Source organism: Sphingomonas arabinosi, assembly GCF_036663715.1.
In the GTDB taxonomy this organism is placed as follows: Bacteria; Pseudomonadota; Alphaproteobacteria; order Sphingomonadales; family Sphingomonadaceae; genus Sphingomonas.
The window spans coordinates 279828-326286 of sequence record NZ_JAXOJN010000004.1; the positions used below are offsets into that span (position 1 = coordinate 279828).

49 protein-coding genes (1 of these 49 running past the window's edge) are annotated in these 46459 nt (G+C 66.3%); 20 read left to right on the forward strand and 29 right to left on the reverse strand.

Features of this window, described 5'->3' with window-relative positions:
* Positions 1–389, reverse strand: the start of a protein-coding gene (locus U1708_RS09655; RefSeq protein WP_332745061.1) for a DUF3426 domain-containing protein. 403 nt of this gene lie to the left of the window's left edge; only the first 389 of its 792 coding nucleotides appear in the window; it begins with the start codon at positions 387–389; its stop codon lies off the left edge, out of view.
* Between the two features lie 165 nt (positions 390–554).
* Between U1708_RS09655 and ftsE the strand changes: the two genes are divergently transcribed.
* From ftsE to U1708_RS09675, 4 genes are read left to right on the forward strand one after another with little or no spacing between them, the layout of a single operon-like run.
* Positions 555–1283: a cell division ATP-binding protein FtsE gene (gene ftsE, locus U1708_RS09660; RefSeq protein ID WP_332745173.1), complete on the forward strand. Its 729-nt coding sequence runs from the start codon at positions 555–557 to the stop codon at positions 1281–1283.
* Positions 1280–2179, forward strand: a complete 900-nt coding sequence (locus U1708_RS09665; protein ID WP_332745063.1) for a cell division protein FtsX — start codon at positions 1280–1282, stop codon at positions 2177–2179. The genes ftsE and U1708_RS09665 overlap by 4 nt, the downstream gene beginning before the upstream one ends.
* Positions 2176–2712: a YdcF family protein gene (locus U1708_RS09670; protein WP_332745065.1), complete on the forward strand. Its 537-nt coding sequence runs from the start codon at positions 2176–2178 to the stop codon at positions 2710–2712. The genes U1708_RS09665 and U1708_RS09670 overlap by 4 nt, the downstream gene beginning before the upstream one ends.
* The gene (locus U1708_RS09675; RefSeq protein WP_332745067.1) at positions 2709–3389 is read left to right on the forward strand and encodes a lysophospholipid acyltransferase family protein; all 681 of its coding nucleotides are present in this window, start codon (positions 2709–2711) and stop codon (positions 3387–3389) included. Before U1708_RS09670 ends, U1708_RS09675 begins: the two co-directional genes overlap by 4 nt.
* A 144-nt stretch (positions 3390–3533) precedes the next feature.
* Here the strand turns inward: U1708_RS09675 and U1708_RS09680 are convergent, their stop codons facing one another.
* Together U1708_RS09680 and hisC are read right to left on the reverse strand one after the other, a co-directional pair.
* Positions 3534–4442, reverse strand: coding sequence for a prephenate/arogenate dehydrogenase family protein (locus tag U1708_RS09680; protein WP_332745069.1), 909 nt, complete (start codon positions 4440–4442; stop codon positions 3534–3536).
* Complete coding sequence (hisC, locus tag U1708_RS09685; protein WP_443030031.1) at positions 4442–5539, reverse strand: histidinol-phosphate transaminase; 1098 nt, start codon at positions 5537–5539, stop codon at positions 4442–4444. Before hisC ends, U1708_RS09680 begins: the two co-directional genes overlap by 1 nt.
* Positions 5540–5797: 258 nt before the next feature.
* Between hisC and metX the strand changes: the two genes are divergently transcribed.
* From metX to U1708_RS09705, 4 genes are all read left to right on the forward strand, one after another.
* Entirely contained in the window at positions 5798–6952 is a 1155-nt protein-coding gene (gene metX, locus U1708_RS09690; RefSeq protein ID WP_332745072.1) for a homoserine O-acetyltransferase MetX, read from the forward strand.
* Positions 6949–7383 (forward strand): GNAT family N-acetyltransferase, encoded by a 435-nt coding sequence (locus U1708_RS09695; RefSeq protein ID WP_332745074.1) that lies wholly within the window; start codon positions 6949–6951, stop codon positions 7381–7383. The genes metX and U1708_RS09695 overlap by 4 nt, the downstream gene beginning before the upstream one ends.
* Positions 7380–7967 carry a methionine biosynthesis protein MetW gene (metW, locus tag U1708_RS09700; RefSeq protein WP_307088065.1) on the forward strand — a complete coding sequence of 196 codons (588 nt, stop codon included), beginning with the start codon at positions 7380–7382 and terminating at the stop codon, positions 7965–7967. Before U1708_RS09695 ends, metW begins: the two co-directional genes overlap by 4 nt.
* Positions 7968–8061: 94 nt before the next feature.
* On the forward strand, positions 8062–8445 hold the full coding sequence (locus U1708_RS09705; protein ID WP_307088067.1) for a response regulator: 384 nt from the start codon (positions 8062–8064) through the stop codon (positions 8443–8445).
* On the opposite strand, the gene U1708_RS09710 is transcribed toward U1708_RS09705, so the two are convergent.
* The 6 genes from U1708_RS09710 to U1708_RS09735 form a co-directional block, all read right to left on the reverse strand.
* Entirely contained in the window at positions 8435–9967 is a 1533-nt protein-coding gene (locus U1708_RS09710) for a sensor histidine kinase (RefSeq protein WP_332745075.1), read from the reverse strand. The genes U1708_RS09705 and U1708_RS09710 overlap by 11 nt on opposite strands.
* A 5-nt stretch (positions 9968–9972) precedes the next feature.
* Positions 9973–10575 carry a single-stranded DNA-binding protein gene (gene ssb, locus U1708_RS09715; RefSeq protein ID WP_332745076.1) on the reverse strand — a complete coding sequence of 201 codons (603 nt, stop codon included), beginning with the start codon at positions 10573–10575 and terminating at the stop codon, positions 9973–9975.
* Positions 10576–10745: 170 nt separating this feature from the next.
* Positions 10746–12608, reverse strand: coding sequence for a ferrous iron transporter B (gene feoB, locus U1708_RS09720; RefSeq protein WP_332745077.1), 1863 nt, complete (start codon positions 12606–12608; stop codon positions 10746–10748).
* 9 nt (positions 12609–12617) lie between these two features.
* Complete coding sequence (locus U1708_RS09725; RefSeq protein ID WP_060526089.1) at positions 12618–12893, reverse strand: FeoA family protein; 276 nt, start codon at positions 12891–12893, stop codon at positions 12618–12620.
* Positions 12894–13064: 171 nt separating this feature from the next.
* Complete coding sequence (locus U1708_RS09730; protein WP_332745078.1) at positions 13065–13718, reverse strand: COQ9 family protein; 654 nt, start codon at positions 13716–13718, stop codon at positions 13065–13067.
* Entirely contained in the window at positions 13715–14617 is a 903-nt protein-coding gene (locus tag U1708_RS09735) for a DMT family transporter (RefSeq protein WP_332745079.1), read from the reverse strand. The genes U1708_RS09730 and U1708_RS09735 overlap by 4 nt, the downstream gene beginning before the upstream one ends.
* Before the next feature lie 141 nt (positions 14618–14758).
* Between U1708_RS09735 and U1708_RS09740 the strand changes: the two genes are divergently transcribed.
* Positions 14759–15847: an alkene reductase gene (locus tag U1708_RS09740; protein WP_332745081.1), complete on the forward strand. Its 1089-nt coding sequence runs from the start codon at positions 14759–14761 to the stop codon at positions 15845–15847.
* Positions 15848–15977: 130 nt separating this feature from the next.
* Complete coding sequence (locus U1708_RS09745; protein ID WP_332745083.1) at positions 15978–16472, forward strand: hypothetical protein; 495 nt, start codon at positions 15978–15980, stop codon at positions 16470–16472.
* A gap of 96 nt (positions 16473–16568) precedes the next feature.
* Here U1708_RS09745 and U1708_RS09750 read toward each other — a convergent pair whose 3' ends face one another.
* The 9 genes from U1708_RS09750 to gltX form a co-directional block, all read right to left on the reverse strand.
* A complete protein-coding gene (locus U1708_RS09750) occupies positions 16569–17384 on the reverse strand; it encodes a DUF1206 domain-containing protein (RefSeq protein ID WP_332745085.1) in 816 nt (271 codons plus the stop codon).
* A 175-nt stretch (positions 17385–17559) separates the two neighbouring features.
* Positions 17560–17760: a DUF4169 family protein gene (locus U1708_RS09755; RefSeq protein WP_332745086.1), complete on the reverse strand. Its 201-nt coding sequence runs from the start codon at positions 17758–17760 to the stop codon at positions 17560–17562.
* Positions 17761–17769: 9 nt separating this feature from the next.
* A complete protein-coding gene (ribH, locus tag U1708_RS09760) occupies positions 17770–18192 on the reverse strand; it encodes a 6,7-dimethyl-8-ribityllumazine synthase (protein WP_056419110.1) in 423 nt (140 codons plus the stop codon).
* The gene (gene ribB / locus U1708_RS09765; protein ID WP_332745175.1) at positions 18192–19352 is read right to left on the reverse strand and encodes a 3,4-dihydroxy-2-butanone-4-phosphate synthase; all 1161 of its coding nucleotides are present in this window, start codon (positions 19350–19352) and stop codon (positions 18192–18194) included. The genes ribH and ribB overlap by 1 nt, the downstream gene beginning before the upstream one ends.
* Positions 19342–19968: a riboflavin synthase gene (locus U1708_RS09770; protein ID WP_332745089.1), complete on the reverse strand. Its 627-nt coding sequence runs from the start codon at positions 19966–19968 to the stop codon at positions 19342–19344. Before U1708_RS09770 ends, ribB begins: the two co-directional genes overlap by 11 nt.
* A complete protein-coding gene (ribD, locus tag U1708_RS09775; protein ID WP_332745091.1) occupies positions 19968–20927 on the reverse strand; it encodes a bifunctional diaminohydroxyphosphoribosylaminopyrimidine deaminase/5-amino-6-(5-phosphoribosylamino)uracil reductase RibD in 960 nt (319 codons plus the stop codon). Before ribD ends, U1708_RS09770 begins: the two co-directional genes overlap by 1 nt.
* A gap of 20 nt (positions 20928–20947) precedes the next feature.
* Positions 20948–21295, reverse strand: coding sequence for a hypothetical protein (locus U1708_RS09780; protein ID WP_307088093.1), 348 nt, complete (start codon positions 21293–21295; stop codon positions 20948–20950).
* 55 nt (positions 21296–21350) lie between these two features.
* Positions 21351–22016, reverse strand: a complete 666-nt coding sequence (locus U1708_RS09785; protein WP_332745094.1) for an energy transducer TonB — start codon at positions 22014–22016, stop codon at positions 21351–21353.
* 509 nt (positions 22017–22525) lie between these two features.
* Positions 22526–23851 (reverse strand): glutamate--tRNA ligase, encoded by a 1326-nt coding sequence (gene gltX / locus U1708_RS09790; RefSeq protein ID WP_332745096.1) that lies wholly within the window; start codon positions 23849–23851, stop codon positions 22526–22528.
* 97 nt (positions 23852–23948) lie between these two features.
* On the opposite strand from gltX, the gene U1708_RS09795 reads away from it, so the two are divergent.
* On the forward strand, positions 23949–24887 hold the full coding sequence (locus U1708_RS09795) for a ribose-phosphate pyrophosphokinase (protein WP_093398251.1): 939 nt from the start codon (positions 23949–23951) through the stop codon (positions 24885–24887).
* Between the two features lie 183 nt (positions 24888–25070).
* Here U1708_RS09795 and U1708_RS09800 read toward each other — a convergent pair whose 3' ends face one another.
* A complete protein-coding gene (locus tag U1708_RS09800) occupies positions 25071–25400 on the reverse strand; it encodes a pilus assembly protein PilZ (protein ID WP_332745100.1) in 330 nt (109 codons plus the stop codon).
* 263 nt (positions 25401–25663) lie between these two features.
* On the opposite strand from U1708_RS09800, the gene sucC reads away from it, so the two are divergent.
* The 4 genes from sucC to U1708_RS09820 all read left to right on the forward strand — a co-directional run bounded on the left by sucC (position 25664) and on the right by U1708_RS09820 (position 29997).
* Positions 25664–26866: an ADP-forming succinate--CoA ligase subunit beta gene (sucC, locus tag U1708_RS09805; RefSeq protein WP_056053980.1), complete on the forward strand. Its 1203-nt coding sequence runs from the start codon at positions 25664–25666 to the stop codon at positions 26864–26866.
* 245 nt (positions 26867–27111) lie between these two features.
* Entirely contained in the window at positions 27112–27858 is a 747-nt protein-coding gene (locus U1708_RS09810) for an electron transfer flavoprotein subunit beta/FixA family protein (RefSeq protein WP_332745104.1), read from the forward strand.
* Positions 27855–28784, forward strand: a complete 930-nt coding sequence (locus U1708_RS09815) for an electron transfer flavoprotein subunit alpha/FixB family protein (protein ID WP_332745106.1) — start codon at positions 27855–27857, stop codon at positions 28782–28784. Before U1708_RS09810 ends, U1708_RS09815 begins: the two co-directional genes overlap by 4 nt.
* Positions 28785–29238: 454 nt before the next feature.
* Positions 29239–29997, forward strand: a complete 759-nt coding sequence (locus tag U1708_RS09820) for an energy transducer TonB (RefSeq protein WP_332745108.1) — start codon at positions 29239–29241, stop codon at positions 29995–29997.
* A gap of 3 nt (positions 29998–30000) precedes the next feature.
* On the opposite strand, the gene U1708_RS09825 is transcribed toward U1708_RS09820, so the two are convergent.
* Positions 30001–31086, reverse strand: a complete 1086-nt coding sequence (locus tag U1708_RS09825; RefSeq protein ID WP_332745110.1) for an acyltransferase family protein — start codon at positions 31084–31086, stop codon at positions 30001–30003.
* 96 nt (positions 31087–31182) lie between these two features.
* On the opposite strand from U1708_RS09825, the gene U1708_RS09830 reads away from it, so the two are divergent.
* On the forward strand, positions 31183–32424 hold the full coding sequence (locus U1708_RS09830) for a dipeptidase (protein WP_332745112.1): 1242 nt from the start codon (positions 31183–31185) through the stop codon (positions 32422–32424).
* Between the two features lie 145 nt (positions 32425–32569).
* Here the strand turns inward: U1708_RS09830 and U1708_RS09835 are convergent, their stop codons facing one another.
* The 5 genes from U1708_RS09835 to U1708_RS09855 all read right to left on the reverse strand — a co-directional run bounded on the left by U1708_RS09835 (position 32570) and on the right by U1708_RS09855 (position 37588).
* Positions 32570–33802, reverse strand: a complete 1233-nt coding sequence (locus tag U1708_RS09835; protein ID WP_332745114.1) for an MFS transporter — start codon at positions 33800–33802, stop codon at positions 32570–32572.
* Complete coding sequence (locus tag U1708_RS09840; protein WP_332745116.1) at positions 33792–34796, reverse strand: histone deacetylase family protein; 1005 nt, start codon at positions 34794–34796, stop codon at positions 33792–33794. The genes U1708_RS09835 and U1708_RS09840 overlap by 11 nt, the downstream gene beginning before the upstream one ends.
* Positions 34797–34887: 91 nt before the next feature.
* Positions 34888–35445, reverse strand: a complete 558-nt coding sequence (locus U1708_RS09845) for a 2'-5' RNA ligase family protein (RefSeq protein ID WP_332745118.1) — start codon at positions 35443–35445, stop codon at positions 34888–34890.
* Positions 35446–35660: 215 nt separating this feature from the next.
* On the reverse strand, positions 35661–37226 hold the full coding sequence (locus U1708_RS09850) for a lysine--tRNA ligase (RefSeq protein ID WP_332745119.1): 1566 nt from the start codon (positions 37224–37226) through the stop codon (positions 35661–35663).
* A gap of 56 nt (positions 37227–37282) precedes the next feature.
* Positions 37283–37588, reverse strand: a complete 306-nt coding sequence (locus tag U1708_RS09855; RefSeq protein WP_332745121.1) for a hypothetical protein — start codon at positions 37586–37588, stop codon at positions 37283–37285.
* Positions 37589–37849: 261 nt separating this feature from the next.
* Here U1708_RS09855 and U1708_RS09860 point away from each other — a divergent pair, with 261 nt between their 5' ends.
* Positions 37850–40549 (forward strand): ATP-dependent DNA helicase, encoded by a 2700-nt coding sequence (locus U1708_RS09860; protein WP_332745123.1) that lies wholly within the window; start codon positions 37850–37852, stop codon positions 40547–40549.
* 8 nt (positions 40550–40557) lie between these two features.
* Positions 40558–41097, forward strand: coding sequence for a SixA phosphatase family protein (locus U1708_RS09865; RefSeq protein WP_332745125.1), 540 nt, complete (start codon positions 40558–40560; stop codon positions 41095–41097).
* A 257-nt stretch (positions 41098–41354) separates the two neighbouring features.
* Here the strand turns inward: U1708_RS09865 and U1708_RS09870 are convergent, their stop codons facing one another.
* The gene (locus U1708_RS09870; RefSeq protein WP_332745126.1) at positions 41355–41879 is read right to left on the reverse strand and encodes a YceD family protein; all 525 of its coding nucleotides are present in this window, start codon (positions 41877–41879) and stop codon (positions 41355–41357) included.
* On the reverse strand, positions 41876–42382 hold the full coding sequence (locus U1708_RS09875; protein ID WP_332745127.1) for a ubiquinol-cytochrome C chaperone family protein: 507 nt from the start codon (positions 42380–42382) through the stop codon (positions 41876–41878). Before U1708_RS09875 ends, U1708_RS09870 begins: the two co-directional genes overlap by 4 nt.
* A gap of 134 nt (positions 42383–42516) precedes the next feature.
* Between U1708_RS09875 and U1708_RS09880 the strand changes: the two genes are divergently transcribed.
* The gene (locus tag U1708_RS09880; RefSeq protein WP_307088129.1) at positions 42517–43020 is read left to right on the forward strand and encodes an outer membrane protein assembly factor BamE; all 504 of its coding nucleotides are present in this window, start codon (positions 42517–42519) and stop codon (positions 43018–43020) included.
* A 262-nt stretch (positions 43021–43282) separates the two neighbouring features.
* The gene (locus U1708_RS09885) at positions 43283–44215 is read left to right on the forward strand and encodes a glycosyltransferase (protein ID WP_332745131.1); all 933 of its coding nucleotides are present in this window, start codon (positions 43283–43285) and stop codon (positions 44213–44215) included.
* Positions 44216–44721: 506 nt separating this feature from the next.
* Here U1708_RS09885 and U1708_RS09890 read toward each other — a convergent pair.
* On the reverse strand, positions 44722–45444 hold the full coding sequence (locus U1708_RS09890; protein WP_332745133.1) for a hypothetical protein: 723 nt from the start codon (positions 45442–45444) through the stop codon (positions 44722–44724).
* 79 nt (positions 45445–45523) lie between these two features.
* A protein-coding gene (locus U1708_RS09895; RefSeq protein WP_332745135.1) for an IS5 family transposase occupies positions 45524–46281 on the reverse strand; the annotation gives its coding sequence in 2 pieces (ribosomal slippage) (positions 45524–45957 and positions 45957–46281; 759 coding nt in all).
* Positions 46282–46459: the final 178 nt, after the last annotated feature.

The window sequence follows — 46459 nt, forward strand, 5'->3', positions numbered from 1 at the left end:
ATCGTCCAGCGGCGGCTCGTATTACGACGCAGGCGAGCCGGCAAATTCTGGGTCGGTGGCGGTGCCGGCGGGACGAACGTGGGTGCAACGACCGCAGGCTCGGGCGTGGTCGGCGCGGCAGGGGCGAACGGCGCGAACCGTTCGACCGGCTCCGTGACCGGCGCTCGCGCTGGTGGGGCAATCGGGGGGCTCGCCAGCGGGGCTAGCGGTGGTGGCGCAGGTGCGAGCGGGGTCGAGTCAGGCGTCTCCAGCGCGTCCTCGACTTCGGGTGCGGCGGCCTGGAACCAGCTATGCTTGCAGTTGGCGCAACGCACGGTGCGGCCGTCGGTCCCGATCGCGCTGTCGGGGACCAGATAGCGCGTGCTGCACTCGGGACATTGGAGGATCATGGATACGCTTCACCAGCGGTCACCGGAGCGCGACCGTTCTTGGCCGCGAATAAGCACGCGGCCCGCATATGTGGCAAGCTTGAAGCGGCCCGCGCTTTCATGCGAAAGCGCCGATACGGGCATTGGCACGGGCATCAAGCGGGCGAGAGCGGGCGCAACCACGTCATGGCGAATATCGTCCAATTCGAAAATGTCGGGCTTCGCTACGGCACCGAGTCAGACTCCGGGCCCGGCGCCGGACCGGAGACGCTGTCGGACGTCAGCTTCACCCTGCGCAGCGGTGCGTTCTATTTCCTGACCGGCGCAAGCGGTGCGGGGAAGACCTCGCTGCTCAGGCTTCTCTATCTCGCGCAACGGCCGACGCGCGGCGTGATCCGGCTGTTCGGCGAGGATACGGTGGTCCTCTCGCGCGACCGGTTGCCCGGCTTTCGTCGACGGATCGGCGTGGTGTTCCAGGATTTCCGGCTCGTGCCGCATCTGTCGACCTGGGACAATATCGCGCTGCCGTTGCGGGTTGCCGGCATGCCCGAGGCGGACATCGAGCAGCCGGTGCGCGAGATGCTTGCCTGGGTCGGATTGACCGAGCGTGCCGATGCGCGGCCGGCGACTCTGTCAGGTGGCGAGCAACAGCGCGTCGCGATCGCCCGCGCCGTCATCGGCCGCCCCGAAATCCTGGTCGCGGACGAGCCGACCGGCAACGTCGATCCCGACATGGCCGAGCGGTTGCTGCATCTGTTCGAATCGCTCAACAAGTTGGGAACGACAGTCGTGGTCGCGACGCACGACCTTCACCTGCTCGGGCGGATACCCAGTGCGCAGATGATGCGGCTCGATCGCGGACGATTGCTCGATCCGACCGGCTCGCTCCGCTATCCACCGACGCGGCCCGAATGATAGGTCGCGCCTCCAAAGCGCGGTCTTCGGCCGAACGGCGCGTGCTCGACGAAGCGGGTGGATTGCGCGCGATGACGTGGGTGATGGCGATCATGCTGTTCCTGACGATGCTCGCCGCCGCCTTGGGACTGGCGACGGCGGGCGCGGCGCGATTGCTCGATCGGCAATTGGTGGGGCGGTTGACGGTGCAGATCGTCGATGGCGATCCGGTGCGCCGCGATGCGGTTGCAGCGCGCGTGCTTGCTGCATTGCGGACGATGCCTGCGGTGGCGACGGCGACGCCGGTCGATCGCGCCGAACTCACGCGACTGCTGCAGCCCTGGCTGGGGTCCGACGGCGCCGACCCGCAACTGCCTGTGCCGGCGATGATTGATGTCGACCTTGCCGACCACGATGAGGCGGCGGCGGCGCGTGTCGCGACCAGTGTCCGCCGTGTGAGCCCGATCGTCCGCGTCGATCGCCACGAAAGCTGGATGTCGCCGGTCAACGACGTGATGCGCTCGCTGACGTTCCTCGCGCTGGCGCTGGTCCTGCTGATGGCGAGCGCGACCGCCGCGGTCGTCGTGCTCGCCGCGCGCGCGGGGCTTGAGACGCACCGCGAGACGATCGCGGTGATGCACATGCTCGGCTCGACCGACCTCCAGATCTCGCGGCTGTTCCAGCGGCGGATCGCGCTCGATGCGACGGTCGGCGGCGTCGGCGGCGGCATCGCGGCGTTGCTGGTGATCGCGTTCATCGGTAACAGGTTGCACGGATTGGGTTCGGAACTGCTTGGCGGCGTTACGCTCGGTGGGATCGATTGGGTGATGCTCGCGCTGCTGCCGATCGCCTTCGTCGTGCTCGCGACGCTCGCCGCTCGCATGACGATCGTCCGCGCGCTGAGGCATATCCTGTGATCGTGCGGTTCCTCGGCATCCTGGGTCTCGCCTGGGCATTCGGGTTCGCGGTTTTCATGCTGCTGCTGCCCAAGCCGCTCGACGGCTTCACTTCGGATGCGATCGTCGTGCCCACCGGTGGGGCAGGGCGGATCGACCGGGGCATCGCGCTGCTCCGCGACCATCAGGCGAAGCGGATGCTCGTGACGGGCGTCGCGCCGGGGGTGCGGCCGATCGATCTTGCGCTGGAGTATCGCACGTCGCCGGCGTTGTTCGCGTGCTGCATCGATCTGGGTGCGGACGCGGTCGATACGCGGTCCAATGCGGAGGAAACCGCGCAGTGGGTGCGCGTGCACAAATATCGATCGGTGCGGCTGGTGACGTCGGACTGGCACGTGGCGCGTGCCCGGATGGAGCTGTCGGCGGCGCTCGACAAGAATGTCGTGATCCTCGGCGACGGGGTGCCGGGTACGCCGCGGCTCGGAACCTTGGTCAACGAATACAACAAGTTGATCCTTCGCCGGATCGCATTGTGGATTGGATTTGGCGGATGATTTGGTTGCGCAACTGGGCGTTCATGCTCGTTTTCTACACGATCTCGGTGCCGATCGTGGTGACGGTGCCGATCTCGGCACTGTTCGGATCGCGCGCGGTAATCGTGCATTCGACGATCTGGACTCGCTTCCACCGCTGGTGCGCGCGGTGGATCCTAGGCGTGCATATCCGGATCGAAGGGACGCGGCCGACCGAGCCGGCCTTCTACGCCTGCAAGCATCAGGCTATGTTCGAGACGCTCGAATTGCAGGGGTTGCTCGACGGCCCGGCGATCGTGTTGAAGCGTGAGCTGGCGGATATCCCGGCCTGGGGTTGGGCGGCGCGGCGCTACGGTGCGATCGTGGTCGACCGAGAGGCGTCGGCGACCGCGATGCGCAACATGATGCGCGAAGCGAGCGCAGCCAAGGCGACGGGCCGCTCGATCCTGATCTTTCCCGAGGGGACGCGCGTTTTGCCCGGGGAACATCCGCGATTGAAGCCGGGGTTTGCCGGGCTCTATCGAGCGCTGAAGATGCCGACGGTGCCGATCGCCTGCGACAGTGGGCTGGTGTGGCCAAAGAAAGGTCCGAAGCTGCCGGGGGTGATTACGTTCCGGTTCGGCGAGGTGGTGCCGCCGGGCTTGCCGCGTGAAGAGGCGGAGCAGCGTGTCCATGCGGCGATGAACGCGCTGGATTAGGTCAAGCAGTCCTCCACCCCGGCGGAGGCCGGGGCCCAATTGGGGGACGTCAATGATGTGCGTTGCGAACCGTTACTCCAGCCTACCCAATTGGGCCCCGGCCTCCGCCGGGGTGGTAGCGTTTGGGTGAACGCAAGGACCCCCTCAGCCGTGCGTCCGCCCGAAATCCTGCACGTCGTCGTCCTGCCCCTGCTCGACGATACTCCGCCGGATCGCTCGCGTCCGCGTAAACAGGTCGAACAGCGCGTCGCCGTCACCCCAGCGGATCGCGCGCTGGAGATGGCTCAGATCCTCCGAGAAGCGTTGCAACATCTCCAGCACCGCCTCGCGGTTGTTGAGGAAGATGTCGCGCCACATGGTCGGGTCCGATGCCGCGATCCGGGTGAAGTCGCGGAAGCCGCCGGCGGAATATTTGATGACCTCGGACTGGGTCACCTCCTCGAGATCGCCCGCGGTGCCAACGATCGTATAGGCGATCAGATGCGGTAGATGGCTGGTGACGGCTAGCACGCGGTCGTGGTGCTCGGGCGCCATCGTCTCGACCTGCGCGCCGAGCCGCCGCCAGAATTCGGAGACGCGCTCGACCGCGACCGGGTCGGCACCGTCGGGGGGCGTGACGATGCACCAGCGGTGGCGGAACAGCGTCGCGAAGCCGGCCTCGGGCCCGCTGCGCTCGGTGCCCGCCACCGGGTGCGCGGGGATGACGATCGCGTTCGGCAGCGCCTCGGTCAGCGCACGGACGATCTCGGCCTTGCAGCTGCCGACGTCGCTGACGATCGCATCGGCGGGGAGTTCGGCCGCGAACTCGCGCGCGACATCGCCCATGATCCCTACGGGGACGCACAGGATCACGAGGTCCGCATCGATCACCGCTGCGCCGGCCGAGTCCGCGACGTCGTCGCAGAACTGCAGCCGGTCTGCCGTCTCGCGCACGCTGGCGTCGGCGTCGTAGCCGGTGACGCGGACCGTCGGCATCGTTTCCCGTACCGCGCGCGCCACCGACGAGCCGATCAGTCCCAGCCCGATGATCGTGACGCGCGCGAACGGCAGCATCAGGCGGATTCGACCAGGTTGCGCAGCGCCGCGGTGACGCCGCGCGTTTCCTCCTCGGTGCCGATCGTGATGCGCAGCGCGTTGGGCAGGCCCTGGCCGGGCAGCCAGCGGACGATGTACCCCGCCTCCATCAGCCCGTGATACGCGGCGTCGGCGGTCAGCTTGCCCTCGAACAGCACGAGCACGAAGTTCGCCTTGGAGGGTACGCAACGAAGCCCGGCATTGCCCATCTGCCCGATCTGCTCGACGAACCAGCCGCGCCACTGGTCGTTATGCGCGCGCGTAGCCTCGACGAAGCCGGTGTCGGCGATCGCGGCGACCGCGGCGGCCTGGCCCGCGGTGGTCACATTGAACGGTGCGCGGATGCGGTGCATCGCGTCGATGATCGGCGCGCAGGCATAGCCCCAGCCGATCCGCTCGGCAGCGAGACCGTGAATCTTCGAGAAGGTCCGCGTGACGAGCACGTTCGCCTCGGTCATCGCCAGCGCGAGGCCGGCATCGTCCTCCTCGGGCGACAGATATTCGGCATAGGCCTGGTCGAGCACGAGCAGTACCGACTTCGGCAGCCCCGCATGCAGCCGAGCGATTTCAGCGCGGGGCGTGAAGGTGCCAGTCGGGTTGTTCGGGTTGGCGACGAACACCACGCGAGTGCGCTCGGTCACCGCTGCGAGGATCGCGTCGACGTCGGTGGCGTAGTCGCGGTCGTCGACGATGACGGGTTCGGCACCGACGCGCCGCGTCGCGATCTCGTAGACCGCGAAGCCGTAGCGGACGTGGATGATCTCGTCGCCGGGGCCCGCATAGGCGCCCGCGACCAGATGCAGGATCTCGTCCGAGCCGGTGCCGTAGATCACGCGTGCCGGATCGAGGTCGTAATGCGCCGCGAGCGCCTCGCGCAGCGCGGTCGCGCCGGCGTCGGGGTAACGTTCCAGCGTCCGATCGGCGGCATCGAACGCGGCCTTCGCGGCGGGGCTGGTGCCGAGCGGGTTTTCGTTCGACGACAGCTTGATCACCGTGCGGCCATCGTCGGTCGTCGAGCGACCGGGCGTGTACGGCGCGATCCCCAGAATCCAGGGCTTCGGCGCGGGTGCGGGCATGATGTTTGTCATGGCCGCGGGACATAGCGGGCGCGGTGGCGCGGTGGCAAATATTTGTGCGTGGGGATGGCTAAAGGTCGGCATCGAGCGCCCTCTTTCCCCCCGTCATCCTGACGAAGGTCAGGACCCAGAGCCACGGAGGCTAGCGCGCGTTGCCCTGGGTCCTGACTTTCGTCAGGATGACGGTGTGGTTCGGATGATCCTCCTCTAGCAGGGGGGAGGATAGAGGATGCGGCGCTGGCATGACGGCGGGCGCTTATGGTAGCGCGCAGCATGCTCGACACGCCTGCCATCGACCCCAGCACCGACCAGCGCTTTGGCCTCGCGCGGCGCGTCACGTTGGCGGGGCCGCTCAGGCTCGATGGCGGCGTGCTGCTGTCGCCGGTCGACATCGCGTATGAGACCTATGGTACGCTCAACGCCGACGCCTCCAACGCGATCCTGATCTGCCACGCGCTGACCGGTGATCAGCATGTCGCGTCGAACCACCCTCGCACCGGCAAGCCCGGCTGGTGGACGCGCATGGTCGGCGAGGGCAAGCCGATCGACCCGGCGCGGCACTTCGTCGTCTGCGCGAACGTGCTCGGCAGTTGCATGGGCTCGTCGGGACCCGCGACAATCAACCCGGCGACCGGGCGGCCGTGGGCGATGGGATTCCCGGTCATCACGATCCGCGACATGGTGCGTGCGCAGGCGATGCTGCTCGATCATCTCGGCGTCGAGGTGCTCCACGCGGTGGTCGGCGGATCCATGGGGGGCATGCAGGCGCTCAGCTGGCCCGCGACCTTCCCCGACCGCGTGAAGGCGTGTGTCGTCATCGCCTCGACCGCGCGTCATACCGCGCAGAACATCGCCTTCCACGAGGTCGGACGGCAGGCGGTGATGGCCGATCCGAACTGGCGAGGTGGCGAGTATCATGACGACGCAGCCCCGACCGCCGGCCTCGCGGTCGCGCGGATGGCGGCGCATATCACGTATCTGTCCGAAGCCGGGCTGACCGAGAAGTTCGGTCGTCGCCTCCAGGCGCGCGACGCGAAGTCGTTCGGGTTCGACGCCGATTTCCAGGTCGAGAGCTATCTGCGCCACCAGGGGCTAGCCTTCACCGACCGGTTCGATGCGAACTCATACCTCTACATCACCCGGGCGATGGATTATTTCGATCTTGCCGAGGAGCATGGCGGGCTGCTCGCCAACGCGTTTCGCGCGACCAAATCGCGGTTCTGCCTCGTCAGCTTCGACACCGACTGGCTGTACCCGACCGCCGAATCCCGCGCGATCGTCCAGGCCTTGAACGCAGCCGGCGCACCGGTCAGCTTCGTCGAGCTGTCGAGCCCGTATGGCCACGATGCGTTCCTGCTCGAGGCGCCCGATCTCAACCGGGTCGTCGACGGCTTCCTGAGGGCAGGACGATGACGATCATCCTCTCGGACGACGCGAGCCGGTTGCAGGTCGACCGCATCCATGGCTGGCTCGCGAGCAGCTACTGGTCGCCGGGGATCGCGCGCACGCTGGTCGAACGCGCGATCGCAGGCTCGCACTGCCTCGGTGCGTATCGGGACGACGCGCAGGTCGGGTTCGCGCGGATGATCACCGATCACGCGACCTTCGCGTGGCTTGCCGACGTCTGGGTCGAGGAGTCCGCGCGCGGGCAGGGGCTCGGGCGCCGAATGGTAAGCTGGTTCCTCGAACATCCGTCGTTTGCCGGGTTGCGCAGGTTCGGCCTCGTCACCGCGGACGCGCACGGCGTCTATGCGGACCTCGGCTTCCATCCGCTGGTCCGCGCCGACCGCTATATGGAACGCCTCGCGCCGGGCTTGGCCGAGCAACTGCGGACTGCGCCATGACCTTACGGACCGACCTCGCCGTCATCGCCGAGAACGTCGCGCAGGGCAGCCGAGTGCTCGACATCGGCTGCGGCGACGGAGCGCTGATGGCCGCACTGCGCGACACCCGCAACGTGGACGCACGCGGGCTGGAGATCGACGCGCATAACGTGGCATCGGCGGTCGCGCGCGGCCTGTCGGTGATCCAGGGTGACGCGGACGTGGATCTCGCCGGCTATCCTGACGGCAGCTTCGACTACGCCATCCTCAGCCAGACCCTGCAGACCGCACGCGCACCCGACCTCGTGCTTGATCATCTGCTACGGATCGGCCGACGCGCCTTCGTCAGCTTCCCCAATTTCGCGCATTGGCGCGTGCGGCTGTCGCTCCTCTGGGGTGGTCGCATGCCGGTGACGCGGCAATTGCCCGAGAGCTGGTACGACACGCCCAACATCCACCACGTCACGATCGACGATTTCCGGGCTTTCGTAAAAACGCGAGGGATCACGGTCGAGGGCGCCTGGTTCCTGTCAGGGGACAAGCAGACGGGCAAAGGCGCCGCCAACCTGTTGGCCGAACACGCGGTATTTCTACTTCGGCCATGACCGCGCAGCGACAAATGTAACACTATGTCGCGCTATACTGATTGAGATCAGTAATAAAACGGAACCGATAGGCCGGCGGCTGGTTACTTCGCCGATGACCAAGACCGCCCTCATTGTCGAAGACGAAATCTTCGTCGCGCTCGATCTCGAGCGGATCCTGATGGATGCCGGCTACGGCGTTGCAGCGATCGCGGCGGATCGCGACAGCGCGATCGCGGCGGCACCGGGTTGCAACTTCGCGTTCGTCGACATTAATCTGCGCGACGGACCTACAGGACCGGAGATCGCCAGGCGGATGGCGAAGGATTACGGCGTCAAGGTCGTGTTCGTGACCGCAAATCCCGCGCAGATTGGCGATGCGGAGTGCCTCGGCTATATACGCAAGCCGTTCAGCGATGCGGCGATCCTCGCAGCCGCGGCTCTGGCGTGCAACGACGAGCAAACCGCGCACGACGACGTCATCCGCATCAGCGGCTGAACGCAGCCCTCGGAATGGTCAGGTCGACGATCAGGCCATCGTCGTTCCAGGTCCGGTTCACGCTACCACCCAACTGACGCACCGCGCTCATCTCGATCAGTTGCGTGCCGAAGCCGGCAGGTGTCGTCGGCTTGGTGACGGATGGGCCTCCCACTTCGCGCCAGTTCAATGTCACCGTATCGGTATTTGCCGAGACGGTGATCCTGACGGTGCCGAGTTCGGTCGCTAGCGCACCATATTTGGTCGCGTTGGTCGCGAGTTCGTGAAACATCAGCGCGAGCGGCGTCGCCGAGCGATCATCGATCGTCACATCGTCGCCCTCGACGCTGACGCGCGCGCCGTCGATCCGCTGATAGGGCTCGAACAATTCGTGCAGCAAGCCGCGCAGACTGTTCTGCGCCATCGACGGTCGCGAGTTCGCGCTGTGCGGGCGGACGAAATCATGCGCCCGGCCCAGTGCGTTGATACGGTGGCGTAGGTCGGTCGCGATCCCGGCGAACTCAGGCTTGCCCCGCGCGGAGAACGCGATGAGCCCGGCAATCACCGAGAAGATGTTCTTGATGCGGTGGCTCAGCTCCTGGCTGATCACCTCGCGCTCTTCGTATGCGAGCTTCTGTTCGTGGATGTCGGTGCACGTCCCGAACCAGCGCTGGATCGCACCGCTTTCGTCGCGCACCGGCAGCGCGCGGCCCAGTACCCAGCGGTACGTGCCGTCGAAATGCCGCAGCCGGTATTCGATATTGTACGGCTCGCCCGTGTCGAGCGAGTGACGCCACAGCGCCCAGGCACGATCCTGATCCTCGGGGTGGAACATGTCGTTCCAGCCCTCGCCGTCGGTCGTCCCCACGGGCGTGCCGGTAAATTCATACCAGCGGGCGTTGAAATAATCGTGGAAGCCGTCGGGCAGCGTCGACCACACCATCTGCGGCATGGTGTCCGCAAGCGTACGGAACCGCAGGTCGCTCGCCTCCAGCGTCCGCCGTGCCTCGGCCTCGGCCATCGCCTGCTCGCGTGCGGCGCGGCGATCGTCGAGCCGGCCCATGGCGGCCTTCGCGAGCAACGTCATGCCGTCACGCTGGAACCGGGTAAGCCCCTCGCGAGGATCGGGTGCCAGAACGCAAAGCGCGCCCAGCGGCACGCCTTCGCTGGAGACCAGCGGCGCGCCCGCGTAGAACCGCACATAGGGCGGGCCGGTTACCAGCGCATTATCGACGAAGCGCGGGTCCTCCAGCGCGTCGGGCACTTCCATCACCTCGTGATGGTGCATCGCGTGCGCGCAGAACGACATGCTGCGCGGCGTCTGCTCCAGATCGGTGCCGGTGCGCGACAGGAAACGCTGATACTCTTCCTCGACCAGGCTCAGCAACGCGACCGGCGCGCCGCAAAGCTCCGCCGCGAACGAAACGATGTCGTCCAACTGACCTTTCGCACGCGCGCCGGCGACGTCGTAGGACGCGATGACGCGGGAGCGCTCGGCCTCGTCGAACACACCGGTCTTTGGAACGGAATACAGCGTCGTCATGGAGATCAGAACGGCACGTCGTCGTCGAGATCGTCCGAGAAGCCGCCAGTCTGGCCGAAGCTGCCACCGCGTGCACCGCCGCCACTACCGCCACCCGAGGGTGCGCTGCCGCCGCGACCGCCGCCGCCGCCGTAACCGCCGCCGCCACCCGACGAACCACCGCCGAAGTCGTTGCCGCCGCCACCGCCGGCCCAGTCGTCGCCACCGCCGCGGCTACCACCGCCGCCACCTGCACCACCGCCTGCGCCGCCACCGTTTGGACCATCGAGCATCGTCAGCACGCTGTTGAAGCCCTGCAGCACGATCTCGGTCGAGTACTTGTCCTGGCCCTGCGCGTCCTGCCACTTCCGGGTCTGGAGCGCGCCCTCGATATAGACCTTCGAACCCTTGCGGAGATACTTCTCGGCGACGTTCGCCAGACCTTCGTTGAAGATCGCGACCGAATGCCATTCGGTCTTTTCCTTGCGCTCGCCCGAGTTCTTGTCCTTCCAGGACTCGGATGTCGCGATGCGCAGATTGACGACCTTGCCGCCGTTCTGGAACGCCTTGCTCTCCGGGTCGCGACCCAGATTGCCGACGATGATGACCTTGTTGACGCTGCCTGCCACGAACCCAGGACTCCACTAGTAAGGTTTGATTGCTCAGACGAGCATGAACGAATATACGGTAGCGGCGTAGGACCTGGGTGCGGATTACCCGGTGGAAGGGATGATCGCTTCTGGGGAGAAGGACCAGGACCTACGCCTTGAACGGATTTGGAGTCCGCTCAGTGCATCACCTACAAACCAGCGGCGACCGCCAGCCAGTATGTAATGCCAGCCATGATGTACGCGGCAGCGAACAAATAGCCAACCATGAACGCCGGCCATTTCCAGCCATTCGTCTCGCGACGGGTGACGGCGATGGTCGAAATGCACTGCGGCGCGAACACGAACCACATCAGGAAGGCGAGCGCGGTCGGCAGGCTCCAGCGGCCGCGCAGGTTCTCGACCATCGCCTTGCCGCCCTGGTTGCTGTCGGGATCGTCGATCGCATAGACCGTACCGATCGCCGCCACCGCGACTTCGCGTGCGGCCATCGCCGGGATCAGCGCGAGGACGATATCGCGGTTGAAGCCGATCGGTGCGAACACCGGCGCGATGCCGTTGGCGATCCGGCCTGCGACCGAATAATCGACCGGCGAGACCTTACTGCCCTCGGGCGGCTTGGGGAAGCTCAGCATCACCCACAGGATCACGGTCGAGATCAGGATGATGCCGCCGGCGCGCTTCAGGAAGATCTGCGCGCGGCTCCACAGGCCGATGCCGACGTCGCGCCACTGCGGCCACTGATATTTCGGCATCTCCATCATGAAGCCCGACGATACGCCCTTGGTCACCGTCCGGCGCAGCACCAGCGCGGCTACGAACGCGCCGACGATGCCCATCACGTACAGGCCGAGCATCACCAGCCCCTGCAACCCGACGAACGGCAGCACCTGCGTGTTTGGAATGAACGCGCCGATGATCAGCGTGTAGACCGGCAGGCGCGCGGAACACGTCATCAGCGGCGCGATCAGGATCGTCGTCAGCCGGTCCTTCTCGTCGTCGATCGTCCGCGTCGCCATGATGCCCGGAATCGCGCACGCGAAGCTCGACAGCAGCGGGATGAACGCGCGGCCCGACAGCCCGACGCTCGCCATCACCCGGTCCATCAGGAATGCCGCGCGCACCATGTAGCCGCTCGCCTCGAGGACGAGGATGAAGAGGAACAGGATCAGGATCTGCGGCAGGAAGACGATCACCGCGCCGACGCCCGCGATCACGCCGTCGACCAGCAGCGAGCGGAGCAGCGACTGGGGCAGCTCGGATGTCAGGAACGCCTGCAACGCGGTGAAGCCACCGTCGATCGCGTCCATGAACGGCTGAGCCCAGCTGAACACAGCCTGGAACATCAGGAACATGATCGCCAGCAGCAGGATCGGCCCTGCGACAGGGTGCAGCGCGACCGCGTCAAGCATGTGCGTCCAGCGGCGGACGGTCGTCTCGGACACAGTCGCGGCGGTAGCGATCGTGCGCGCGCGACGCTGGAGCGTGACGATGTCGTCCTGCACGCTGCCGTCCGATTTGCGCAGTCGCATGGGTCCATTGATGACGATGCCGGACAGCGCGGCCTTGAGTTCGTCGAGACCGCGTTTGCGTACCGCAACGGTCGGAATCACCGGCACGCCGAGTTCGCGCTCGAGCACTTTCGGATCGAGCTTCAGTCCGTCGCGCTCGGCGAGATCGACCATATTGAGCGCGACCACTACGGGCAGGCCGAGCGCGATCAGCTGGAGCGTAAAGCGCAGGTGGTTGTCGAGATTGGCGGCGTCGACGACGACGACCAGCGCATCCGGAAGGCGCTCGCCATCCTGCGTACCGGTGACGACATCGCGGGTGACGCGCTCGTCGGGGGAAGATGGCTCCAGGCTGTACGCGCCGGGCAAGTCGACCAGCTCAACCGGCCGCCCGTCGTCGAGCATCAGCCGCCCGACTTTCCGCTCGACCGTGACGCCGGGATAATTGCCGACCTTCTGGCGCGCACCCGTAAGCGCGTTGAACAGCGCGCTCTTGCCGGCATTGGGATTGCCGACCAGCGCAACCAGCGGTGCTACGTTCATTCTAAAGGATTATTCGGCCGCGGCAGGCATGGGAGAAACGTGGATGGCGCCGGCAACCGCGCGGCGCAGCGCCACGGTCATGCGGCCGATCCGGCAGGCGATCGGGCCCTGGCCCAGAGTCGCGCGGTGCAGAACCTCGACATCGACACCCTCATCGAAGCCCAGTTCGCGCAATCGCCGCGCTTCCGGCCCCGCGAGCCGCGCCCACTCGATTGCCGCAACAATAGCGTGCTGCTTGCGCGGCAGAGTTTCGAGGCTGACGGAACGATCGGGGCGAGTGTCCATGATGCGACTGATTATCAGTAACCCCCGGGTATGGGAAGCCCTAACCGACGTTGGTTACCACCACCTCACCGTCGCGTCATCCTGACGAAAGTCAGGACCCAGAGCCACTTAGCGCGCCTTTCGTGGCTCTGGTCCTGGGTCCAGCCCAGGATGACGGGATGGGTACCGCCCTCAAGCCGTCGGATAGCGCAGACGACCAACGAATCGCGACAGGCTGAAACCGTGCTCGGTCCGCTTGAGGAAACCGGCCTTGGCCTTCTCGAACTGCATGATCCCGTCGATCCGGCGCCGCAGGAACGCACGCGTGTCGGCGAGGCCTTCGCTTTCGTCGTCGAGAAACACCGTGATCGTCGACGCATACACGCCGAGCAGGATGGTCCGCTTGGTGTAGTAATTATAATCCGTCGCAACATCGCCCGCCGCGCGCCAGATCGTGTCGACCGTCCGCCAACCAAGCCGCGTCGCCTTCGCCAAATTCTGCGGGAGCGCGAGGATCGCCACCGCACGCCGCAGCGACTCGCGGTCGATCGACGTCGCATCGAGCCGCGCTTCGACCAAAGCAGTGATCTTGTCGCGGACCTTCATCAGCGCGAGCCGCTCGGGCGGAACCGCGGCGAGCATCACGTCGTCGATATGCGCGAACCACGCGTCGACCATGTCTACCGGGCCGTCCTTGAACGCCAATGCGGCGATGTCGGTATCGATCCCCCCGGCCTGCGCAGCCATGTCGCGTGCGGCGTCGCTCCACCCGTCGAACGCCGCGTTGGCAGCAATGCCGGGGGCGAGCTTTGCGCGGATTTCGTCGAGCGTAAGGTCCTGGGTCATACCGTCTCCTGCCGTTCAAAATCAGACGTATCAAGCGTGTCTTCAAGAGGTAATTCGGGGGGAGGGCCCTGCCTCACCAGCACCAGCGCAACCGCGACCATCACGACGCCGACCAGATCCGCCGCACCGAGCCGCTCGCCGTACACCAGCCAACCGACCATGCCCGCCACCACCGGCTGGATCAGCAATGCGATCCCGATCACCAGCGGTGTGAATCGGCCGAGCGCATAGATCATCAGCCCTTGGCCGAGCACCTGGCTGCACAAAGCGAGCCCGATCAGCGGCCCCCAGTGCGCCGGCAGCACTCGCTCTCCCATCGCCAGCGCGAACACAAGCAGCGGCACGATCCCCGCCAGCGTCGACAGGGTCAGCGCGGACAGCGGCGCCAACGTCGCCCGCGCGCGCGCCATCAGGATGAAATAGACCGTGTAGAGCAGCCCAGCGAGGATGCAGAGCAGGTCGCCCGCGAGGTTTTTCGCATCAAGCTCATAGGAACGCCCGAGCAATAACGCCGCACCGGCCGCCGCAAGCACCAGCGCCCAGCCCTGCGTCCGCGTCGGCCATGCCTTCGCGATCAGGAATCCGTAGATCGGGAACATCAGCGTCGCCGCATTGCCGAACAGCGTCGCGTTGGCGAGCGTGGTCCGGTGTATCCCGAGATGCCACGCGCCGAGGTCGGCGGCGAAACACACGCCGCCCGCGATCAGCCCGATCCACACGCCACGGCTCAGCCGGGTCGGCCGTGCGCCCTGCTGCACCGCGAGCGCGATCAGGAACGGCACCGCGAGCGTCAGTCGCCAGAATCCCGCGGCGACCGGCCCAACCTCGGTCGCGCGCACGAACCATGGGCCGAACGCGAGCGCGACGTTCGCGACGACCAGGGCCGCGAATGCGATCATGCCAGGGGCCGCCACGCTGCCCACGCCGGGCGCAAGCTCGGGTACCGTATCGGGCACGCTAGATAATGTTTGCGGGTCGGGGCGATGCATGCCGCGCTGTAGCGCCCTATCTTCCGCCCGTCAGGCCAATAAGGAGCCCCCATGCCGAGCCTTTTCGATTCCATTACCCTTGGCGCCGTCGACGCGCCGAACCGCATCATCATGGCGCCGCTCACGCGGGGGCGTGCCGACAGGGATGCCGTTCCGACCGACATGATGGTCGACTATTATACGCAGCGCGCGAGCGCCGGCCTGATCATCTCGGAGGCCACCGGCATCAGCCGCGAAGGCCTTGGCTGGCCGTTCGCACCGGGTCTGTGGACCGATGCGCAGGTCGCCGCCTGGAAGCCCGTCACCGACTCGGTGCACGCCGCTGGTGGCCGGATCGTCGCGCAGCTGTGGCACATGGGGCGCCAGGTCCATTCGTCGGTTATCGGCGGCCAGCCGGTCTCCTCGTCGGCGACCGCGACCGAAGGCCAGGCACACACGTTCGAGGGCAAGCAGGACTTCGAGGTCGCGCGTCCGCTCGAACTGAACGAGATTCCGCGCCTGTTGAACGACTATGAGCTGGCGACGAAGAATGCGCTGGCCGCCGGGTTCGACGGCGTGCAGATCCATGCCGCGAACGGCTATCTGATCGACCAGTTCCTGCGCGACAACGCGAACCTGCGCACCGACGAATATGGTGGCTCGATCGAAAATCGCGTTCGCCTGCTGCGCGAAGTCGCCGAGCGAGTGATCTCGGTCGCCGGTGCCGATCGCGTCAGCGTCCGCCTGTCGCCCAATGGCGATTCGCAGGGTGTCGACGACAGCAATCCCGAGCCGCTGTTCACGGCCGCTGCCAAGGCACTGTCCGATCTCGGCATCGCGTTCCTCGAACTGCGCGAGCCTGGCCCTGACGGCACGTTCGGCAAGACCGACGTACCGAAGCTCAGCCCGGCGATCCGCAAGGTCTTCAAGGGCGTGCTGGTCCTGAACTCGGATTACGACACGCTGGAGAAGGCGCAGGCCGAACTCGACAAGGGCGATGCCGACGCGATCAGCTTCGGCCGTCCGTTCATCGCCAACCCGGACCTGCCGGAGCGTCTGCGCGCTGGCGCACCGCTGGCGAAGGACGATGCGAAGACGTGGTACAGCCAGGGCCCCGAGGGTTACATCGACTACCCCGCGCTCGAGACTGCGAACGCCTGACGCGTGGCGATGCTCGATCCTCCCCCTTTGGGGGGGGGATCGTGAAGGTCAGCCTCTAGTCACCGGTGCCGCCATCGCCTAGCAGCGCGCCTCCGCGTCGAACGGCGCACCGGTGACGACAGGATGTGCAATGACCGACGGCTGGCCGAGCGGCGGCAGGGGAACGGGGCCGCTTACGCCAGGCACCGCCGACCGTGCCGCAAAGCGTGCGGAGGAGCGGGCCAACGGCCGCGAGCAACGCGCCAAGGAGCGGCTCGCCGCGTCCGAACAGCGATCCGAGTCGCGTGCTGCCCAGCGCGATCTCCAGTCCCAGGAACGCGAACGTGCCCGTGAAAGTCGTCGGATCGAAGAAGGCGGGCGGATCAAGGCACGGCTCGACGCGCCGCCGACCAACGATGTCGAAGCGCTCAAGATTTCCAAACGCCGCCGCTCTGGTGCGTTGGCGCGGAGTGGCGAGGAAACCAAGAAAGAGCGCGATACCCGCGGTTACACGACCATCGTCGATCCGAAGCGGATCCGGACGCTGGCGGATCGCGGTGCGTCGCTAGCGGCGCTGGCGGGCGCATTCGGCATCAGCGTCGAGGAGGTCGAGGCGGCGTTACTGGAAACGGCCAGCGAAAGCTGACGTAGCGTCGACATTCGGATGGTCGGGGCGTCGAAGCTTATCGTGTGCATGCCGCCGTCCGCTGAGCCGGTGTATCGGCGACACGCTGTCGGAGGCCTAATTGGTCCCCGGCAGGTCGACGTGAATTCGCCGGAAGCGTGCCTCGACCAGACTGTACGCGCCGAACAACGCCAGACCGATCCCGGTAAGCACGAGCAGCCACTTGCCGCCCGGTTGCGATTGCAGCTGCTCCAGAGCCTCCGCCACGCCGCCCGCGTCGCTCGCATGCGCGGTCCACGCCGCCAATCCGAATAGCCCGGCGACGATCAGGAACACCAGCGCCCGCGCTCCATAGCCGATCCGGCCCATCGTGCAGACATAGCCGGGGGCGGGGGCGCCGCCGCGAAGGTCATGAATGAAATCGCCGCGCCATGCCTTTTGCGCCTGCTGGAAGGCCGCGACCAACACGCCGATCGCAACTGCACCGACCAGAACGCGCCCGGCCGGCTGGTCGAGCAGCAACGCGGTCCAGTCGCGTGCGCTCTCGTCGCCGGGTGAGACGGCTGCGTCGCGAGAGCCCGTCTTCATGGCGAGCTTGGCAGCGGTCCAGGCGAGGATCAGATGCGCGATCCCGCTGACGACGTGCCCGATCCGCTTAAGGGTGCCCTTGACGTCGCTGCCGATCTGCTCTGGGTTGGCGGCAGCCTCGGTCAGCCGCCAGACCGCGTAGCCGAGCAGGCCGGTCGCCACGATCGCGAGCAGGGCCGGACCGAACGCCTGGTCCGCCATCGACCCGATCGCGCCCTGGTTGTCGGCGATCTTGCCACCGCGCAACGCCGCGTCGACGGCAAACCACCCGACCAGAATATAAACCACGCCGCGCGCAGCGAAGCCGAGTTTGGCGAGCAACGTCGCATTCGCATCCGAAATCATGATGGCCCCCTTGTTACGGGGGCATAACGGCGCTGAGGTCTGGACGTTCCTGCGGGAGCGGATGTTGCCGATGCCCAAGGTCTCGTCATCCCGGGCTCGACCCAGGATCCAGCGTCACGGAAGCCGCCCGCTTTCGGCTCTCGATCCTGGCGTTCGCTAGGATGACGAGGGGGCGTTATTCCGTTTTCCCGTTCGGCGGTCCGTTATCGAGATGCGCGCCATCGAGCGTCTTTTCGACTCGATCCCGCGCGTGCGTTTCCGCCGCTTTCTCCGCTGCGGTCCGGCCGAACAGCCGGCGGTTCTCGTCCGCACGCTGCTCGGCCGTCACTCTCGCCCGCTGCTTCCGCGCAAGCCGCAGGTTGATCACCTCACCCACGCGCGCAGCTCACGCGAGAAAGCGGTCCTTCAGCGCCAGCATCGCCAGCGCGGCGTTGGCCGCACCACCGCCCTTGTCGCCTTCGGTGGGCTTCGCGCGCGTAAGCGCCTGCGCTTCGTTTTCGGTGGTCAGGATGCCGTTGCCGATCGGCAAGCCGTCCATCGTCAGCTGCATGATCCCGCGCGCGCTCTCGCCCGCGACGATCTCGAAATGATAGGTCTCGCCGCGGATCACGACGCCGAGCGCGACATACGCGTCGAACGTCTCGCTCTCCGCCGCCAGCGCGATCGCGCCCGGAACTTCGAGCGCGCCAGGCACGGTGATCGTCTCGTGGGTGTGGCCGGCGGCTTCGATCGCCGCCTTGGCGCCCTCGACCAGCAGGTCGTTGAGGTGGTCGTAGAACCGGGCTTCGACGATGAGGAGATGCGCCATCAGTTGCTCTTTTCCGTATCCAGGGACGCGATCGGGCGTTCGCCGACGATCGACAGGCCGTAGCCGTCGAGGCCGACCAGCGTGTGATGCGTGTTGGTGATCAGCACCATGTCGTGGACGCCGAGTTCGGTCAGGATCATCGCGCCGACGCCGTAGTCGCGCAGTTCCTCCATGTCCGGCGTGATCTCCGCGCCCGCCTTCTTCATCACGGCGGACGTGAAGGTGTTGCTGCGCGGGCGGTTGATGACGACGATGACGCCAGCGCCCTCGTCCGCGATCATCTGCATCGAGCGCGCGAGGATCCGGCCGCGATCGCCCGATTCGCCGAAGATATCCGCGAACGGCGACAGCGCGTGCATGCGTACGAGCGTCGGCTTGGCTGGGTCGATCTTGCCCTTGACCAGTGCGACCTGCTCGGTGCCGGTCGCCTTGTTCCAGAACGTCAGCGCGGTCCAGTCGCCACCCCATTCGGAGGTGAACCTGGCCTCGGCGCGCTTCTCGACGAGGTGGTCGTAGCGGCGGCGATACGCGATCAGGTCGCGGATCGTGCCGATCTTGACGTTGTGGAACTGTGCAAAGGTGACGAGGTCATCCATCCGCGCCATCGTGCCATCCTCGTTCATGATCTCGCAGATCACGCCCGAGGGATTGAGCCCGGCGAGCCGCGCGACGTCGACCGCCGCCTCGGTATGACCGGCACGGATCAGCACGCCGCCGTCGCGCGCGACCAGCGGGAAGACGTGGCCGGGCGTGACGATGTCGGCCTTCTGCTTGGTCGCATCGATTGCCACCGCGATGGTGCGCGCGCGGTCCGCGGCCGAGATGCCGGTCGTGACGCCTTCCAGCGCCTCGATCGAGACGGTGAACGCGGTCTCGTGCCGAGTGCCGTTGTTGCGGCTCATCAGTTCAAGCCCGAGTTCCTCGGTGCGGTCGCGGGTCAGCGCGAGGCAAATCAGGCCACGGCCGTATTTGGCCATGAAGTTGATCTTCTCCGGCGTCGCCATCTGCGCGGGGATGACGAGGTCGCCCTCGTTCTCGCGATCCTCGTCGTCGACCAGGATGAACATCCGGCCGTTGCGCGCCTCGTCGATGATCTCTTCGGGGCTGGAGAGATAACCGTGCTTCAGACGGGCCAATTCGGACGAACGTTCAGCGGGCAGAGGCACGGTAATGCTCCATTCTTTGGAGGTAGCGGGCGAGGACGTCGATCTCGATATTGACCGACTGACCCATCTGGATCGTTCCGAGCGTGGTGACGGACCAGGTATGCGGGATGATGTTGAGGCCGAATTCGACCTCCCTTGGTCCATCAGGGCAATCGATGTCCTGGACGCTGTTCACGGTAAGCGAGACGCCGTCGACCGTCACCGAACCCTTGGGCGCGATGAACGGCGCGATGTCGGCGCCGGCGCGGATCGTGATGCGGTGCGAGCCGCCTTCCTCGCTCAGCGCGACGACGGTGCCGAGGCCGTCGACATGGCCCGTGACGATATGGCCACCGAGCTCGTCGCCGAGCTTCATCGCACGTTCCAGGTTGAACTTGCGACCCTCGGTCCACTGATCCTTCGCCGTGCGGCTGATCGTCTCGCCGGAGACATCGACCGCGAACCACCTAGGTCCCTTGTCGACCACGGTCAGGCAGACGCCCGAGCACGAGATCGACGCGCCGAGGTCGACGGTGGCGGTATCATAGGCGGTGCTGACGACGACGCGGGTATCGCCGGGCGATTCCACGGTCGTGACTGTGCCGATGTCGGTGACGATTCCGGTGAACATTATGCCTCGTTTCGTTCGCGCTCGTAGACCTCAAGCCGGTCGCTGCCAAGTTGCCGCGCATCGACGATCGCCCAGCGGCCATGCGCTTCGGTCAGGTCGGTGAGGCCGATGTCGCGGAGCGAATGCTTGCCGCCGCCGATCAGGATCGGCGCGCGGTAGAGAAGGAGCCGGTCGACCACATCGGCCGCAAGGGACGCCGACGCTACGGCCGCGCCGCCCTCGATGAGGATATGGTCGACGTTGGGGAGGGTCGCTATGTCTTGCAGGGTGGCGATGACGGTCCAGCCGGGCACATCTTGAACAGTCGAGGATAAGAGCACGCGCCTTGGTCCGCGTTCTTCCAGCCCCGGCAACCGCACGTCAAGTCGCGGTGCATCGGCGTCATACGTGCCGCGACCGACGAGGATCGCTTCGTGCCGACTCCGCTCGAGATGGGCGTGAGCGCGGGCCTGCGGACCGGTGATCCAGCGACTCGACCCATCAGGCATCGCGATGCAACCGTCGAGCGACGTCGCGAGCTTCAGCGTTACATGCGGACGGCCCAGCGCTTGCCGGGTGAGAAAACCGGCCATCGAACGTTTGGCTTCGTCCGCACGCACACCGCGCGTCACGGCGATACCAGCCATCTCAAGCCTGGCAAACCCTCGGCCAGCCGTTCGTATATCCGGATCTTCAAGGGCAACGACGACGCGTGAGACACCAGCCTCGATCAGCAGGTCGCTACACGCTGGCCCGCGTGGCGACTGGTGCGCGCATGGCTCAAGCGTAACATAGGCCGTGGCCCCCCGCGCTTTCGCACCGGCCTCCGCCAAGGCCATCGCCTCGGCATGTGGTCGTCCGCCCGCTTGCGTCCAGCCTCGCCCGACGACGCGGCCGTCGCGCACGATTACGCAGCCGACATTGGGATTGGGCGCAGTCCGTCCTCGGCTACGCTCGGCCAGCGCCAGCGCAGTGCCCATCCACCGAGCATCCGGCTGGGTCAGATTCCCATCGCCTTGAGCTTGTCGTCCAACCGCTTGAACGACGCACGTGTCTCGTCCTCGCGGGCCTTCTGCTCGGCGAGCGCCTTGGCCTTGATCGGCGCGTCGATCTTCTGCTGGGCGACGATCTCCGCGTCGGTCCGATCCGCAGGCCATTGCTCGACGTAGATGATTTTCGGCCGATACTCCTGCTCGACGTACGAATCCTTCATGAACGCGTAGATCAGGAAGCTGGTGACGCCGAGCGCCGCCACGAGAAAGATGAGCTCGTACGGCCGACGCTGGCTGAAGAAGAGCCGCAGGTCGCGATAGGCGACGATCGGGGAGAAACGACTGAAAAAGCCCATGATCGCCAAGATAGGGGGGCGAAGCCGGCTAGGCCAGCCCCGCGCCCCTCAAGCTTTAGTTCTGCAGCACAAACGTCAGCGACATCGATCGCCACGCCTCGACCGGAACGCCGTCGCGCGTCGCGGGCTTGAACCGCCACTTCGCCAGCGCACGGTCCAGCGTCGCGCGATAGAACGCATCGGTGGTCGCGCTGACCCGCTCGACCTGCTTCACGCGACCATCGGTGCCGACCAGCACGCGCACCACGACCTTGCCCTCGCGTTCGGCGCGGCGTTCCTCGGACGGATAGCTTGGCTGGAAGTCGGCGGCATAGCGCGGGTCGATGCCGGGCTGGACGAGCACGGGTGCAGACTTTGGCGGATCGACCGCTACGGTGCCCGTTCCGGTGCCTTCGACTCCGATCGACGGCGTGTAAGGGAGTGGATCGGGGGCGACCGCGAAGCCATCGGTCTGCGGTATCTGCACGACCGTGATCGGTGCATCGGGGCGCGGGGCTGGGCGAGGTTGCTGGCGGACCAGCGGGTCGGCGGGCGGAGTGGGTTCAGGCGGCGGTGGTGGAGTGTACGGCACATAGGTGACGAGGGGCTTGTCGGGCACGAACGGCAGCACGTTAGGCGCTGCAAAGAACAACGCTCCGATCACCGCGCAGTTGATGGCCAGCGCAACGCCAAGGCTCCCGGGATTGAATCCGCCCGTCCGGTTCAGTCGATCCGCGTACATTACCGTCTCCTTCGCATCTCCTCGAGGATGGCGGCGATATAGGCACCGCCGGTTGAGATGGTACATCATTACATTTCGGGGGCAAGGGGTTGGAATATAGGAAACGAGGCATGTGCTGGTGTCTGATCTGCGCCAGTCACGTTCGCGACGCGGCGGACGCGGCGGACGCGGCGGACGCGGCGGACTTGTTTGACGTGCCAGTTCGGCCGGCTGGGTGGCACTTCTCGTCGATACATCCACCACCCCGGCGGAGGCCGGGGCCCAGTTGGGGGACGTTGCTAACTGAGGCCGGCGCTTCGTTACTGCGACCTTTCCAACTGGGCCCCGGCCTTCGCCGGGGTGGTGTTGGGGCACGGTTGGGGCTTCTCTCGGCCCCCGACAAAAATAGTTCGGCTGCAATCGGATCGACCGTCGGCCCACCCCTCCTTGTTCTCCCGCGAAGGCGGGAGCCCAGGCTGGACTCCCGCCTTCGCGGGAGAACATACTTCTTGCGGTTCGCTAACGCGAGATCAGCGCGCCGCCAACCGCTCCAAAGCCCGCTCGCGCCCGATCAGCGGCAGCAACGCCGCCATGTCCGGTCCATGATCGCGCCCGGTCAACGCGCGCCGCAACGGCAGGAACAACGCCTTGCCTTTCCGTCCCGTCTCAACCTTCAACCGAGCCGTCAGCGCGTGCCACGGATCGCTAGACCAATCGATCTCACCCGCCGCCGCCAGCGCCTGATCGAGATACTCGACCTCCACGTCGCCATCGACCGCAACCGACCCCTCGATCACCCCCCACCAGTCCGCTGCATCCGCCAGCGTCACCAGGTTCGGCCGCACCGCCTCCCAAGCCGCCACGTCCATGCCCTCGGGCAACCGCCCAGCCACCGCCTCGAACGGCAGCGCATGCAAAATCCGCGCATTCAACTGCGCCAGTTCCGCCTCGTCGAACCGCGCCGGCGCGCGTCCGAACCTTGCAAAATCGAACCCTGCGATCAGCGGCGCAGCATCGGCGATCGGTTCGACCGGATCGCTCGTCCCGATCCGCGCCAGCAGTGCGCGCACCGCCTGCGGTTCGATCCCGACCTCACGGAAATGATCGACGCCGAGCGACCCAAGCCGCTTCGACAGCTTACCCTCAGCCCCCGTCAGCAAAGCCTCATGCGCAAACCGAGGCGGCGTCACGCCGAGCGCTGCGAACATCTGCAACTGGAGCGCGGTGTTCGACACGTGATCCTCGCCCCGCACCACATGCGTCACGCCCATCTCGGCGTCGTCGATCGCCGACGGCAACATATACAGCCAAGACCCATCGGCGCGCCGGATCACCGGATCGCTCATCGTCCTCGCCTCGAAATGCTGCGGCCCGCGGATCAGGTCGTCCCAATCGATCGCCGAGTCGTGGTCGAGCTTGAACCGCCAATGCGGGCGCACCCCGTCCGCCTCCAGCTTGGCCCGCGCATCCTCGTCGAGCGCCAGTGCAGCGCGGTCGTAGATCGGCGGCAACCCACGTCCGGCCTGGATCTTGCGCTTCAGGTCGAGCTCCTGCGAGGTCTCGTACGCCGGATAGACATGCCCGCTCGCGACCAGCGCCGCGAACCGCGCCTCGTACAACGCGAACCGCGCCGACTGTCGTTCTTCCGCATCGGGCGTCATTCCGAGCCAGTCGAGATCGGCGCGGATCGCGTCGACGAAGCGTTCCTCGCTACGTTCGGGATCGGTATCGTCGATCCGCAGCACGAACGTGCCGCCCTGCGCCCGCGCGAACATCCAGTTGTGGAGCGCGGTGCGGATATTGCCGACATGCAGCCGGCCGGTGGGCGAGGGGGCGAAACGGGTGATCACGGTCATCCCGCCGCTGTACGTAGCCGCGCGCCGACGGGCAAACCCTTCCACGACACCGTTCGTGCGCCTAAGGGGTGCGCAATATCGAGCGGGAAATAGCTTCATGAAACTGATGACCGGCAATTCGAACCTGCCGCTGGCGCAGGAAATCTCCGCCTATCTCGAGATCCCGCTGACCGACGTCAGTGTGCGCCGTTTCGCCGACGAGGAGGTCTTCGTCGAGATCAACGAGAACGTCCGCGGCGAGGACGTGTTCGTGATCCAGTCGACCGGCTATCCCGCCAACGACAACCTCATGGAACTGCTCATCATGATCGACGCGCTCAAGCGTGCGTCGGCGCGGCGCATCACCGCGGTGATCCCGTACATGGGTTACGCGCGGCAGGACCGGAAGCCGGGGCCGCGGACTCCGATCTCGGCCAAGCTGGTCGCCAACCTGATCACCGTCGCCGGCGCGAACCGCGTGCTGTCGGTCGACCTGCATGCCGGCCAGATCCAGGGTTTCTTCGATATTCCAACCGACAACCTCTATGCGGCGCCGGTCATGTCCGCCGACATCCTCGCGCGATTCAAGGGCAAGAACCTGATGGTCGTGTCGCCGGACGTCGGCGGCGTCGTCCGCGCACGTGTGCTTGCCAAGCGACTCGACAACGCCCCGCTCGCGATCGTCGACAAGCGCCGTGAGCGCGCGGGCGAGTCGGAGGTGATGAACATCATCGGCGAGGTCGAGGGTCGCTTCTGCATCCTGGTCGACGATATCGTCGATTCCGCGGGCACGCTGTGCAACGCGGCGGCAGCGCTGAAAGAAGCGGGTGCCGAGGACGTCGTCGCCTATGTCACCCACGGCGTCCTGTCGGGCGGGGCAGTCGCCCGCGTCGAAGGCTCTGAACTGCGAGAGCTGGTGATCACCGACTCGATCGGGAATCACGAGGTCATCAAGGGCGCACACGGCAAGATCCGCCATCTGCAGATCGCGCCGTTGCTCGGAGAGGCGATCAAGCGGATCGCGGACGAGACGAGCGTGTCGAGCCTGTTCGACTGACGGAAAATTGTTTCCCCGCGAAGGCGGGGACCCAGACTGGGCTCCCGCCTTCGCGGGAGAACACATTAAGGCAAGCTACCGTCGGCAAAGCCGCCGTCGGATGGGTTCGCTTGGAGCGACCCACCGGCCGAGCCTGCGATTGCGCATCGCTACGCTCGCGCATCGGCGCGGACGTAGCCGAGCCTATCGCTGGCTCAACGCTACGATATGATCGAACACCGCTGGATGCAGCGGTTTGGCGAACGCACAGCCATATTTGAACTTGTCCCGCCACGCGACCACTGCCTCGAGCGCGGCCAGACCCGGCAGAGTCAGCCACACCACCGTCCCCGGCCACAATGTAAAGCTCGTCTCCGCACGAAACCCCGAAAGCGACAGATCTGTCACCTCGATCTCGAATCGCGTCTGGCCCCGATCGCGCAGGTGCGCGCGCATTTTCACGGCTTTGCGTAGCGCCTGACGAAGCTCCTCGCCGGTGGGTTCGGCGGGGGGGATGGGGACGGGCTGTGTCATGTCCGGAACACTGCTCCCAAAAGGGTTACTTTTCTCCAAACGCACCAGCTTCGGCCGAGCTGGGGTAGTTGCACCCGACCGGCGTTCTATCCCGGTCACCGGGCCTTCCCGTACCAAATGCGGCAACAAAATCCAGGCTCGCGCCACCCTCTATTGATAACGATACGCAACTGCAAATTCCTTAAGGGTGGATTTGCCGCGCGCCCTGTGCTTTACGCCAATGCAATTCCCGAGTTTCCTAAAAATTGCGTGGAGCCTTCCCGATGAACATCCATGAATACCAGGCCAAGGAACTGCTGGCCAAGTTCGGCGTCCCCGTGCCCGCAGGCTTCGCGGCCTTGACCGTCGAGGAGGCCGTCGAGGCGTCCAAGAAGCTTCCCGGACCGCTCTATGTCGTCAAGGCGCAGATCCACGCCGGCGGCCGCGGCAAGGGCAAGTTCGTCGAGCTCGGCCCCGATGCCAAGGGCGGCGTCCGCCTCGCCAAGACCGAGGACGAGGTTCGCGCGGCCGCGACCGACATGCTGGGCAACACGCTGGTCACCATCCAGACGGGCGATGCCGGCAAGCAGGTCAACCGCCTGTACGTCACCGACGGCGTCGACATCGACAAGGAATTCTACCTCGCGCTGACGCTCAACCGCACCACCGGCCGGGTGATGATGGTTGTCTCGACCGAAGGCGGCATGGACATCGAGGCCGTTGCGCACGACACGCCCGAGAAGATCCAGTCGATCGACATCGACCAGGCGACCGGCTTCATGCCGCATCACGGCCGCGCCGTCGCTGCCGCGCTGAAGCTGACCGGCGATCTCGCCAAGCAGGCCGCGAACACCGCGTCGAAGCTGTATGACGCGTTCATGGGCACCGATGCCGAGCAGATCGAGATCAACCCGCTCGCGGTCACCAACGACGGCAAGCTGATGGTGCTCGACGCGAAGGTCGCGTTCGACGGCAACGCGCTGTTCCGCCACAAGGATCTGCTCGAACTGCGCGACGAGACCGAGGAAGATCCCGCCGAGCTCGAAGCGTCGAAGTACGACCTCGCCTACATCAAGCTCGATGGCGACATCGGCTGCATGGTCAACGGCGCCGGTCTCGCGATGGCGACGATGGACATCATCAAGCTGAACGGGATGTTCCCGGCCAACTTCCTCGACGTCGGCGGCGGCGCCAACAAGGAGAAGGTGACGGCCGCGTTCAAGATCATCCTCGCGGATCCGAACGTGAAGGGCATCCTGGTCAACATCTTCGGCGGCATCATGAAGTGCGACATCATCGCCGACGGCATCGTCGCCGCGGCGAAGGAAGTGAACCTCTCGGTGCCGCTGGTCGTCCGCCTCGAGGGCACGAATGTCGAGAAGGGCAAGGAGATCCTCGCGAACTCCGGCCTCGCCATCGTTCCCGCGAACGACCTCGGCGATGCGGCCAAGAAGATCGTCGCAGAGGTGCAGAAGGTCGCGGCCTAACCGCCTTCGACTACGCATACTGATTCTGCGAAAAGAGGGGTTCGGACGGAAACGTCCGGGCCCTTTTTCGTTGATGTTGCATACTACCGGGCAGGTGGTCCGATCGGCATCTCGCCGTGACGCTACGGCATAGCGATGTTTCCATACCGGACTTGCGAAAACGACGCGAAACCGCCATCTGTCCGGCCAACGCCGCCGGGTAACCAGCGCGCGAAACGAATAGATTCACCTTGGAAGGAACCCCGATGAAGGTGCTGGTGCCGGTCAAGCGCGTGCTTGACTACAACGTGAAGCCTCGCGTGAAGGCGGACGGAACGGGCGTCGATCTGGCGAACGTCAAGATGAGCATGAACCCGTTCGACGAGATCGCCGTCGAAGAGGCGATCCGTCTCAAGGACAAGGGCGTCACGGAGATTGTCGTCGTCTCGATCGGCGAGCAGAAAAGCCAAGAAACGTTGCGTACCGCGCTCGCAATGGGCGCAGACCGCGCGATCCTCGTCGTCAGCGAGACCAAGGTCGAGCCGCTCGGTGTCGCCAAAATCCTCGCCAAGATCGTCGAGGAGGAAAAGCCCGACATGGTGATCCTCGGCAAGCAGGCGATCGACGACGATAACAACCAGACCGGGCAGATGCTCGCCGGCCTGCTCGGCTGGGGCCAGGGCACGTTCGCGTCGAAGGTCGAGATCGCCGACGGCTCGGTCAACGTGACACGTGAAGTCGATGGCGGCGCCGAGACCGACATGCTCAAGCTGCCCGCGATCATCACCACCGATCTTCGCCTCAACGAGCCGCGCTATGCCTCGCTGCCGAACATCATGAAGGCGAAGTCGAAGCCGATGGCACAGAAGACGCCGGCCGATTTCGGCGTCGACGTGACGCCGCGCCTGACCACGCTGAAGGTCGTCGAGCCCGCCAAGCGCTCGGCCGGGATCAAGGTCGCCGACGTCGACGCGCTGGTCGGCAAGCTCAAGGAAATGGGAGTCGCCAAGTGAAGACGCTCGTCTGGGTCGAACACGACGGTCATGCCGTCAAGGATGCCACGCTGTCGGCGGTAACCGCCGCATCGCAGCTCGGCGAAGTCCATCTGCTGGTCGTCGGCCAGGGCGTCGACGGCGTCGCTGCCGAAGCCGCCAAGATCGCCGGCGTCGGCAAGGTGCACGTCGCCGACGACTCCGCGTTCGCGCATGCGCTCGCCGAGAACGTCGCGCCGCTGATCGTCGAACTGATGGCCAGCCACGACGCGTTCGTCGCCCCGTCGACCACGCACGGCAAGAACATCGCCCCTCGCGTGGCAGCGTTGCTCGACGTCATGCAGATCAGCGACATCCTGTCGGTCGAGAGCGAGGACACGTTCACGCGGCCGATCTATGCTGGCAACGCGATCGCGACAGTGCAGTCGTCCGACGCGAAGAAGGTCATTACGGTCCGCGGTACGGCCTTCGCCAAGGCTGCGACCGAGGGTGGCTCGGGCGAGATCGAAGCGGTCGCATCGACCGGCGACAAGGGGCTGTCGACCTTCGCCGGCGCCGAGATCGCCAAGAACGAGCGTCCCGAACTGACCAGCGCGAAGATCATCGTCTCGGGCGGCCGCGCGCTCGCCTCGAGCGATCAGTTCCATGCGCTGATCGATCCACTGGCGGACAAGCTCGGTGCCGGCGTCGGTGCCTCGCGCGCTGCCGTGGACGCGGGCTATGCGCCGAACGACTATCAGGTCGGCCAGACCGGCAAGATCGTTGCCCCGGAAGTGTATGTTGCGGTCGGAATCTCGGGTGCGATCCAGCATCTCGCCGGCATGAAGGACTCGAAGGTCATCATCGCGATCAACAAGGACGAGGACGCCCCGATCTTCCAGGTGGCGGACATCGGCCTGGTCGGCGATCTGTTCAAGATTGTGCCGGAGCTAACGGAGAAGCTGTAAGCCCGAGCGAGGCGTGCAGCGTAGCAGCACGCCGCTGCGAACCAGCGAAGCGCAAGTTCGCACGTGAAAGGCCGGCCGGCGGCGCTCCAGCGCCGACCGACGACGCGGGATTTACTCCCGCGACGCGCGCCAGAAACGGGCGGTGTGACTTCGGTCGCATCGCCCGTTCTCGTGTCTGCCGAACGTACAGGTCTGCCGACGCCCAACCGATTTGTTTACAAACTGACGTCTATCTCACCCAAAGTGTCACCTCCCCGGCCGGGGCCCAATTGGGAGACGGAGGTAACGGCGGACGGTCCTTCGTCCCATCGACCTTTCCAATTGGACCCCGGCCTGCGCCGGGGAGGTGAATCTGTCGAAGCGGATAAGTAGCGAATACGTCCAGAGTACCGAGATCGTTCTCGCGCCCTCATGCGCAGTTGCCGCCCACCACACGCCTCCCCAATTACCCTGCATGTACGGCGTCTACCTGAATCCGCGCGACCGCCTGATATCAGCCGCCGGCGCCGCGCTACTCTGCGCCGTAATCGGCTACGCGCTGATCCTCGGTCTCGGTGTCAGCATCCCCACAGCGATCTCGGCCTCGCTGAAAACCTTTGCCGTCGGCCCCACACCACCGCCACCGCCGCCCGAAAAGATCGTTCCCCGTCCCGCGAAGAGCCACCGCCCCGAGGGTGCAGCGTCCCCCGCGAACCTCCGCTCGAAAGCAACCGAACTCGTCGTCCCCAAACCGATCATACCCCCGATCGTCCCGCCACCACCGGTCATCGCTACCCTCAAACCCGGCCCCGGCAGCGACGCCACGTCCGGCGCCGCGCCTGTCCCCGGATCGGGCACGGGCGCAGGCGGCGAGGGCACCGGCACGGGCAGCGGTCGCTCCGGGAATGGCGACGGCGACGGTGGCGACGAAAGCCCGCCCCGTCTCCTCAAGAGCCGCTTCAAGAACAAGGACTTCCCCAATGCCGAGGCGGTGATCGGTGCGGGCGACATCGTCGGCGTGCGCTACACGGTCGAGACCGATGGCAGCGTCACGCACTGCATGGTCGCGCACTCCAGCGGCAACGCGGTGCTCGACGCGACCACCTGCCGCCTGATCGAACTGCGCTTCCGCTACCGTCCCTGGCGAGACGCCGCCGGCCGCCCGGTCCGCTCGACCGTCGTCCGCAACCAGGAGTGGGTGAACCAACTCGATCCACCGTTACGCAATAACTGAAGCCTATCGGCCCAGCCGCCCTCCACTGAGTATCCGCGCCACTGCCGGCGAAACCGTCATCAACCCCCGCCCCAGAACGACCGTGACGCCGAGCACTAGCAACGGCTGCACCAGCAGGTACGCCGGATACAGCCCGGCCCCCAGCGCGCCGGTCGCCAGCCCAATCACCGGCCCGAACAGCCACAACAGCACCAGATGATCGCAGAACGCGAGAAATCCGTACCGCTCGATCCCGCGCAGCGACTCGGCGACGCCACTTCCCGCCAGCGCCCAAGCGACGCGCCAGAAAAGCACTGCCGAGGCCAGTCGAAACACGATGTCGAACGCCGCCATCACATGCGGATGCGCGCCGAAGAAGGCGTTCCCCAGCAGCGCAGTCCACAGCCGCGGCGCGATCAGCACTACGAACGGCAGCGCACATAGGATGACGGGCCACCCCGCCACCCGCTCCGCCAAGCCAAACCGTCGCGCGGCGATTCCAGCGGTAAAGAAGAGCAGTATCTGCGGCCGCAACAGCAGCGGGACATGCACCCCGGACACGCTCCACACGACCACGATCATGGCGACCAGCGCCAGCCAGATATTCGACGCGCGCACCAGCAGGGGCGCGAGTGCCATGCACACGAAAAGATCGCGCAAGAACGGCATCTGCACGTTGATGTCGTTGGCGTGCACGAGCGGCACGAGTTCGTTCAGCGTCCAGCCGAGACTCGTCGGCGTCGGCGCCTTCAGATCGCCGAACGTCGCCGCGGCCCCGACCAGCAGAATCGCGATCGCGTTCCACAGCACCATCGGCAACAGGATCGTCCGTGCCTTTCCGAGCAGGAACGGGCTATGCTCCTGCCGCGTCGCTGTCGAGACGACCAGCCAGCCGGAGATCATCCCGAGCAGCGGCACCGCGCTACGCCCGAACATCTCACCCAGCACGGTACGAAGAACCGCCTGCCAGCTGAACGCGACCGCCGCGAGTTCTTCTGCGGTCCGCCCGGTCCAGGCATGGACATAGACGATCCCCATGATCCCGATCAGCCGTGCGATCGCGATCGCGGTGGAGAGCCGGCTATCCTGCTCGGTCGATCTGGTCTGCAACGCCGGCCTTTCCCCGTTTTCGGACGCGCCTTTACCCCGCTTGTCGCGCGCGAACACCTGCTTCAGGATGGAGCGGCCGTCACGGGGGACAAAGTCATGATCGCCGCATTCCTGCTGTTGACCGCGCAGGCGAGCCCCGCCGCGGCCCCAGACCCACGAATATCCCGTCGGGTCGAGCGCGTGCTGGAGCGCAGCCCGGTGATCGACGGGCATAACGACCTCGCCTGGGAAATCCGCGAGTTGCACGACGCGAAGGTCGAGGCGGTCGATCTCTCGGTCGATACCGCACGGTTGCCGAACCCGCTGCAGACCGATATTCCTCGGCTACGGAAGGGCCATGTCGGCGGCCAGTTCTGGTCGGTCTACATTCCCGCCGATGCGCCGCGCGCGGTCGAGATGACGCTGGAGGAGATCGATATCGTCCGCCGCTTCGTCGCGGCCAACCCGGCGACGTTCGAACTCGCCACCACCGCCGCGGACATCCGACGGATCGAGAAGGCGGGACGGATCGCGTCGCTGATCGGCGTCGAGGGCGGGCACCAGATCGACGGGCGGTTGTCGGTGCTGCGCCAATATCGCGCGCTAGGTGTGGCGTACATGACGCTGACGCACGGCAAGAGCCTGAACTGGGCGGACAGTTCGACCGATGCGCCACGCGCCAACGGACTGAGCGAGTTCGGGCGACAGGTGATCGCCGAGATGAACCGGATCGGGATGATCGTCGACGTCTCCCATGTCTCGGACACGACGATGGCCGCGGCTTTGGCGGCCACCAAGGCGCCGGTGATCGCCTCGCACTCCAGCGCGCGTGCCATCGCCGACGCGCCGCGCAACATCCCCGACGACCTGCTGCGGGCGATCGGCGCGAACGGGGGCGTGGTGATGGTCAACTTCTACCCGTCCTTCCTGTCGGCCGAGTGGCGGGCGTGGGACGTCGCGCGCTCGGCCTATGCGAAGTCGGTCGGCGTGCCGGCGGGAGTCTACGGCGCCAAATCGCCTGCGCCGCTGGTGACGTGGGACGCCGCGCATCCGGAGCCGCAAGTCACCGCCGCAACGGTCGCGGATCATGTCGAGCATATCGGCAAGGTTGCGGGTCACGATTATGTCGGCATCGGCGGCGATTTCGACGGGATCCAGGGGACCGGGCCGATCGGCTTGAAGGGCGTCGACGGCTATCCGTTGCTCTTCGCGGAACTGGCACGCCGGGGGTGGAGCGATGGCGATCTGGCGAAGCTGTCCGGCGGCAATGTGTTGCGCGTCATGGAGCGGGTCGAGGCGGTCGCGAAGGGCATGGCGGGTATGCCGCCGGTCGATGCAACGGATGTGGCGTCGCGGTAGGAGGGGTGATGGAAGCCAGACTTCTTCTCCCCTCCCTGAAAGGGAGGGGCCGGGGGTGGGTCGGGTTCCGCGAGTCCGAACCTATGGGCACAAGCAGGCCAACCCAACCCAGCCCCTCCCTTCCAGGGAGGGGAGAAGTCAGTCGTCAAGGATCCGGCATCCGCTGCGGCACCGGTGGCTCCATCACCAGCGGCGGTACGGTGCGCAGAACCAGCCCGATCACCAGCGCCGTCACCCCCAGCAGCAAACAGAACGCCGTCACCCCCGGCCACCCGGCATGCGTCCACGCGAACCCGCCGGCCGATCCCAGCACGCTCGACCCCATATAATAAAAGAACAGATAGAACGCCGCCGCCTGCCCGCGCGAACCCTGCGCGCGCCGCCCGACCCAGGCGCTCGCGATCGAATGCGCGCCGAAGAAGCCGATCGTCACCACCGCGATCCCCGCGATCACCAGCACCAGCGGCGTCATCGCGGTCAGCGCGACGCCGGCGATCAGCAGCACGACGGGCACCCAGAAGACCTTCCGCCGCCCGAGCCGCCCGGCAAGCGTCCCGAACTTCGCCGAACTCACCGAGCCGAGCACGTACAGCAAGAAAACGCCGCCGACTGCCGCCTGGCTGAGAGCGTAAGGTGGGCTCATCAACCGGAAGCCCGCATAGTTATAGACCGTGACGAACACGCCCATCAGCAGGAACGCCTCGAGATACAGCAGCGGCATCGCGCGATCGGTGAACAGCGATCCGGCACTCCGCAACAGCGCGCCCGGCTGGCCGACGCTCGGCGTGAAATTGCGTGAGGGTGGCGCGAGCCGGCGAAACGCCTCCGCCATCGCCAGCCCGGCGATCCCGACCGCGGCGAGCGCCCAGCGCCAGCCTTCGAGATCGGCGACGACGCTTACGACCAGCCGCCCGGCCATCCCGCCAAGCGCAGAGCCCGCGATATACAGCCCCATCGCCGCGCCGACCGCGCCCGCATCGACCTCCTCAGCGACATAGGCCATCGCCACCGCCGGCACGCCCGCGAGTGCAACGCCGGTCAGGAACCGCAGCACCAGCAAGCCGCTCCACCCCGGCACGACCGCCGCCGCCAGCGTCAGCGCGCCCGCCGCGAACATCGCCGCGATCATCAGCGGACGCCGGCCGACGCGGTCGGACACGAACCCCGCGAACAGGATGCCGATCGCCAGCGGTCCGGTCGCGAGCGACACCGCCAGCGAAGCCGCCTCCGCGGTCAGGCGATACTGCGCGGCGAACAGTGGCAGCAACGGCTGCACCGAATAGAGCAGCGAAAAGGTCGAGAACCCCGAGAACAACATCGCCAGCGTCAGCCGGCGATAGGCTGGCGTGCCCAGAGCGATCGGCGCCTCAGAAGCCACTCAGGAAACTCGCGACGTTACGCCCCAGCGCGTCGACCGCATAGCCGCCCTCCATGACGATCGCGGTTGGCCAGCCGCGTGCCGCGATGTCGGCGGCCAGCACCGCATAATCGGGCGTGGTCAGTTTGAAGTGCGAGATCGGATCGTCCTCCCACGTGTCCGCGCCGAAGCTGACGACGAGCAGGCCGGGATCGAACGCGGCGATCGCATCGAGCGCCGTGCTTTGTGCCTCGCGAAATGCATCGATCCGCGTGCCGTGGGGGAGGGGCAGGTTCAGCGTGGTGCCGTTCCCTTCGCCTTCGCCGATCTCGTCGGCATGGCCCCAGTAGAACGGGTAGTCGGTCTTCGGATCGGCGTGGACCGATGCGTAGAACACGTCGTCTCTCGCGTAGAAGATGTCCTGCGTACCGTTGCCGTGATGATAGTCGATGTCGAGGATCGCGACGCGCGCGACGCCGGCGTCGCGCGCCGCCTGCGCAGCGATCGCGGCGGTGTTGAGGTGGCAATATCCGCCGCAATAGTCCGCGCCGGCATGGTGGCCGGGCGGGCGGCAGAGCGCGAACGCCGCGCGGTCGCCGTCGAGTACGGCGTGCGTCGCGGCGAGCGCGGACTGTGCGCTGCCATAGGAGGCGGCCCAGGCCTGCGGCGTGATCGGCGTGGTCGCATCGAAGCTGTGCGCGCCGATCAGCGCGTCGATGCGGGTGAGGTCGAGCGGCCGGCGCCCGCGGATCGGAAAGGTGTACGGGATCGCGTCGCCTTCGCGCCCGGCTTCGCGCCACAGTCGCGCGGCATCCGTCAGGAACGTGACGTACGGCGCGGGGTGGACGGCCAGGATCGGCGCCTCGCCGCGATCCGCCGGCGCTTCGACCGGACCGATCGCGCGCAGGATCGCGTCGATCCGCGCGGGCGTCTCCGCATAGGCGGTGAACGCGCCGTTGTGCAGTTCGCGCGCTGGCGCATGGCTCCGCTGGGCCTCGTCGAAAAACAGCCGCATTGTCGCTCCTTGCTGCGCGGTCACGAGGGAAGAACCGACCGATCGCCTTGCGGGTCCTACCGGTTCGCGCGCGTTCGGCAAATTCGATGACTCAGAACAGCGGCAGTTGCCGATCGTCGTTGCCGTCCAGCAGCCAGCGCCCGATCACGTCGTGGCGCGTCCGGCCGACATGGCTGTGGACCAGCACGAACGCATCCGCGGTCCAGCCGATCGGCGCGATGGCTTGCGTGAACGGCGCGCCCTCGCGGTAGCCGAGCGTCATGTGCGGACTGAACCGATAGTTTTCGCGGGCGCGCAACCCTGCTTCTTCGCGTGCCACTGCGATCCGCTGATGCAGCGCGGCTAGCGAGGCATTCTTGTGGCGCGGACGCAGTGCGATGGATCGCTCGCCGCCGACGACGGTATCGAACTGAAGCGCGAACGGCGCCGCTTCGACCGCATCGCCGATCGACTTCAGGTCGCGTTCCAAGGCCATCGACACGCGGTCATGGTCGTCGAGGATGTCGATCGTGACGTGGAGATGCTCGGGGCGGCGCTTGTCGCCGTCGGTCTCGAACCACGACGCTGCGGCGGTAATCTGGCGCGCGAGCGGAAGCGGCGGGCGGAGTGCGAAGAACAGGCGATGACGGGCGAGGGGGCGGTGGAACATGCCGGTTTCCGAATCGGGGGAAGCGGATTTGTTGCCAATATGTTCCGATGGATTCGTCCAGTTGGCGTGCGCGATCGAAGGACTCAAACACCACCCCGGCGAAGGCCGGGGCCAATTGGAAAGGTCCGAGTAACGACACGCTGCGCCCCGTTAAGCGCGTATCCCAATTGGGCCCCGGCCTCCGCCGGGGTGGATATTTCTTCGAGGGTACGGCCTTACCGCGCCAACGCCTCCGCGATCAGTTTGCGCGAGTTCTCCACCCCGTACAGCGCGATGAAGCTACCCATCCGCGGCCCCTGTTCGGACCCCAGCAACGTCTCGTACAGCGCCTTGAACCAGTCGCGCAGGTTCTCGAACCCGCCGGTCTTGCCGATCTCGTAGACGATGTTCTGGATATCCTCCGCACTTGCCTCCGCCGGCAAGGCTGCGAGTTCCGCATCCAGCCGCTCCAGCGCCGCAACCTCGACACCCTCCGGTGCCCGCCGCTTCAGCGTAGGCGCGACGAAATCGCGGCTATAGGCCAGCGCATAGCCGATCAGCCGGTCGAGCTCCGGGTATTTCTCGGCCGACGCATCGGGCACGTAGTTGGCGAGGTAGCCCCAGACCTGCTCCTTGCTCGCATCGCCCATCACCCCGACGAGGTTGAGCAACAGCCCGAACGTCACCGGCAGCTCGCCGGTCGGCAGCTTGCCGTCATGGATGTGATGCACCGGATTGCCGAGCTTCTGCTTCAGGTCCTGGCCAGCATAATTGCCGCGGAACTGCCAATATTCGTCCACCGCGCGCGGGATCACACCCATGTGCAGCGACTTCGCCTTCTTCGGCTCGCGGTACGCGTAGAAGGCCAGCGATTCCTCCGGACCATAGGTCAGCCACTGCTCGAGGCTCAGCCCATTGCCCTTAGACTTCGAGATCTTCTCGCCATTCTCGTCGAGGAACATCTCGTAGTTGAAGCCCTCGGGCGGGCGCCCGCCGAGCACGCGCGCGATCTTCGACGACTGCGTCACCGAATCGATCAGGTCCTTGCCCGCCATCTCGTAGTCGACGCCGAGCGCGACCCAGCGCATCGCCCAGTCGACCTTCCACTGGAGCTTGGCCTTGCCGCCGAGCACGCTCTGTTCGATCCGCTGGCCCTCATCCTCGAACGCAATGATGCCCGCCTCGGCGTCCACGACTTCGATCGGCACCTGCAACACGATCCCGCTGGTCGGCGAGATCGGCAGCACCGGCGAATAGGTCGCACGACGTTCGGCCCGCAGCGTCGGCAGCATCACGTCCTGGATACCCTGGAAGTGGCGAAGCACACCCTTCAGCGCCTCGTCGAACCGACCGCTGGTGTAATAGTCGGTCGACGACGCGAACTCGTAGTCGAAGCCGTATCGATCGAGGAATTCACGCAGGATCGCGTTGTTGTGCGCGGCAAAGCTCGAATGTGTCCCGAACGGATCGGGAATCTGCGTCAGCGGCTTGCCGAGATGCTCGCGCAGCATGTCGCCGTTGGGGACGTTGTCCGGGACCTTGCGCAGGCCGTCCATGTCGTCCGAGAACGCGATCAACCGCGTCGGCGTGTCGCTCAGCGCGTGGAAGGCGTTGCGCACCATCGTCGTGCGAAGAACCTCGTTGAACGTGCCGATATGCGGCAGGCCCGACGGCCCATAGCCGGTCTCGAAGAGCACCGGGTCGCCCGACTTGCCCTGCGGATAGCGCTTCAGGAGTTTACGCGCCTCCTCGTACGGCCAGGCTTTGGACTCGAGGGCGGCGGTGCGGATGTCATCGGTCATAGCGTTCGGCGATTAGCGCCTGCGCCCGTGTCCGTCACCCCACCGCCGTATGCGTCTTAGCGGCAACGATCCTTGGCGGTGATCGTCCGATCGACCGCACGACCGCCAAGCGCGCCCGCTGCACCGCCGGCCAGCGTGCCAAGCAAGCCGCCGCCAACCGCATTACCAAGCACCGCGCCGCCGACGCCGCCCGCGACCAGGCCGGTCGTGCCGCTCGAATGACGGCAACGCTTTGCGTGGTAGCGACGGTCATGCCCGCGATACTCACGCTTCGAGCGTGCCTCGGCCTTGCCCGTGGGGATCACGGCGGCGGCCGGGATTGCGAGCGAGAGCGCGCTAAACGCCATTAGAAACTTCCGCATGATGATCGTCCCTGTTGATGTAGGTAAAGTTCGGTATCGAAGGAGGAGCAACGCACGTGGACCGTGCCGGTTGCGTAACGGCCGATGTGGATAAGTTTGCCGGGCGAGGGTGGTCTGCACGATTTTAGGTGGTGCAGCGCTGCAGGCCGAAACCACAGCATGTTTCCCCGCGAAGGCAGGGATATAGACTGGGCCCCATCTTCGGGGGAGAACAAGCAGCAAAAGGTTGCCCTTTCGTTCCCCGTCCCGCAAGGTCGCGTGGTGCTTCGCTATCCTGCCCTCCACGCCAGCCACGCCGGCATCTGGATCGCGAATGCGGATGGTGCGCGTCCGATCGGGCGAGGCGAGGCGATCCGGATCGCTGCCGACACGCCCGTCATCATGCTTAACGCGCCGCTCGTCGGGCAGCGACTGGGCTATCCCGATCTGTCCGGCCTCGACTTGCTCGAACTCTACGCTTTCCTCCGCCCCGCGCAGTTCGCGGTGCCCACGCCGAAGGGGATCGCGCGGGTTACCGGGTTGGACGTGCCGACCGAGGATGCCGAGGTCGCGCCGTTCCTTCTGCGTGCGGCGGAAGCGATGCTCGCGCTAACCGACACCGACTGGCCAGAGCGCGAAGGTGCATGGACCGCGGCGCAATCGCTGTTCCGCTTGCGCTGGCCCTGGGCGCCCGTCGTCGCCGAGCGGCTGAAGAAGCCGGCGGTCAACGAACGCTGGCTGTTCTCGTCGCTTCCCGAATGGGAGGAGCACGCGCCGCGGCCTGCGCCACGTACTGTCACGATCGAGCCGGGCGATGCCGAGGCGCGGCTCGTCGACCTCACCGGCCACGGCGCCGAGGAACGCCCCGGCCAGCGCGCCTATGCCGGCGCCGCCACCGCCGCGTTCGCGCCGCGGGCGATGCGCGACACGCCCAATCTCGTCCTTGCCGAAGCCGGCACCGGGATCGGCAAGACGTTGGGTTACCTCGCCCCCGCCTCGCTCTGGGCGGAAAAGGCCGGCGGCGCGGTGTGGATCTCGACCTACACCAAGACGCTGCAACGCCAGTTGGGGCAGGAAACCGCACGTCTGTATCCCGACGCGGCGATCCGCAAAGCCAAGGTCGTCACGCGCAAGGGCCGCGAGAATTATCTCTGCCTGCTCAACCTCGAAGACGCGCTGCAAGGCGGGTTCGCAGGCCGCGCGGCGATCCTCGCGCACCTCGTCGCACGCTGGGCTGCGTATAGCGCGGACGGCGACATGGTCGGCGGCGACCTGCCCGGTTGGCTGCCGACGCTGTTTCGCCGCAACGGCTCGACCGCGCTGACCGACCGGCGCGGCGAGTGCGTCTATGCCGGCTGCCCGCACTACCGGAAATGCTTCATCGAGCGCGCCGCCCGCGCCTCGTCCGACGCCGACATCGTGATCGCCAACCACGCACTGGTGATGGTCAATGCAGCAAGAGGGCGCGAACTCGCGACGCGCCCGACGCGCTACGTATTCGACGAGGGCCATCACATCTTCGACGCGGCCGATTCGATGTTCGCGACCGCGCTCACCGGTGCCGAGACGATCGAACTGCGCCGCTGGATACTCGGCCCCGAATCGAGCGGTCGCGGTCGCAGGCGAGGGCTCGCCGCACGCCTGTCCGATCTCGCCAGCTACGACGAACAGGGGGCGAGGGCGATCAGCGACGCGGTCACCGCGGCGGGGGCGCTGGCATCCGACGGCTGGCTGCAACGCCTCGGCGAAGGCGCGCCGTTCGGGCCGATCGAGACGCTCCTCGCTGCCGTCCGCGGGCTCACCTACGCGCGGGCAGAGCAACCGGGCGACGCGGGCTATGGCCTGGAGACCGAACTCGCCGAACCCGACGCCACGCTGATCGAGGCGGCCGCGCCCGCCGCCGCCGCCCTCGACGCACTCGTTCGTCCGCTCGTCACGCTCGGCCGCCGCCTGGAAGCCGTGCTCGCCGAAGCCCCCGACTGGATGGACGCGCCCGCCCGAGCCCGAGTCGAAGGCGCGATCGCCTCGATCGGCTGGCGCGCGGAGACCGTGGCGTCGTGGCTCTCCTTGCTCGCGCGCGTCGGCGGACCGGTCGATGGCGATTTCGTCGATTGGCTAGCCGTCGACCGCATCGAAGGCCGCGAGTTCGACATCGGCCTCCACCGCCACTGGCTCGACCCGACCCGGCCGTTCGCCGAGATCGTTCTCAAGCCCGCCCACGGCGCGCTCGTCACGTCGGCCACGCTGACCGGCGGCGGCGATTGGGAAGTGGCCGAAGCCCGCACCGGTGCGCCGCATCTCCTGCGGCCCGCCGCCCGGTTCGAGGCGAAGAGCCCGTTCGACTACACCCGGCAAGCCGAAGTCCTGATCGTCACCGACGTGAAGCGCGGCGATATCGGCGCGCTCGCCAATGCCTATGCGCAACTGATCGTCGCCAGCCGAGGCGGTACGCTCGGGCTGTTCACCGCGATCCGGCGACTGCGCGGCGTGCATGGCCGCATCGCCGATCGACTCGCGCGCGAAGGCCTGCCGCTGCACGCGCAGCACGTCGATCCGATCGACACCGGCACCTTGGTCGACATCTTTCGCGACGATCCCGGCGCCTCGCTGCTCGGCACCGATGCCTTGCGAGACGGCGTCGATGTGCCCGGCGAATCGCTGCGGCTGGTGGTTATGGAGGGCGTGCCCTGGGCGAAACCCTCCGTCCTGCATGCCGCGCGCAGGCTCGCGGGCGGCGGCTCGGCCTATGACGACCGTCTCGTCCGCGCGCGTCTCGCACAGGCGTTCGGCCGGCTGATCCGCCGCGCGGACGATTCCGGCGTGTTCGTGATGTTGTCCGCGGCGATGCCGTCGCGACTGCTCAGCGCGTTCCCGCCGGGGGTGCCGATAGCCCGCGTCACGCTCGAAGAAGCGGTGGCCCGAGTGGCAAGCCGGCTTTCCTCGCGAGCGCCGGTAGGGCATGAAAGCCGCGAACCGGCTTGAGGATTGCCATGAAGACGTTGACGCTGTTGCGCCACGCCAAGTCCGGCTGGGACGACCCGGTCGCGCGCGATTTCGATCGGCCGCTCAACGCCAAGGGCAAGCGCGCGGCGGCGATGGTCGGCCGGCACATGCGGTCGCTGGGATTGGCATTCGATCACGCGATCGCCTCGCCGGCGGTGCGGGTTACGGAGACCTTGGAGCAGATCGAGTCGGGCTACGGTCGAACGATCGCGCCTGCCTGGGACCGGCGCGTGTATCTGGCTTCGGCGGCGACGTTGCTCGACGTGGTGCACGGATTTCCGGCGGAGACGCAGAGTGCGTTGCTGGTTGGGCACAATCCAGGGTTGGAAGACCTCGTCCTGATGCTGGTCGCGGATGGGGCTGACCCGTTGCGGGATGCGGTCGAGGACAAATATCCGACCGCAAGTATCGCCGAACTCCAGTTCGATGCGGGGAGTTGGGGAGACATCGGCTCCGCAACAGCGCGGCTGACCCGCTTCATCCGCCCTCGCGATCTCGATCCGACGTTAGGCCCCGACGCAGACTAAAGCAGTGTTTCCCCGCGAAGGCGGGGATCCAGTCTGGGCACCCGCCTTCGCGGGTGAACAAGGAGCGGGGGGCTCCGGCTATCTACCACCCCTGCGAAAGCCCGGCCCGATCCGAGACCGTCGCAGCGGTGGCCCTGTTCTTCCCCGGCCCCTCCCTGAAAGGGAGGGGCCGGGGAAGGGTCGGCCAATTGGCGCCCCAAACTTTCGAACAACGGGCCAACCCACCCCCAACCCCTCCCTTCCAGGGGGGGTAAAACTCACCCCTTCCCCGCCATCCTCGCCTTCAAATCCGAAAACGCATTCGCCGGCCGGAACTCGTCCTCGCTGATGACCCCCGCCGCCGCCAGCGCCGCTGCGGCATTCGGCCCCCGCGGGAACGGGTCGATCGACAGCGCCAACGTATCCGCCGCAGCCTCGCCCAGGTCGATCGTCCCGCCCTGGATCGCCACCATGTCGAGCGCATCGTCGGACAGCTCGACCTCGTCGCCCTCCGCGATCAACTGCTCGACGAACAGCAGCGCGACCGGCTCGTCGATCTGCGTATCGAGCGGCTCGTCGGTCACCGAACATGCCTGCACCGCTGCCCCGGTCACGCGGCCCTTCACGACGATTCCGCTCTCGGTGCGCTTGATCCCCAACCGCGCGTCGAGTCGCGTGATCGACAGCAGCGCGAACCGCTTCGCCAGTGCCGCGCGCTCGTCCTCCGTCGCGGCGATCTCGACGATCCGCTCGCGCTCGCCGATCGTGTCGAGGCGTTCGGGGCGGCTGAACTCGGGCTTCACGGCAATTCTCCAGATAACAAATTGGGTAGCGGCGTCGCAGCCAGCCCGGCATGAAACGCGGTCACCGAGTCGCGGACATGCGCCAGCGCGGCATCGTCCGGCGTGACGCCGCGGTACAGGTTCCGCACCAGCGCCGGCGCGATATCGCCGGCCACCAGCCCCTCGCGGTACGCGCCGAGTCGCCCGCCCAGCATGCTCATCATCTTGCCGATATGCTTGCCGACGATGATGTCGCCGATGCCGATCTCGCGAAGCTGACCGTCCATGTCGTCGACGAACCGTTCCGCGAGCCGCGCGGCGGGCTCGCCACCCGCCGGCTCCGCCTCGAGCCGCAGCATCACGATCGCCAGCAACGTCGCGATCATGTCGAAACGCCCATCGACCGTGTCGGGCACTGCGCCTTCCCGGTACCAGTGTTCCGCGCGGGCCCGGCCGACGACGGCATTATACAGCGGCAGCGCCTCATCGGGCTTCTCGCCGAGCAGTCTTCCCAACCAGCTCAAAATCTATCGTCCTCAACACGAAGCCGCGCTTCGGCTTGTTTGCCCGCGCATCCTCGCATATCGAGGCGATCGGCGGCCGATGCAATCGCGTGGGACCCGTCACGTGTTTTCGCGTGCCCCGGTTGGGAGTTTATATGAGCGTGTTTTCCGCCCGTACGGGTCTCGCCGCAGCGCTTGCGGTCGCCGCATTGGCCAGCGGGGGCTGCACTCAGCTGCGCTCGCACCAGGGCTATGTCGTCGACACCGACCTCGTCAACTCGGTCCAGCCGGGCGTGGATAACCGTCAGTCGGTGCTCCAGACTCTCGGCAAGCCGACGCTTGCGGGCCAGTTCGACCAGGGCGACTGGTATTACCTCGCGCGCGACAGCCGCAACCTCGCGTTCCGCAATCCACGCCCGAACGCGCAGATCACGCTACAGATCAGCTTCGACCAGAAGGGCACCGTCACCGCGGTCCGTCGCGGCGGTCTGGATCAGGTCGCTTCGATCACGCCGTACGGCAAGAAGACGCCGACCCTGGGTCGCGAGCGTGGGTTCTTCCAGGATCTGTTCGGCAACATCGGCACGGTCGGCGCGGCAGGGGCCGGCGGCGCCGGTGGCGGCAGCAACACCGGCGGCGGCGGGCGCAATCGGCCATAGCCTGTCGGTCACGATGGTGAGCCCGGTGTCGGTTTAGGCCGCACCGGCTGCCATTGCAGCGGTGCGGCCGGGCCGGGCATGGTCGGCACCGATCCCGAAAGGGGGGAAAGGGATCTTCGTCGTAACGCATGTTCGACGCAATGGTTCGGCGTGTCCGGGAAATTCGTCGGAGACCGGATTGCCGATCGGCAAACATCCAATTCCGACCCGACTATCTCCGTTGTAGCGGTAACCGTCTGTACGCTGCCCATGGGGGTGGGGCTTGGGCGAGTCGCTATGGATCATCGACGCGTCCGCGCGCGAGATGCTGCTCTTCGCGGGTGTCGGGCTGCTGATCGGCGGGGTCGACGACCTGCTGGTCGATCTCCTCTATATCGGCCATCGGCTAGGACGCCGTATCAGGCACGGCGGTCGGCCTCGCCTGACCGTGGCGAGCTTGCCGCTGCCACGCATTCCCGGGCGCATCGCGGTGTTCGTCGCCGCGTGGGACGAGGTCGCGGTCATCGGCGGGATGCTGACCACCGCGCTCCATCGCTACGAGCATGACGATTACCGCATCTATGTCGGCGCCTACCCCAACGACCGGGGAACGATCGATGCCATCGCCGCGGTAGCCGAACGCGATTCGCGTGTCCGGCTCGTGATCGGGCACCGCGACGGGCCGACGACCAAGGCGGACTGCCTCAACACGATATGGCATGCCCTGTGCCGCGACGACCTGCAGGCGCGAGCATCCGGATGGCACCCTACCAAGGCCATCGTGCTGCATGACGCCGAAGACGTCGTCCATCCGCACGAGCTGCGCGTCTTCGACAGCTTGATCGAACGCTATGACGTGGTTCAGCTCCCCGTCCTGCCGTTGGTCCACGCCGGCTCGCGGCTGGTTTCGGGGCATTATGCCGACGAGTTTGCCGAATCCCACGGCAAGCAGATCGTCGTTCGCACGGCCTTGGGCGCGGCGATGCCGCTCGCCGGCACCGGCTGTGCCATCGCGCCTGCCGTCCTCGCGTCGATCGCACAAGCGCGAGGTGGCGATCCGTTCGACGCCACCAGCCTGACCGAGGATTACGAATTATATGGAGTCCAAGATAAAACGTATTATGTCGACGAAATAATAATGCGGAATTGGAGATTAGTCTCAAGCCCAACAGCACGATGCTGGCCGCAGGCCGTTCCATATAATAATTGCCTCTGATGCTCTTCGGCATCGCCGAGATGGGTGAAAGCCGCCCGTCCGCTTTCGGGAAACGAACCGCGTGAGCGGACGTTCGTTCAGACAGCCGGGCAGGGGGCGGCAACGCCGTTTTGTGGTGGATAGCGGACCGTCGGCTTTCGGGCGCCCGTACTGCGAAAGCCGACGTTCGTTCACGGGGCAGACGTCGGCCGTTTTGCGCCCTAAGTTCCGCCGTTCCAGTGCCGATCGCTAAGACCTGCAAGCGGACGGTCCGCATTCGAGATGACAATCTGTGATTAAAAGACCGACAATGGCTAGCTAGGGTCAGGACTCATTGAGCCAGAAGAGGTATGTTGCGGCGAGAGGCTGCACATCCATCTGGTGCCGACCGGCGAGGTCCGGCCGCCCCGCTTCACGTGCCGGTACACGCCGCTGAAGTGACGCGGGGGCGACTGGCCTGCTGGTGACTTGCGGTAACCGGTTGATGCAGAGACTGAGCCATGCAGGCAGATACGGACTGCTCTCGGTCATTCTGTCCCGCGATTGAAGTGCGGTTCGAGCACGCCTACCATGTGGTCGAGCATGTCGGGCCGCGTCTTCCTGGGCATCGCCTCGTCGGCGTAATCCTCGTGCGGCCTCACGCCGTTGAAGGTGAGTTCGCCGGCCCCTAGGCCGATCAGCTCGACCAAAAAGGGATCCCTCTCGCGTCCATCGAAGAAGAGGGATGTCTTGGCGCCTAGGCCCGCAATGACGTCGCAGAGCTGGACGGCGGCGGACTCGTGGGAGCGGACAGCGGTGGTGCTGCGGACGCGCAGGGGGAAGTCGACAGTTGTGCCGTCGCCCATCTCGAAGGGCCCGGGTTCGCAGTCGTCGCGCAGGATGGTGTTCCAGATGTCGCGCTGTCGCAGGAAGTTGCTCGACTCGTCGTGGACGACGTCGAGATCCTCCGTTCGGCGCTGTCGCCAATGGACGACGGTCGCGAACACGGCGGTGAGCTGGATTTCGCTGCTGTCGGTGAACGATTCCAGGGTGGGGTTGTCTCGCTCGAACTGGCCGGTGCCATGAGCGAGCATGGCGAAGATCGTCGAGAGCGGATGTTCGGAACCAGCGGCGGTTGCCGCGAGATGCTCGCGCAACGCGTTCATGGTCTCTCGTCTGGGGGTGCGTGCGAAGGCGTCCCAACGTCTGGCCGTCTCTTCGTACAGCGCCTCGCCGCCAAACCGTAGAAGATCCCGATGAATGGTGTTCATGTAGCGGCGCGCGTAGCCGTTGCCGTAGTAGTCGTAGCCGTTCGCGGTGAATGTCGGCTCTAGGCTCAGGACTCATTGGTCATAGCCAGAAGATGACGGTGGCCGCGAGGGCGACGGCAGAGAAGAAGACGGTTGGGCAGCGGTCGTAGCGAGTGGCGACGCGGCGCCAGTCCTTTAGCCTGCCGAACATGATCTCGATGCGGCTTCGGCGCCTGTACCGGCGCTTGTCGTATTTGACCGGCTCGTTGCGCGATCTGCGGCCGGGGATGCAGGGCTGGATACCCTTGGCCTGCAGGGCGTCCCTGAACCAGTCCGCGTCATACCCTCTGTCGCCGAGCAGCCACTGTGCCTTGGGCAGATCGTCGAGCAGCGCTGCCGCGCCGGTGTAGTCGCTGACCTGCCCGGCGGTCATGAAGAAGCTCAAGGGCCTCCCGTTCGCATCACTGACGGCGTGAAGCTTGGTGTTCATGCCGCCTTTGGTGCGACCGATTAGCCGTCCAAGACCCCCTTTTTAACCCGCAGGCTCGATGCCGTGCGGTGTGCCTTCAGGTAGGTCGCGTCGATCATGACCGTTTTCGGTACGGCTTCCGCTGCCGCAAGCCCCTCCATCATGCGCAGGAAAACACCCCTCTCGCCCCACCGCTTCCAGCGATTGTAGAGCGTCTTGTGCGGGCCATAGTCCTTCGGCGCATCACACCAGCGCAGCCCGTTGCGATTGACGAAGACGATGCCGCTCAGCACCCGCCGGTCGTCCACCCGCGGCTTGCCGTGGCTCTTGGGAAAGTACGGCTGCAGACGCGCCATCTGCTCATCCGTCAGCCAGTACAGGTCGCTCATCCACGCTCTCCTCACGGAGTCTGAATCAGATCGCGCCTCTCACATCAATGGGTCCTGACCCTAGCATTACAGTTGCGCATTTGATCGAAGTCTGAATCAATGGGTCTCCATGGCAGGAGACTGTGGATGACGGGCGCATCGATTGAGACGACGCTGGAGCTTTGGGCGACTTCGCTGC

What these genes read in the sequence shown, in the direction of transcription:
- ftsE (WP_332745173.1), top strand. Translation starts at nt 555, where the DNA reads ATGGCGAATATCGTCCAATTCGAAAATGTCGGGCTTCGCTACGGCACC.
- U1708_RS09665 (WP_332745063.1), top strand. Translation starts at nt 1,280, where the DNA reads ATGATAGGTCGCGCCTCCAAAGCGCGGTCTTCGGCCGAACGGCGCGTG.
- U1708_RS09675 (WP_332745067.1), top strand. Translation starts at nt 2,709, where the DNA reads ATGATTTGGTTGCGCAACTGGGCGTTCATGCTCGTTTTCTACACGATC.
- U1708_RS09680 (WP_332745069.1), bottom strand. Translation starts at nt 4,442, where the DNA reads ATGCTGCCGTTCGCGCGCGTCACGATCATCGGGCTGGGACTGATCGGC.
- hisC (WP_443030031.1), bottom strand. Translation starts at nt 5,539, where the DNA reads ATGCCCGCACCCGCGCCGAAGCCCTGGATTCTGGGGATCGCGCCGTAC.
- metX (WP_332745072.1), top strand. Translation starts at nt 5,798, where the DNA reads ATGGTAGCGCGCAGCATGCTCGACACGCCTGCCATCGACCCCAGCACC.
- U1708_RS09695 (WP_332745074.1), top strand. Translation starts at nt 6,949, where the DNA reads ATGACGATCATCCTCTCGGACGACGCGAGCCGGTTGCAGGTCGACCGC.
- metW (WP_307088065.1), top strand. Translation starts at nt 7,380, where the DNA reads ATGACCTTACGGACCGACCTCGCCGTCATCGCCGAGAACGTCGCGCAG.
- U1708_RS09705 (WP_307088067.1), top strand. Translation starts at nt 8,062, where the DNA reads ATGACCAAGACCGCCCTCATTGTCGAAGACGAAATCTTCGTCGCGCTC.
- U1708_RS09710 (WP_332745075.1), bottom strand. Translation starts at nt 9,967, where the DNA reads ATGACGACGCTGTATTCCGTTCCAAAGACCGGTGTGTTCGACGAGGCC.
- feoB (WP_332745077.1), bottom strand. Translation starts at nt 12,608, where the DNA reads ATGAACGTAGCACCGCTGGTTGCGCTGGTCGGCAATCCCAATGCCGGC.
- U1708_RS09725 (WP_060526089.1), bottom strand. Translation starts at nt 12,893, where the DNA reads ATGGACACTCGCCCCGATCGTTCCGTCAGCCTCGAAACTCTGCCGCGC.
- U1708_RS09730 (WP_332745078.1), bottom strand. Translation starts at nt 13,718, where the DNA reads ATGACCCAGGACCTTACGCTCGACGAAATCCGCGCAAAGCTCGCCCCC.
- U1708_RS09735 (WP_332745079.1), bottom strand. Translation starts at nt 14,617, where the DNA reads ATGATCGCATTCGCGGCCCTGGTCGTCGCGAACGTCGCGCTCGCGTTC.
- U1708_RS09740 (WP_332745081.1), top strand. Translation starts at nt 14,759, where the DNA reads ATGCCGAGCCTTTTCGATTCCATTACCCTTGGCGCCGTCGACGCGCCG.
- U1708_RS09745 (WP_332745083.1), top strand. Translation starts at nt 15,978, where the DNA reads ATGACCGACGGCTGGCCGAGCGGCGGCAGGGGAACGGGGCCGCTTACG.
- U1708_RS09750 (WP_332745085.1), bottom strand. Translation starts at nt 17,384, where the DNA reads ATGATTTCGGATGCGAATGCGACGTTGCTCGCCAAACTCGGCTTCGCT.
- ribH (WP_056419110.1), bottom strand. Translation starts at nt 18,192, where the DNA reads ATGGCGCATCTCCTCATCGTCGAAGCCCGGTTCTACGACCACCTCAAC.
- U1708_RS09770 (WP_332745089.1), bottom strand. Translation starts at nt 19,968, where the DNA reads ATGTTCACCGGAATCGTCACCGACATCGGCACAGTCACGACCGTGGAA.
- ribD (WP_332745091.1), bottom strand. Translation starts at nt 20,927, where the DNA reads ATGGGCACTGCGCTGGCGCTGGCCGAGCGTAGCCGAGGACGGACTGCG.
- U1708_RS09780 (WP_307088093.1), bottom strand. Translation starts at nt 21,295, where the DNA reads ATGGGCTTTTTCAGTCGTTTCTCCCCGATCGTCGCCTATCGCGACCTG.
- U1708_RS09785 (WP_332745094.1), bottom strand. Translation starts at nt 22,016, where the DNA reads ATGTACGCGGATCGACTGAACCGGACGGGCGGATTCAATCCCGGGAGC.
- gltX (WP_332745096.1), bottom strand. Translation starts at nt 23,851, where the DNA reads ATGACCGTGATCACCCGTTTCGCCCCCTCGCCCACCGGCCGGCTGCAT.
- U1708_RS09795 (WP_093398251.1), top strand. Translation starts at nt 23,949, where the DNA reads ATGAAACTGATGACCGGCAATTCGAACCTGCCGCTGGCGCAGGAAATC.
- U1708_RS09800 (WP_332745100.1), bottom strand. Translation starts at nt 25,400, where the DNA reads ATGACACAGCCCGTCCCCATCCCCCCCGCCGAACCCACCGGCGAGGAG.
- sucC (WP_056053980.1), top strand. Translation starts at nt 25,664, where the DNA reads ATGAACATCCATGAATACCAGGCCAAGGAACTGCTGGCCAAGTTCGGC.
- U1708_RS09810 (WP_332745104.1), top strand. Translation starts at nt 27,112, where the DNA reads ATGAAGGTGCTGGTGCCGGTCAAGCGCGTGCTTGACTACAACGTGAAG.
- U1708_RS09820 (WP_332745108.1), top strand. Translation starts at nt 29,239, where the DNA reads ATGTACGGCGTCTACCTGAATCCGCGCGACCGCCTGATATCAGCCGCC.
- U1708_RS09830 (WP_332745112.1), top strand. Translation starts at nt 31,183, where the DNA reads ATGATCGCCGCATTCCTGCTGTTGACCGCGCAGGCGAGCCCCGCCGCG.
- U1708_RS09840 (WP_332745116.1), bottom strand. Translation starts at nt 34,796, where the DNA reads ATGCGGCTGTTTTTCGACGAGGCCCAGCGGAGCCATGCGCCAGCGCGC.
- U1708_RS09845 (WP_332745118.1), bottom strand. Translation starts at nt 35,445, where the DNA reads ATGTTCCACCGCCCCCTCGCCCGTCATCGCCTGTTCTTCGCACTCCGC.
- U1708_RS09850 (WP_332745119.1), bottom strand. Translation starts at nt 37,226, where the DNA reads ATGACCGATGACATCCGCACCGCCGCCCTCGAGTCCAAAGCCTGGCCG.
- U1708_RS09855 (WP_332745121.1), bottom strand. Translation starts at nt 37,588, where the DNA reads ATGCGGAAGTTTCTAATGGCGTTTAGCGCGCTCTCGCTCGCAATCCCG.
- U1708_RS09865 (WP_332745125.1), top strand. Translation starts at nt 40,558, where the DNA reads ATGAAGACGTTGACGCTGTTGCGCCACGCCAAGTCCGGCTGGGACGAC.
- U1708_RS09880 (WP_307088129.1), top strand. Translation starts at nt 42,517, where the DNA reads ATGAGCGTGTTTTCCGCCCGTACGGGTCTCGCCGCAGCGCTTGCGGTC.
- U1708_RS09890 (WP_332745133.1), bottom strand. Translation starts at nt 45,444, where the DNA reads ATGAACACCATTCATCGGGATCTTCTACGGTTTGGCGGCGAGGCGCTG.